At 59.6% G+C, this 57,671-nt stretch carries 52 protein-coding genes (1 of these 52 cut by a window edge); 14 read left to right on the plus strand and 38 right to left on the minus strand.

What is annotated here, in order from left to right:
• Positions 1-257: 257 nt before the first annotated feature.
• The 6 genes from PDR5_RS28150 to PDR5_RS28175 all read left to right on the plus strand — a co-directional run bounded on the left by PDR5_RS28150 (position 258) and on the right by PDR5_RS28175 (position 5,566).
• Entirely contained in the window at positions 258-1,121 is an 864-nt protein-coding gene (locus tag PDR5_RS28150; protein ID WP_064600420.1) for a YicC/YloC family endoribonuclease, read from the plus strand.
• A 13-nt stretch (positions 1,122-1,134) separates the two neighbouring features.
• Positions 1,135-1,755: a guanylate kinase gene (gene gmk / locus PDR5_RS28155; RefSeq protein ID WP_064600422.1), complete on the plus strand. Its 621-nt coding sequence runs from the start codon at positions 1,135-1,137 to the stop codon at positions 1,753-1,755.
• 168 nt (positions 1,756-1,923) lie between these two features.
• On the plus strand, positions 1,924-2,187 hold the full coding sequence (gene rpoZ, locus PDR5_RS28160) for a DNA-directed RNA polymerase subunit omega (protein WP_003229503.1): 264 nt from the start codon (positions 1,924-1,926) through the stop codon (positions 2,185-2,187).
• A 57-nt stretch (positions 2,188-2,244) separates the two neighbouring features.
• On the plus strand, positions 2,245-4,350 hold the full coding sequence (spoT, locus tag PDR5_RS28165; RefSeq protein WP_007954439.1) for a bifunctional GTP diphosphokinase/guanosine-3',5'-bis pyrophosphate 3'-pyrophosphohydrolase: 2,106 nt from the start codon (positions 2,245-2,247) through the stop codon (positions 4,348-4,350).
• Positions 4,351-4,374: 24 nt separating this feature from the next.
• A complete protein-coding gene (locus PDR5_RS28170; RefSeq protein WP_003229509.1) occupies positions 4,375-4,755 on the plus strand; it encodes a RidA family protein in 381 nt (126 codons plus the stop codon).
• Positions 4,756-4,825: 70 nt separating this feature from the next.
• Entirely contained in the window at positions 4,826-5,566 is a 741-nt protein-coding gene (locus PDR5_RS28175) for a hypothetical protein (RefSeq protein ID WP_007954437.1), read from the plus strand.
• A gap of 139 nt (positions 5,567-5,705) precedes the next feature.
• Here the strand turns inward: PDR5_RS28175 and PDR5_RS28180 are convergent, their stop codons facing one another.
• Positions 5,706-6,563, minus strand: a complete 858-nt coding sequence (locus PDR5_RS28180; RefSeq protein WP_064600424.1) for an SDR family oxidoreductase — start codon at positions 6,561-6,563, stop codon at positions 5,706-5,708.
• A gap of 188 nt (positions 6,564-6,751) precedes the next feature.
• Between PDR5_RS28180 and exbB the strand changes: the two genes are divergently transcribed.
• The 6 genes from exbB (at position 6,752) to PDR5_RS28210 (ending at position 13,646) form a co-directional block, all read left to right on the plus strand.
• On the plus strand, positions 6,752-7,705 hold the full coding sequence (exbB, locus tag PDR5_RS28185; protein WP_064600426.1) for a tonB-system energizer ExbB: 954 nt from the start codon (positions 6,752-6,754) through the stop codon (positions 7,703-7,705).
• Between the two features lie 6 nt (positions 7,706-7,711).
• Complete coding sequence (gene exbD / locus PDR5_RS28190) at positions 7,712-8,140, plus strand: TonB system transport protein ExbD (protein WP_039765185.1); 429 nt, start codon at positions 7,712-7,714, stop codon at positions 8,138-8,140.
• Positions 8,137-8,883, plus strand: coding sequence for a TonB family protein (locus tag PDR5_RS28195; protein ID WP_064600428.1), 747 nt, complete (start codon positions 8,137-8,139; stop codon positions 8,881-8,883). The genes exbD and PDR5_RS28195 overlap by 4 nt, the downstream gene beginning before the upstream one ends.
• A gap of 268 nt (positions 8,884-9,151) precedes the next feature.
• Positions 9,152-10,081: a hydrogen peroxide-inducible genes activator gene (locus tag PDR5_RS28200; RefSeq protein WP_007954418.1), complete on the plus strand. Its 930-nt coding sequence runs from the start codon at positions 9,152-9,154 to the stop codon at positions 10,079-10,081.
• Between the two features lie 9 nt (positions 10,082-10,090).
• Entirely contained in the window at positions 10,091-12,166 is a 2,076-nt protein-coding gene (gene recG, locus PDR5_RS28205; protein WP_064600430.1) for an ATP-dependent DNA helicase RecG, read from the plus strand.
• 79 nt (positions 12,167-12,245) lie between these two features.
• Entirely contained in the window at positions 12,246-13,646 is a 1,401-nt protein-coding gene (locus PDR5_RS28210; protein ID WP_064600432.1) for an aminoacyl-tRNA deacylase and HDOD domain-containing protein, read from the plus strand.
• Positions 13,647-13,766: 120 nt separating this feature from the next.
• Here the strand turns inward: PDR5_RS28210 and PDR5_RS28215 are convergent, their stop codons facing one another.
• Complete coding sequence (locus PDR5_RS28215) at positions 13,767-14,153, minus strand: SCP2 sterol-binding domain-containing protein (RefSeq protein WP_007954413.1); 387 nt, start codon at positions 14,151-14,153, stop codon at positions 13,767-13,769.
• A 587-nt stretch (positions 14,154-14,740) separates the two neighbouring features.
• Here PDR5_RS28215 and PDR5_RS28220 point away from each other — a divergent pair.
• Positions 14,741-15,118 carry a DUF6124 family protein gene (locus PDR5_RS28220; RefSeq protein ID WP_064600434.1) on the plus strand — a complete coding sequence of 126 codons (378 nt, stop codon included), beginning with the start codon at positions 14,741-14,743 and terminating at the stop codon, positions 15,116-15,118.
• 62 nt (positions 15,119-15,180) lie between these two features.
• Here PDR5_RS28220 and PDR5_RS28225 read toward each other — a convergent pair whose 3' ends face one another.
• The 36 genes from PDR5_RS28225 to tssA all read right to left on the minus strand — a co-directional run bounded on the left by PDR5_RS28225 (position 15,181) and on the right by tssA (position 55,827).
• The gene (locus PDR5_RS28225; protein ID WP_237233757.1) at positions 15,181-16,269 is read right to left on the minus strand and encodes a hypothetical protein; all 1,089 of its coding nucleotides are present in this window, start codon (positions 16,267-16,269) and stop codon (positions 15,181-15,183) included.
• 28 nt (positions 16,270-16,297) lie between these two features.
• A complete protein-coding gene (locus PDR5_RS28230; protein WP_237233760.1) occupies positions 16,298-17,290 on the minus strand; it encodes a hypothetical protein in 993 nt (330 codons plus the stop codon).
• A gap of 51 nt (positions 17,291-17,341) precedes the next feature.
• On the minus strand, positions 17,342-18,097 hold the full coding sequence (locus PDR5_RS28235) for a lysozyme inhibitor LprI family protein (protein WP_064600436.1): 756 nt from the start codon (positions 18,095-18,097) through the stop codon (positions 17,342-17,344).
• 2 nt (positions 18,098-18,099) lie between these two features.
• Positions 18,100-18,948 carry a tetratricopeptide repeat protein gene (locus PDR5_RS28240; protein WP_064600440.1) on the minus strand — a complete coding sequence of 283 codons (849 nt, stop codon included), beginning with the start codon at positions 18,946-18,948 and terminating at the stop codon, positions 18,100-18,102.
• Positions 18,935-19,480 carry a hypothetical protein gene (locus PDR5_RS28245; protein WP_064600446.1) on the minus strand — a complete coding sequence of 182 codons (546 nt, stop codon included), beginning with the start codon at positions 19,478-19,480 and terminating at the stop codon, positions 18,935-18,937. Before PDR5_RS28245 ends, PDR5_RS28240 begins: the two co-directional genes overlap by 14 nt.
• Positions 19,481-19,484: 4 nt before the next feature.
• Entirely contained in the window at positions 19,485-19,940 is a 456-nt protein-coding gene (locus PDR5_RS28250) for a hypothetical protein (RefSeq protein WP_039765437.1), read from the minus strand.
• 86 nt (positions 19,941-20,026) lie between these two features.
• Positions 20,027-20,536 (minus strand): hypothetical protein, encoded by a 510-nt coding sequence (locus tag PDR5_RS28255; RefSeq protein ID WP_111539323.1) that lies wholly within the window; start codon positions 20,534-20,536, stop codon positions 20,027-20,029.
• On the minus strand, positions 20,533-22,983 hold the full coding sequence (locus PDR5_RS28260) for a hypothetical protein (RefSeq protein ID WP_064600448.1): 2,451 nt from the start codon (positions 22,981-22,983) through the stop codon (positions 20,533-20,535). Before PDR5_RS28260 ends, PDR5_RS28255 begins: the two co-directional genes overlap by 4 nt.
• Positions 22,984-22,992: 9 nt before the next feature.
• The gene (locus PDR5_RS28265) at positions 22,993-24,387 is read right to left on the minus strand and encodes a TIGR01777 family oxidoreductase (RefSeq protein ID WP_082934453.1); all 1,395 of its coding nucleotides are present in this window, start codon (positions 24,385-24,387) and stop codon (positions 22,993-22,995) included.
• A gap of 138 nt (positions 24,388-24,525) precedes the next feature.
• Entirely contained in the window at positions 24,526-25,890 is a 1,365-nt protein-coding gene (locus PDR5_RS28270) for a lysozyme inhibitor LprI family protein (protein WP_064600451.1), read from the minus strand.
• Between the two features lie 20 nt (positions 25,891-25,910).
• On the minus strand, positions 25,911-26,372 hold the full coding sequence (locus PDR5_RS28275; protein ID WP_064600452.1) for an XAC2610-related protein: 462 nt from the start codon (positions 26,370-26,372) through the stop codon (positions 25,911-25,913).
• A gap of 37 nt (positions 26,373-26,409) precedes the next feature.
• Positions 26,410-27,342 (minus strand): tetratricopeptide repeat protein, encoded by a 933-nt coding sequence (locus tag PDR5_RS28280; protein WP_172829512.1) that lies wholly within the window; start codon positions 27,340-27,342, stop codon positions 26,410-26,412.
• Positions 27,339-30,140 carry a glycoside hydrolase family 19 protein gene (locus PDR5_RS28285; protein ID WP_064600453.1) on the minus strand — a complete coding sequence of 934 codons (2,802 nt, stop codon included), beginning with the start codon at positions 30,138-30,140 and terminating at the stop codon, positions 27,339-27,341. The genes PDR5_RS28280 and PDR5_RS28285 overlap by 4 nt, the downstream gene beginning before the upstream one ends.
• A 51-nt stretch (positions 30,141-30,191) precedes the next feature.
• Positions 30,192-32,246, minus strand: coding sequence for a type VI secretion system Vgr family protein (locus PDR5_RS28290; RefSeq protein ID WP_064600455.1), 2,055 nt, complete (start codon positions 32,244-32,246; stop codon positions 30,192-30,194).
• A 28-nt stretch (positions 32,247-32,274) separates the two neighbouring features.
• The gene (locus PDR5_RS28295; RefSeq protein ID WP_011336582.1) at positions 32,275-33,276 is read right to left on the minus strand and encodes a serine/threonine-protein kinase; all 1,002 of its coding nucleotides are present in this window, start codon (positions 33,274-33,276) and stop codon (positions 32,275-32,277) included.
• A complete protein-coding gene (locus PDR5_RS28300) occupies positions 33,273-34,001 on the minus strand; it encodes a PP2C family protein-serine/threonine phosphatase (RefSeq protein ID WP_039765158.1) in 729 nt (242 codons plus the stop codon). Before PDR5_RS28300 ends, PDR5_RS28295 begins: the two co-directional genes overlap by 4 nt.
• Entirely contained in the window at positions 34,001-37,540 is a 3,540-nt protein-coding gene (gene tssM, locus PDR5_RS28305) for a type VI secretion system membrane subunit TssM (protein WP_064600457.1), read from the minus strand. Before tssM ends, PDR5_RS28300 begins: the two co-directional genes overlap by 1 nt.
• A 13-nt stretch (positions 37,541-37,553) precedes the next feature.
• Entirely contained in the window at positions 37,554-38,429 is an 876-nt protein-coding gene (gene icmH, locus PDR5_RS28310) for a type IVB secretion system protein IcmH/DotU (RefSeq protein ID WP_064600459.1), read from the minus strand.
• 5 nt (positions 38,430-38,434) lie between these two features.
• On the minus strand, positions 38,435-39,766 hold the full coding sequence (gene tssK / locus PDR5_RS28315) for a type VI secretion system baseplate subunit TssK (protein WP_039765155.1): 1,332 nt from the start codon (positions 39,764-39,766) through the stop codon (positions 38,435-38,437).
• A gap of 2 nt (positions 39,767-39,768) precedes the next feature.
• Positions 39,769-40,269: a type VI secretion system lipoprotein TssJ gene (gene tssJ / locus PDR5_RS28320; RefSeq protein ID WP_011336587.1), complete on the minus strand. Its 501-nt coding sequence runs from the start codon at positions 40,267-40,269 to the stop codon at positions 39,769-39,771.
• Between the two features lie 5 nt (positions 40,270-40,274).
• Complete coding sequence (tagH, locus tag PDR5_RS28325; protein ID WP_064600461.1) at positions 40,275-41,468, minus strand: type VI secretion system-associated FHA domain protein TagH; 1,194 nt, start codon at positions 41,466-41,468, stop codon at positions 40,275-40,277.
• Positions 41,469-41,486: 18 nt separating this feature from the next.
• Positions 41,487-41,627, minus strand: coding sequence for a hypothetical protein (locus PDR5_RS28330; RefSeq protein ID WP_003229566.1), 141 nt, complete (start codon positions 41,625-41,627; stop codon positions 41,487-41,489).
• Between the two features lie 93 nt (positions 41,628-41,720).
• The gene (locus tag PDR5_RS28335) at positions 41,721-43,247 is read right to left on the minus strand and encodes a sigma-54 interaction domain-containing protein (RefSeq protein ID WP_064600464.1); all 1,527 of its coding nucleotides are present in this window, start codon (positions 43,245-43,247) and stop codon (positions 41,721-41,723) included.
• 10 nt (positions 43,248-43,257) lie between these two features.
• Entirely contained in the window at positions 43,258-45,915 is a 2,658-nt protein-coding gene (gene tssH, locus PDR5_RS28340; protein WP_064600465.1) for a type VI secretion system ATPase TssH, read from the minus strand.
• 11 nt (positions 45,916-45,926) lie between these two features.
• Positions 45,927-46,934, minus strand: coding sequence for a type VI secretion system baseplate subunit TssG (gene tssG / locus PDR5_RS28345; protein ID WP_039765146.1), 1,008 nt, complete (start codon positions 46,932-46,934; stop codon positions 45,927-45,929).
• Entirely contained in the window at positions 46,898-48,685 is a 1,788-nt protein-coding gene (tssF, locus tag PDR5_RS28350) for a type VI secretion system baseplate subunit TssF (RefSeq protein WP_011336593.1), read from the minus strand. The genes tssG and tssF overlap by 37 nt, the downstream gene beginning before the upstream one ends.
• 27 nt (positions 48,686-48,712) lie before the next feature.
• A complete protein-coding gene (locus PDR5_RS28355) occupies positions 48,713-49,144 on the minus strand; it encodes a hypothetical protein (RefSeq protein ID WP_064600981.1) in 432 nt (143 codons plus the stop codon).
• Positions 49,145-49,161: 17 nt separating this feature from the next.
• Positions 49,162-49,605, minus strand: a complete 444-nt coding sequence (locus PDR5_RS28360; protein WP_064600467.1) for a hypothetical protein — start codon at positions 49,603-49,605, stop codon at positions 49,162-49,164.
• Positions 49,606-49,654: 49 nt separating this feature from the next.
• Positions 49,655-50,068 (minus strand): hypothetical protein, encoded by a 414-nt coding sequence (locus PDR5_RS29790; protein WP_064600469.1) that lies wholly within the window; start codon positions 50,066-50,068, stop codon positions 49,655-49,657.
• Between the two features lie 159 nt (positions 50,069-50,227).
• A complete protein-coding gene (locus tag PDR5_RS28370) occupies positions 50,228-50,593 on the minus strand; it encodes a hypothetical protein (RefSeq protein WP_082934454.1) in 366 nt (121 codons plus the stop codon).
• Positions 50,590-51,270 (minus strand): DUF6695 family protein, encoded by a 681-nt coding sequence (locus tag PDR5_RS29945; RefSeq protein WP_064600471.1) that lies wholly within the window; start codon positions 51,268-51,270, stop codon positions 50,590-50,592. Before PDR5_RS29945 ends, PDR5_RS28370 begins: the two co-directional genes overlap by 4 nt.
• Position 51,271: 1 nt before the next feature.
• Complete coding sequence (locus tag PDR5_RS28380; RefSeq protein ID WP_064600473.1) at positions 51,272-51,796, minus strand: PAAR domain-containing protein; 525 nt, start codon at positions 51,794-51,796, stop codon at positions 51,272-51,274.
• Between the two features lie 11 nt (positions 51,797-51,807).
• Positions 51,808-52,215, minus strand: coding sequence for a type VI secretion system baseplate subunit TssE (gene tssE, locus PDR5_RS28385; protein WP_039765135.1), 408 nt, complete (start codon positions 52,213-52,215; stop codon positions 51,808-51,810).
• Positions 52,216-52,224: 9 nt separating this feature from the next.
• Positions 52,225-53,700: a type VI secretion system contractile sheath large subunit gene (gene tssC, locus PDR5_RS28390; protein WP_011336600.1), complete on the minus strand. Its 1,476-nt coding sequence runs from the start codon at positions 53,698-53,700 to the stop codon at positions 52,225-52,227.
• Positions 53,701-53,728: 28 nt separating this feature from the next.
• Entirely contained in the window at positions 53,729-54,232 is a 504-nt protein-coding gene (gene tssB, locus PDR5_RS28395) for a type VI secretion system contractile sheath small subunit (RefSeq protein ID WP_003229587.1), read from the minus strand.
• A 32-nt stretch (positions 54,233-54,264) separates the two neighbouring features.
• Entirely contained in the window at positions 54,265-55,827 is a 1,563-nt protein-coding gene (gene tssA / locus PDR5_RS28400; RefSeq protein WP_064600474.1) for a type VI secretion system protein TssA, read from the minus strand.
• A 715-nt stretch (positions 55,828-56,542) separates the two neighbouring features.
• On the opposite strand from tssA, the gene tssI reads away from it, so the two are divergent.
• Positions 56,543-57,671 carry the 5' end (the start) of a type VI secretion system tip protein TssI/VgrG gene (tssI, locus tag PDR5_RS28405; protein WP_064600476.1) on the plus strand. The gene runs 2,228 nt beyond the window's last position, so only the first 1,129 of its 3,357 coding nucleotides appear in the window; it begins with the start codon at positions 56,543-56,545; the stop codon falls past the right edge of the window.

Below are 57,671 nucleotides of genomic sequence, written 5' to 3' on the forward strand. Positions count from 1 at the left end.
TGTACTGGGGACGGAAAACTGCGGAGCATTATAGAGCCGCGCACCGCGCCTGGGCACTCGTTAAAAAATCCGGCCGACGACCGAAGGCCCTGAAACGCGCTTCGCCGACGGCCTGCAGCCCTTTGTCACACCGTGTGTTTGGGCGCATCTGCCGCACTGCGCTACAATCCTGCGCCTTTGCTGCCAGTCGGCTTAAATTCATTGATATCGAGCTGCGGAGCTTCAATTCGCGCCGATCTGTATCGCGAGGTCACCCCATGGTGCACAGCATGACCGCCTTCGCCCGCGTCGAAAAAGCCGGCGTCCAGGGCACCCTGAGCTGGGAACTGCGCTCGGTCAACAGCCGTTACCTGGAACCCCACCTGCGCCTGCCGGAGTCGTTTCGCGACCTCGAAGGCGCTGTCCGCGAAGCCCTGCGCCAGGGCCTGTCGCGCGGCAAACTGGAATGCACCCTGCGTTTCACCGAGGAAAGCACCGGCAAGCCGCTGCAGGTGGATCGCGAGCGCGCCGCGCAACTGGTCGCTGCTGCCGAAACCGTTGCTGGCCTGATCAAGAACCCGGCCGCGCTGAACCCGCTGGAAGTGCTGGCCTGGCCAGGCGTACTGGTCGCCGACGCCACCGACCCGCAGGCGCTGAACGCCGAGGCGCTGGCCCTGTTCAATCAAGGCCTGAAAGACCTCAAGGCCGGCCGCGAGCGCGAGGGCGCGGAGTTGGCCCGCCTGATCAACGATCGCCTGACCGCCATCGAGGAAGATGTGGTGACCCTGCGCGAACTGGTTCCGCAGATGCTCGCCACCCAGCGCCAGAAAGTCCTCGACCGTTTCGCCGACATGAAGGCCGAACTGGACCCGCAGCGCCTGGAACAGGAAATGGTCATCCTCGCGCAAAAGAGCGACGTGGCCGAAGAACTGGATCGCCTGAGCACCCACATCATCGAAGTTCGCCGGGTGCTCAAGTCCGGCGGTGCCGCCGGCCGGCGCCTGGACTTCCTGATGCAGGAGCTCAACCGCGAAGCCAACACACTGGGCTCCAAGGCCTTCGACCCGCGCAGCACCCAAGCGGCGGTCAACCTCAAGGTGTTGATCGAGCAGATGCGCGAACAAGTGCAGAATATTGAGTAAGGCTACCCCCGACATGACCCACAGCACCGGCACCCTGTACATCATTTCCGCCCCCTCGGGCGCGGGCAAGAGCAGTCTGGTCAAGGCCCTGACCGACGCCGATCCGGAAATCCGCGTCTCGATTTCCCACACCACCCGCGCCATGCGCCCGGGCGAAGTGGACGGCGTGAACTATCACTTCGTGACCCGCGAAGAGTTCGTGAAGATGGGCGAGCACGGCGATTTCCTCGAACGCGCCGAAGTCTTCGGCAACTTCTACGGCACCTCGCAAAGCCGTCTGCAGCAGACCCTGGACGAAGGCCACGACCTGATTCTGGAAATCGACTGGCAAGGCGCCGAGCAAGTGCGCAAGCTAATGCCGCAGGCCCGTTCGATCTTCATTCTGCCGCCATCGCTGCAGGCCCTGCACCAGCGCCTGACCAACCGTGGCCAGGACAGCGACGACATCATCGACGGCCGGATGCGTGAAGCGGTCAGCGAGATGAGCCACTACGTCGAGTACGACTACCTGATCATCAACGATGATTTCGCCCACGCGCTGGACGATCTGAAGGCGATTTTCCGCGCCAATCAGCTGCAACAGAAACGTCAGCAAGTGCGTTTCGGCAAATTGCTGGCTGAATTGCTCGGCTGAAACAGCACTTCCCAAAACCGCTGCAAGGGCTTTACATTGGCACTTGCAGCGCGTTGAAGAGTCTGGTCAAAAAATCAGCGCTTCCCTAATCGCTGGTGATTTTTTAAACTGTTGAGTCCGCTCGCCCAACCGGGCAGCGCGCATATTGCATTCGCTCCGAGGAATACCATGGCCCGCGTAACCGTTGAAGACTGCCTAGAACACGTGGAAAACCGCTTTGAGCTGGTCATGCTCTCTACCAAGCGTGCCCGTCAACTGGCCACCGGCGGCAAAGAGCCCCTGGTTCAGTGGGAAAACGACAAACCGACCGTAGTTGCGCTGCGTGAAATCGCTGAAGGCCTGATGAGCTACGAGTTCATCGCCGAGCAGGAAATCGTCCACGAAGACCCGGTCTTCGCTGCGTTCGAGGACGAGTCCAACGAGGCCGTCTAAGCCTATGCCTGGTCGACGTAGCACGGCGCGGGATCACAGCTTACGGCAGGAGACATCATGCCGAGCATAGACGCCCTCGCCGATCGCTTATCGACCTACCTCGGCAACGACCAGGTCAACCTGGTCCGCCGAGCGTATTTCTACGCCGAACAAGCCCACGACGGCCAACGCCGCCGCAGCGGCGAGGCGTACGTCACGCATCCTCTTGCCGTGGCGAATATTCTTGCCGACATGCACATGGACCATCAAAGCCTGATGGCCGCGATGCTGCATGACGTGATCGAAGACACCGGTATCGCCAAAGAGGCGCTGCAAGCGCAGTTCGGTGAAACCGTGGCCGAACTGGTCGACGGGGTCAGCAAACTGACCCAGATGAACTTCGAGACCAAGGCCGAAGCCCAGGCTGAAAACTTCCAGAAGATGGCCATGGCCATGGCGCGCGACATTCGCGTGATCCTGGTGAAGCTCGCCGACCGTCTGCACAACATGCGTACGCTGGAAGTGCTGTCCGGCGAAAAACGCCGACGCATCGCCAAGGAAACCCTCGAGATCTACGCCCCCATCGCCAACCGGCTGGGCATGCACGCGATCCGCATCGAGTTCGAAGACCTCGGCTTCAAGGCGATGCACCCGATGCGTTCCGCGCGTATCTACCAGGCGGTCAAGCGCGCCCGGGGTAACCGCAAGGAAATCGTCAACAAGATCGAAGAATCCCTTGGCCACTGCCTCGCCATCGACGGCATCCAGGGTGAAGTCAGCGGTCGCCAGAAACACCTTTACGGCATCTACAAGAAAATGCGCGGCAAGCGTCGGGCCTTCAACGAGATCATGGACGTCTACGCGTTCCGGATCATCGTCGACAAGGTCGATACCTGCTACCGCGTGCTGGGTGCCGTACATAATTTGTACAAACCGTTGCCGGGGCGCTTCAAGGATTACATCGCGATCCCCAAGGCCAACGGCTATCAGTCCCTGCACACCACGCTGTTCGGCATGCACGGCGTACCGATCGAGATCCAGATCCGCACCCGCGAAATGGAAGAGATGGCCAACAACGGCATCGCCGCCCATTGGCTGTACAAATCCAGCGGTGACGAGCAGCCGAAAGGCACCCATGCCCGCGCCCGTCAGTGGGTCAAAGGCGTGCTGGAAATGCAGCAACGTGCCGGCAACTCGCTGGAATTCATCGAGAGCGTGAAGATCGACCTGTTCCCGGACGAGGTCTACGTGTTCACGCCCAAAGGCCGGATCATGGAGCTGCCCAAAGGCTCCACGGCGGTCGACTTTGCCTACGCGGTACACACCGACGTCGGCAACAGCTGCATCGCCTGCCGGATCAACCGTCGTCTCGCGCCGCTGTCCGAACCGCTGCAAAGCGGCTCCACGGTCGAGATCGTCAGCGCTCCCGGCGCACGGCCGAACCCGGCGTGGCTCAACTTCGTGGTCACCGGCAAGGCGCGAACCCATATCCGCCACGCGCTGAAACTGCAACGCCGCTCCGAATCCATCAGCCTCGGCGAACGCCTGCTGAACAAGGTGCTCAACGGCTTCGACAGCGCACTGGAACAGATCCCGGCCGAACGCGTGAAGGCGATGCTCACCGAGTACCGCCTCGAACTGATCGAAGACTTGCTGGAAGACATCGGCCTGGGCAACCGCATGGCCTACGTCGTGGCGCGCCGCCTACTCGGTGAAGGTGAACAACTGCCAAGTCCGGAAGGTCCGCTGGCGATTCGCGGCACCGAAGGCCTGGTCCTCAGCTACGCCAAATGCTGTACGCCGATCCCGGGCGACCCGATTGTCGGTCACCTGTCGGCGGGCAAAGGAATGGTCGTGCACCTGGACAACTGCCGCAACATCAGCGAAATCAGGCACAACCCGGAAAAATGCATCCAGCTCTCATGGGCCAAGGATGTCACCGGCGAATTCAACGTCGAACTGCGCGTCGAGCTGGAACATCAGCGCGGCCTGATCGCGCTGCTGGCCAGCAGCGTCAACGCAGCCGACGGCAATATCGAGAAAATCAGCATGGACGAACGCGATGGTCGCATCAGCGTTGTCCAGTTGGTGGTCAGCGTCCACGACCGTGTGCACCTGGCCCGCGTGATCAAGAAACTGCGCGCCCTGACCGGGGTGATCCGCATCACCCGCATGCGTGCATAACTCAAACATTACAAGGAGTCATACATGACCAAGACTGTTATCACCAGCGACAAGGCCCCGGCCGCCATCGGCACTTACTCCCAGGCGATCAAGGCCGGTAACACCGTTTACATGTCGGGTCAGATTCCCCTCGATCCAAAAACCATGGAACTGGTCGAAGGCTTCGAAGCCCAGACCGTCCAGGTGTTCGAGAACCTGAAAGCCGTGGCCGAAGCCGCCGGCGGTTCGTTCAAGGACATCGTCAAGCTGAACATCTTCCTCACCGACCTGAGCCACTTCGCCAAGGTCAACGAGATCATGGGCAAGTACTTCGACCAGCCGTACCCAGCGCGCGCCGCCATCGGTGTGGCAGCCCTGCCAAAGGGTTCGCAGGTTGAAATGGATGCCATTCTGGTCATCGAGTAATGCGCACGGCGCGACCTCACGCCGCGCCGACTGCTCTGCGGTAAAGAAAAGGTTTTGAAAGGATTCCACCATGCGCAAAGCGCTTGCTCTCTCGCTGCTCGCCATTTTCCTCGGCGGTTGCGCCAGCAACCCTGCCGACCGTGACATCAGCGGCACCTGGATCAATCAGGTCGCCATCGATGCCGCTGCCAAGGGCGGCCCCCTGCGCGAAGCGCTTCAGGCTTACGGCCCGAACCTGGAGTGGGACGTCAACACCAAGGCCGGCCAGGCCCGCTACACCAACGGTTTCGAAAACGTCGAAGGTCGCTTGCTCGGCGAACAGTCCGGCGCCTGGAAAGTCGACTTCTATGGCAGCTCCGCCAGCGAGCTGAAACGTGACGGTGGTCAACTGCAACAAGCCGCCAACGAAAACGAACCGGAACAGGTGTTCGACCGCGCGCAGATTCCGGTGCCGGAAGGCGCACCGATCGGCGCCAGCTTCGAACGCGCGCTGTATTCCGCTTATCTGGGCGGCAACTGGACGATCACCAGCGGCCAGGGCGAAGGCGCCACCGTGCAGTTCCAGGCTGACGGCCAAGTCTCCGGCCTGCCGGGTGCCGACCGCTATGCACTGTGCCTCGCAGGCGATTGCGCATCGATGAGCAGCGGCAACGACAGCATGTGGTTGCAGCAGAACGGCCAGGGCAACAACTGGATCTTTGTTCGCAAGGGCAAAGAGCTGGAAATCCTGCAGGCCGTGAACACGGCACTGGCGGATGAACAACCGCAGTTCACCCCGGGTGAGCGCAAGTGGTTGCTCGAAAAACAGTAACCAGCCTCTGAAGCTACAGAGATCCCATGTGGGAGCGAGCCTGCTCGCGATAGCAGTCTGACAGTCAGCATCAATGTTGAATGTTATGACCTCATCGCGAGCAGGCTCGCTCCCACATTTACTTTGTAATGCCTGAAAGTCAGCAGCGCCCCTCAAGAATCGCGGCATACCCCTCGCGATAACTCGGATACTTCGGCACCCATCCCAGCGCCTTCGCCCGGGCATTGCTGCAACGTTTGCTGCCGGTGCGACGCACGCTCTCGTCTTCCGACCATTCGGTGACCCCCAGATACTCACGCAACCAGGCCACCACCTCGGCCAGCGGCGCCGGCGCGTCGTCCACGCCGATATAGATGTCATCCAGCGCCTCGCCCTTGCGAGTCGCCTCCAGCAGAAACGCCATCAACCCTGCCGCGTCATCGGCATGAATGCGATTGCCATACAGCGGCGGATCGACCGCCACCCGATAACCACGCCGCACCTGAGTCAGCAGCCACTCACGGCCGGGGCCATAAATACCCGTCAGGCGCACGATGCTCGCTGGAATGCCGCTGTTGAGCGCAACCTGCTCAGCCTCCAGCATCACCCGGCCGGAATAACCAGCGGCGACGGTTTCGGATTTTTCATCGACCCATTCGCCGTTCTGCTGCCCGTAAACACTGCTGCTGGAAACAAACAGCAACCGCTCAGGCTCCTGCCCATAATCGTTCAGCCAACCCAGCACATGCTGCAAACCCTGAACATAAGCGGCGCGATAACCGGCCTCATCGTGATCAGTGGCCGCTGCGCTATACACCAGGTAATCGATAGCGCCCACCGGCCAGGTCTCGGGGCAATCTTCATTGAACAAGTCACCGGCGACACCGATAACGCCGTCCGGCAAACGCGAAATATCACGGCGCAGGCCATAGACCTGGAAGCCGGCAGCCAGCAATTGCGTGGCCAGACGACTGCCGACATCACCACAACCGGCGATCAAAACAGAAGGCGCGGACATCAAAAATCTCCCATCGGAAAGCGACAGACTAGCCTCGGCAAGGGACGAGCGGCTAGCAATGAAGGAAAAAAAGCAACTCTATTACTTCTGTTAACAAGAATTACTTGCAATAATGCACGCCACTTTTGTTCTCGGCCTCACGAGGCCTGGAAGAGCATTACCGTTTTTCTATCTCAGGTCCGGCCAGCATGACACGCATTCAAAACTCCGCTTCGCCAACCAACCGACCTCGCGCCTGGAGCGCCGTGGCTGCCCTGCTGGTCAGCCTGATGCTGGCGCCAGCCGCCGCCTTCGCTGACGCACAAGCCCCGGCCGCGCCAGCCGCCACCGAGCAAAGCGCTCCGGCCGCCGCACCTGCCGCGACCGACCCGGTGCAGGCCGTAGACGCCAGCGCCGCCGACGCGCCGGAAGTCCTCGAAGCCGACAACACCCTGGGCATGGCCCACGACCTGTCGCCATGGGGCATGTACCAGAACGCCGACGTCATCGTTAAAGCCGTGATGATCGGTCTGGCCATCGCCTCGATCATCACCTGGACCATCTGGATCGCCAAGGGCTTCGAGCTGATGGGCGCCAAGCGTCGTCTGCGCGGCGAGATTGCCGCCCTGAAAAAAGCCGCCACGCTCAAAGAGGCCAGCGCCACCGCCGCGAAGGAAGGCACCCTCGCCAACCTGCTGGTACACGACGCGCTGGAAGAAATGCGCCTGTCGACCAACGCCCGCGAAAAAGAAGGCATCAAGGAACGCGTCAGCTTCCGTCTCGAGCGTCTGGTGGCCGCCTGTGGCCGCAACATGAGCAGCGGCACCGGCGTACTCGCCACCATCGGTTCCACCGCACCGTTCGTCGGCCTGTTCGGTACCGTGTGGGGCATCATGAACAGCTTCATCGGCATCGCCAAAACCCAGACCACCAACCTTGCCGTCGTAGCACCGGGTATCGCTGAAGCGCTGCTGGCTACCGCACTGGGTCTGGTTGCCGCGATTCCTGCCGTGGTCATCTACAACGTCTTCGCCCGCTCCATCGCCGGTTACAAGGCTCAGGTGTCCGATGCGTCGGCTCAGGTGCTGCTGCTGGTCAGCCGCGACCTCGACCACCAGCCTGAGCGCAACAGCTCGCAACCGCACATGGTGAAAGTGGGGTAATCGGCCATGGGCCTGCATTTGAAAGAAGGCGCAGACGACGATCTGGCCGAGAACCACGAAATCAACGTCACGCCGTTCATCGACGTGATGCTGGTGCTGTTGATCATCTTCATGGTGGCCGCGCCGCTGGCCACCGTGGACATCAAGGTTGACCTGCCTGCCTCGACCGCCAAACCGGCGCCGCGGCCAGAGAAACCGGTGTTCCTCAGCGTGAAGGCTGACCAGCGCCTGTTCATTGGCGATGACGAAGTGAAAGCCGAAACCCTCGGCGCAGTCCTCGACGCCAAGACTCAGGGCAAGAAAGACACGACGATCTTCTTCCAGGCCGACAAAGGCGTGGATTACGGCGACCTGATGAGCGTGATGGATAACCTGCGCGCCGCCGGTTACCTGAAGGTCGGTCTGGTCGGACTCGAGAGCGCAGTCAAGAAATGATCACCACGCGCCATAAGCTGACGCGTTACAGCGGTAGCCTGGCCGTGGTGCTGGGTGTTCACGCGCTGGCCATCGCGCTGGCGCTGAACTGGAACGTCCGCCCGCCCATCGAATTGCCGCCGCAGGCAATGATGGTCGAGCTGGCACCGGTTCCAGCCCCGCCACCGCCTGCACCGCCGAAAGTCGTCACACCACCGCAGCCACCGGCTCCGGTTGAGGAACTGCCGATCCCGAAACTGGCCGAAGCGCCGAAAGCCGAGATCGCGGTACCGAAACCGAAGCCCAAGCCGAAACCCAAACCGCCGAAGCCGATCGAGAAGAAACTGCCCGATCCGCCGAAGGAGAAACCGTCCGAAGAGAAGCCGGCCGATACCCAGCCGACTCAGGCCCCGACGGAGAAATCCGCCCAGCCTGCACCGGGCCCGTCGCCTGCACAATTGGCCGCCAAGGCCAGCTGGCAAGGCACCCTGCTCGCGCATCTGGCCAAGTACAAGAAGTACCCGGCCAGTGCTCAGGCACGGGGCAAGGAAGGCTTGAACCGGTTGCGTTTCGTGGTCGATGGCGAAGGCAACGTGCTGTCGTTCGAACTGGTGGGTCGCTCCGGCAACGCCGATCTGGACCGGGCCACCCTGGAAATGATCCGCCGCGCCCAGCCGCTGCCCAAGCCACCGGCCGACATGCTGACCAATGGCGCGATCGAAATCGTTGCGCCGTTTGTGTACTCCCTCGAAAGACGCCGCTGATCAAGTGTGGGAGCGGGCTTGCTCGCGAATGCGGTGCTTCAGTTAGCTCAATATTGACTGACACGGCCCATTCGCGAGCAAGCCCGCTCCCACAGGGTTAAGTGCTCAGCCGAGAGAACCAGGCCCAAAAGGCACCGAAAGGTGCCTTTCGCTTATCCATCCACGGCAAACCGGCATTGCCCGGTGTCGCATTCATCACTCAGTCTGATAACGTGCGTCTATCGATTGCAGCCGGTATGCTTGGCCCGCATCTTCATGGACGCTTGCTATGACTCTCACAGAATTACGCTACATCGTTACCCTCGCCCAAGAGCAGCATTTCGGCCACGCGGCCGAGCGTTGCCACGTCAGCCAGCCGACCCTGTCGGTGGGCGTGAAAAAGCTTGAAGACGAACTCGGTGTGCTGATTTTCGAGCGCAGCAAAAGCGCCGTGCGCCTGACCCCGGTCGGCGAAGGCATCGTCGCCCAGGCGCAGAAAGTGCTGGAGCAGGCCCAGGGCATCCGCGAGCTGGCCCAGGCCGGCAAGAACCAGCTGACCGCCCCGCTGAAAGTCGGCGCGATCTACACCGTCGGCCCGTACCTGTTCCCGCACCTGATTCCGCAACTGCACCGGGTCGCCCCGCAGATGCCGTTGTACATCGAAGAAAACTTCACCCACGTGTTGCGCGACAAACTGCGCAACGGCGAGCTCGACGCGATCATCATCGCCCTGCCGTTCAACGAAGCCGACGTGCTGACCCTGCAACTCTACGACGAGCCGTTCTACGTCCTGATGCCGGCCCAGCACCCGTGGACCCAGAAAGAATCCATCGACGCCGCCCTGCTCAACGACAAGAGCCTGCTGCTGCTCGGCGAAGGTCACTGCTTCCGCGATCAAGTGCTGGAAGCCTGCCCGACCCTGACCAAGGGCAACGACGGCGCCAAGCACACCACGGTCGAATCCAGCTCGCTGGAAACCATTCGCCACATGGTCGCGTCCGGTCTGGGCATCTCGATCCTGCCGCTGTCGGCGGTGGACAGCCACCACTACGCTCCGGGCGTAATCGAAGTGCGCCCGCTGTCGGCACCGGTGCCGTTCCGCACCGTGGCCATCGCCTGGCGCGCCAGCTTCCCACGGCCGAAAGCCATCGAGATCCTCGCCGACTCCATTCGCCTGTGCTCGGTCGCCAAGCCTGCCGCGCCGGTCACGGCCGGTTAAGCCAGCGTCATGACTGAGCTGTCGCAGGTCTCGGTCACCGCACTCAAGGGTGTCGGTGAAGCCATGGCCGAGAAACTGGCCAAGGTCGGTCTGGAAAACCTCCAGGACGTGCTGTTCCACCTGCCGCTGCGTTATCAGGATCGCACCCGAGTGGTGCCGATCGGCGCGTTGCGGCCGGGGCAGGACGCCGTGGTCGAAGGCACCGTCAGCGGCGCCGACGTGGTCATGGGCCGGCGCCGCAGCCTCGTCGTGCGCTTGCAGGACGGCACCGGCGGCTTGAGCCTGCGCTTCTACCACTTCAGCAACGCGCAGAAAGAAGGTCTCAAGCGCGGCACGCGGATTCGCTGCTACGGCGAAGCCCGGCCCGGCGCCTCGGGGCTGGAGATCTACCACCCGGAATACCGCGCCATCAACGGCGACGAACCGCCGCCGGTGGATGAAACTCTGACCCCGGTCTACCCGCTGACCGAAGGCTTGACCCAGGCGCGTCTGCGTCAGTTGTGCATGCAGACGTTGACCCTGCTCAAGCCATCCACCCTGCCCGACTGGTTGCCGACCGAACTGGCCCGCGACTACCAATTGGCGCCGCTGGCCGACGCGATCCGCTACCTGCACAACCCGCCCGCCGATGCCGACGTCGACGAACTCGCCCTCGGCCATCACTGGGCCCAGCATCGTCTGGCTTTCGAAGAACTGCTGACTCATCAACTGTCCCAGCAACGCCTGCGTGAAAGCATGCGCTCCCTGCGTGCGCCGGCGATGCCGAAAGCCACCAGACTGCCGGCGAAATACCTGGCCAACCTCGGCTTCAATCCGACCGGCGCTCAGCAACGGGTCGGCAACGAAATCGCCTACGACCTCAGCCAGCACGAACCGATGCTGCGGCTGATTCAGGGCGACGTCGGCGCGGGCAAAACCGTGGTCGCCGCCCTCGCTGCGCTGCAAGCGCTGGAAGCGGGCTATCAGGTCGCGCTGATGGCGCCGACCGAGATCCTCGCCGAGCAGCACTTCATCACCTTCAAGCGCTGGCTCGAACCGCTGGGCATCGACGTGGCGTGGCTGGCCGGCAAGCTCAAGGGCAAGAACCGCGTCGCCGCGCTGGAACAGATCGCCAGCGGCACGCCGATGGTGGTCGGCACTCACGCGCTGTTCCAGGATGAAGTGCAGTTCAAGAACCTCGCTCTGGTGATCATCGACGAACAACACCGCTTCGGCGTGCAGCAGCGTCTGGCGTTACGGCAGAAAGGCGTCGGCGGGCGCATGTGCCCGCATCAATTGATCATGACCGCCACGCCGATTCCGCGGACGCTGGCGATGAGCGCCTACGCCGACCTCGACACCTCGATCCTCGACGAATTGCCGCCCGGCCGAACCCCGGTCAACACCGTGCTGGTCACCGACACCCGCCGCGTCGAAGTCATTGAACGGGTGCGCAGCGCCTGCGCCGAAGGCCGTCAGGCCTATTGGGTGTGCACGCTGATCGAAGAGTCCGAAGAGCTGACCTGTCAGGCCGCCGAAACCACGTTTGAAGACCTGACCGCCGCCCTCGGCGAACTGAAGGTCGGGCTGATCCACGGCCGCATGAAACCCGCCGAGAAAGCCGCCGTCATGGCCGAATTCAAGGCCGGCAACCTGCAACTGCTGGTCGCCACCACCGTGATCGAAGTCGGTGTGGACGTACCCAACGCCAGCCTGATGATCATCGAAAACCCTGAACGCCTGGGCCTCGCGCAGCTGCACCAGTTGCGCGGCCGCGTCGGTCGGGGCAGCGCGGTCAGCCATTGCGTGCTGCTCTACCATCCGCCGCTGTCGCAGATCGGCCGCCAGCGCCTGGGCATCATGCGCGAGACCAACGATGGTTTCGTCATCGCCGAAAAAGACCTCGAACTGCGCGGCCCCGGCGAAATGCTCGGCACCCGCCAGACCGGCCTGCTGCAATTCAAGGTCGCCGACCTGATGCGCGACGCCGATCTGCTGCCCGCCGTGCGCGATGCCGCCCAGGCTTTGCTCGAACGCTGGCCTACCCACGTCAGCCCGTTGCTCGACCGCTGGCTGCGACACGGGCAGCAATACGGCCAAGTGTGAGCACCGTCGCAGTTTCTGACAGCTCGTTCCAACCAAGCTGGTTATACTCCTGCAATTGTTTCAAAAACGGATACAGACCATGACCGAAGCTGCTCTCGCCCCCGAACTCCCGCACGCTCCGTCTGTTATTCGGCTGCTGCTCAACAAGCTGGGCATCGCCTACGAAGAAGTGCTCGACCACCACGGCCTCAATGCCTCGCGCAAAGTGCAGGCCGTGTTGCTGGACGACGCGGTCGGTGCGCTGATGGTGCTGTTTCCACAGAGCCAGTTGCTGGATCTCAACCGCCTCGCCGAGCTGACGGGCCGTCGCCTGACCGCCGTGTCCACCGAGCGCCTGGAAAAGATGCTCGGCAAACACAGCCTGAGCCTGCTGCCGGGCCTGCCGGCGCTGACCAGCTCGCCGTGCCTCTACGAAGAAGGCCTGCTGCGCGAGCCGAAGTTGCTGATCAACTCCGGCGAGCCGGGCCTGCTGCTGGAAATCGCCAGCGAAGACTTCAAGACCATGCTGACCAAGGCCAGCGCCGCCAACTTTGGCGAAGCCCTGAGCAGCATCCGTCCGAACCTCGACCGCCCGGACGATGACCGCGAGGAAATCACCCAGGCCGTGCAGGCGTTCACCGCGCGACGCATCCAGCAGCGTCTGGAAGCGACCATCGAGATTCCGCCGCTGGCCGAAACCGCACAAAAAATCATCAAGCTGCGCGTCGACCCGAACGCCACCATCGACGACATCACCGGCGTGGTCGAAACCGACCCGGCACTGGCCGCGCAAGTGGTGAGCTGGGCGGCGTCGCCGTACTACGCCTCGCCGGGCAAGATCCGTTCGGTGGAAGACGCGATCGTCCGCGTGCTGGGCTTCGATCTGGTGATCAACCTGGCGCTGGGCCTGGCCCTCGGCAAGACCCTGAGCCTGCCGAAAGACCACCCGCAGCACACCACGCCGTACTGGCAGCAGTCGATCTACACCGCCGCCGTCATCGAAGGCCTGACCCGCGCCATGCCACGTGCCCAGCGCCCGGAATCCGGCCTGACCTACCTCGCCGGTCTGCTGCATAACTTCGGCTACCTGCTGCTGGCCCACGTGTTCCCGCCGCACTTCTCGCTGATCTGCCGCCACCTGGAGGTCAACCCGCACCTGTGCCACAGCTATGTCGAGCAGCACCTGCTGGGCATCAGCCGCGAACAGATCGGCTCCTGGCTGATGCGCTACTGGGACATGCCCGACGAACTGGCCACCGCCCTGCGCTTCCAGCACGACCCGAACTACGACGGCGCCTACGCCGAATACCCGAACCTCGTCTGCCTGGCCGTGCGCCTGCTGCGCAGTCGCGGGATCGGCTCCGGCCCGGATGAAGACATTCCGGATGCGCTGCTGGAACGCGTTGGCCTGAGCCGCGACAAGGCCAATGACGTTGTCAGCAAAGTCCTGGAAGCCGAAGTCCTCCTGCGCGAACTGGCTTCGCAGTTCAGCCAGGCCTGATTTGCGCTCATAAAAAAGGCCCCACACTCAACCGAGTGTGGGGCCTTTGTATTTGATAGTTCCCACGCTCTGCGTGGGAATGCAGTCCATGACGCTCCGCGTCACAGCCTCACGCAATACTCAAGCAGCCTTGGCCTTCGCCTTCCGCGGCTTCAAATACTTCATCAACCCCTGAAACCACATCACCAGCGCCGGATTCCCCTTGAGCTGGATCGACTTGTCCTGAATCCCCTGCATGAATGCCAACTGCTTGTTCTTGGCCTGCATCGTGGCAAACCCGAACGCCGCGTCTTTAAAGGCAATCGCAAACGCCGGCTCCGCCACCACCCCGGACTTGCTGGTAATGCGCTGATCTTTCACCACGAAATGCCGCGCCACCTTCCCGTCCAGAGTCTGTAGCTGAAACACCAGATCCTTGTCACCCAACTGCTGCTGGAACGCAGGATTTGTCCGACTGGCCTTACCCATCAACAGACCCAGCATCCACAGAAGAAAACGAAATTTCATGCGCACAGCCTCAAAAGGGAAATGAACGGCTGGGGGAGTGTAAGGGATTCGGACGGATTCGCCACTATTCTGGATTGATAGAAGACGATGCAGGTCTTTTCTCGCATGATGACTGCCAAGTCACGATTTACGCCCCACAACCTGATCTTTCCCACGCTCCGCGTGGGAATGCCTCCCGTGACGCTCCGCGTCACACCATCCCCCCGTCCTACACCTGAAGAAACACATTCCTGTAGGAGCTGCAGAAGGCTGTGGTTTCTTGTTCCTCTACCTCGCAAATCCTTGGGAAATGTCCTTCAAACTGCGGTGCTGTCCATGAACTAGGCAGACTGGACCATCGTCGATAGCCTCTGTGTGTCGCCGCAAAATCGGTGACTCGGACGTGCAAGTCCGGTGGGGCACACAATCGCTTATGGCAATTCATCGGGCATTTTCCTATGCTCGCGGGTCGTTATGGCGGCTGTGTGTGGGAGGCTTCCGAGCCTGCCGGATAGCTCCACCGGTCTTGCACACCTATGCACAGCTGCCACCACTTTCGAAGTGCGAGCGAAAACGGTGTCGGCTCCTAAAACATGGAGCAAGACCTAATGATCAAACCAACACCGAATCCCCCCGAAATTCCAGAAAACCCGGAAACCTCCCCCTACGAATCCCCCGATTCAAAGAAACTCCACGAAGCCGCCGAACGCGCCCTCGACCACCATTTCAAACCTACCACCCCACGCCCAAAACGCTTGGGTGGCCTGTTCGCCCTCTGCCCCAACGCCGACGCCGAAGCGCTCATGGCCAACGCCTCCGAAGACCTCCTGTCCATCAGCGCCTTCGCCGCCAACCTGGCCGACGACCTCGACGGCCCCCGCCGCTCGATGGCGCTGGGCCTGAGCAGAATGGCGGACGGCGTGCGGTTGATGGTGGAAGGCACGCTCGATCACATTGAGTTTCGGGAGTATCAGGCCAAGCCGTAGCTGAATCGCGGGCGGAAAAAAGGGGACGTTGAGTCCCCTTTCCTGAGCCTCGGCAACAGCAACTAGCGAAAGTCCTCTGCGCTTTTTGGTCGAGACTCCAACCCTTGGAGCGCCGCCCGGTTTATGAAGGAATAACTTCCTGAGCCGCATCGCTGCCTGAATACAACTTTGTCTCCCTTGAGCACCGTCAGAAAACTTACGAAGGCCTGGCTAACGAGGTAGGTATACGCACCGCTTTTAAACTTGATGATGTTCAGGTTCACGCTGCCTTCCGACGCATCTACAACAAAGAACTTTCCCTTGGGTGGCATAGCGTTCTTCGGATAGATCAGCTCGACGTTACCCGGCACACCGTAACGGTACTGAACAGAACCGGCCGTGGGCTTGCTGTTACCCGTCGCACAAACGGAAACCGTCTTTCCGCCCCGCAACGGGCAACTAAAGTAGATGTCTTCGTCATCCGAGCACAACGTTTCATCCTGCCCGCCCTTCAACAGCGCCGTCTCCTGAGAAACGCGCTCCGGCGTTTGCGCGACATCAGCACAGTTGGACAGGCAAACCAGTTTCGAAAGATCCGGGACATCGCTTTCAGCAAACAGGTACGTCGCTGACCCCTCACGGTTGCGGGCGTGATAAACGGGAACACTGACGGCCAGCCCCTTGGCCGACACCGGCACCTTGGCATCCCCGCCCGAGACGACCCAGCCTTCGGCCTCCCCGCATAACGCCTCCAAGGCGACTTCACTGAACGAGTCTTTCGTTGGCACGGCAAGCGGCTTGGCATCACCTCGGCAGTCATAACCATGCCAGTAGGGCCCGGTGTTCATATCAATGTCGATCGAGAAAACATAAGCGCCGTCGAGCACCACTTTGCCGCTGTCGTAGGTGAAAACCAGCCAACGACGCGACTTCGCCTGGGAGTAGTTTTCTTCCTGAAGGATGTAGCGTTCACCATCTCGGTACAGCCAAAAGCCACTCATCGCCCCTGCCGGTTCCTCCATCTCGGAGAGACGCTGCCCGGAGTGTGAGTCCACCAGAAAGTTGTCCTTCAGCGCCAGCGCACAGTCGCTGCCAACGTCCCTGCACGACGTGAGAGACGGGAACATCGGCCCCGCCCCCGCAGAGAAAGAACACAGCAATAACGCGATCAAGCCTAATCTTTTCAACTTGCCACCTGTTTCAAAGCGAGTAATCCATCACTTCTTCCAGCCGCCAGCATTGCCCACGAACAAACCGATACTCGAAGACATAATCGGTATCCGGTTTCTGCAGGATGGCGACGGCGTGATCACCCTGCTCTTCCTTGACGGTCAGCGTCAGGCCCTGGGCCTCTCGCTTCGCCAGATCCGGGATAATCGGGAACTTGAGCTGATCGCCGCTGAGGCTGCTTTTTTGCATCTCGGGCTCGGGATCACCGGCCACGGTCGTGACCATTTTCAGCGGCTGCTGGACGAAGGCTTTCTGCACGTCCGCGCGTTCAGAGAAGGCTGAGAGGAACGTTGAAAAGTTGGGTGAGGGGCAAGCAACACTGGCCTTGTCACCATCAGTTTTGAGTGGCTTCTGACGGTTGCCCTGATCCAATTTCGAGTCCGAAATCATCCTTCCATCCAGATCCGCCAAGTACTTCTTGATGCTCGCCGCATCCTTGTAAGCACACTCGACTTCTACGCCATCTTCCCGATTGATACCGTCAAGGCAGTTCTGTAACTCAGGATCTGGCAGGTCACCCCGAAAGAACTGCAAAGCCAAGTGATCGCCGTCCTTGAAGAGTGGAAGTTCCAGCACCGAATAGGAATCTCCTTCGAAATGTTCGTCCAGAACTTTGTGTTTTGTCAGGACAAACATGGACTTCCCCGCTCGCTCAGGGAATTTGCGCTCGAAGAAGAACACCGAGGCAATTTGTTCATCCTCAACCTTCCACACATAATTCAGCGTAGGTTTCACCGCATTCATGGGCGCGTAGAAAATCTCGGCACGTGGCACATGCACGCCCCTGACCTGACCCTTGAGGTTGTTCTTCAAAAAGAACACTGTGATCTTTTGATCACCCAACGAAGCAACCACCGGAGGATGCAGTTCACCGATGGTTTGAGGGTCACTTGCCGATGCCGGCTGAGTCGACAAGCCGACGATAAGCCCGAGCACACCAAAACAACTTAAGAGCCTGTTCAATTCCGATCACTTCCCTGCTGATCAATCTTCTAAATATTTACGCTGATGGTTTCACGATGACTCAGGTGCGCCGCATTTCAGCTCTTTGATTTGCTCGTTTTGAATCGGAATTACACAGGCGAGGCGCTTCTCTGCCTCCTCACGAAGCTCGAACAAGCTGAGCGTCAGCTGTAAACCATCCGAAGTGAATGCATGATCCTCAAACAAGGCACTGGCGTAACCATCCCAAAACGATTTGCCGTTAAAACTGCAAAACCGTTTTGAGGAGAGCACCCGCCAATTGCCCTCGGGCGCGAGGATCTGAACATTGAGGCAGGGGCTACCAAACGTAGTGACATAACGAGCCACCACATCGCCGTATCGTTGCGAAGCAGAACTGGAAACCTTGGCGACATCGACCACTTCACTCGGACCATCCGGAACGACCGCATCCAGGAAGGCTGCACGCTCTAGACTCATTCTGGCGATGCACTTATTGAGCACCAAGGTATATGCCTGCGATCCGGGTTCGACATCCGTGGCATCGAGGGGGCAAGTGGTATCGCGCAACTTGATCCAGGCCCGCTGCGATTCTTTGGCCATGGCCATGTAAGCCTTTCCTTGCTCGGGCTCAGGCTTCCATCGAGATTCGAATCGCGCCATCAGCTTTTTGTAGCTGGCATTGAGCTTTGCGTCGGCACTCTTGCGGTCGGCTTCCACACACTCGTCGTATTGCCAGCTCACAGTGATGACTTTGCAAGTGTCCTCAGCGAACGCGGCTGAAGCGGACAGCAGTCCTAAGGACAACGCGATAAAGCGCACAAACATGTTCAATTTTTCATTCCCTGAATGACGGATCGCTCAACTGCGCGTTGAGGTATTTTCTGCGCCTTACCGTCGGCGCTCATCGCGTCGCGGTACTGGCTGTAATAGCGCTGCGCTTCGTCTTTGCGATCAAGGCGCCAGAGCGAGTCGGCGATATTCAACATCAACACTGTGCGTTTTCCGACGGCCTCAACGCCGCGATAAAACTTCAGTGCAAGCTCATCGTTACCGCCCTCGGCCAAGTAAAAGCCCAGGTCGTTATAGGCCTGAACATTTTGCGCCGGGGGATGACACGCCATGTAGGACTCTGGACTTAAAAAGACCAGACCCCATTCGATGGACTCTACTCGGGACTGCGCCAGTTCGTTACTTGTGACATGTTTCAGCAAGTCCTTTGGAGACCTCGTCTCCAGGGCGGGAGTGAGCACTTCGCCGTCGTCGGTAACCCATTGATTGCCCTTCCACTGGCCGACACAAAAAGTGGCCGAACGATCAGCCAGCACGCAACCGGTCTCCATTGAGATAACCGTGCAATGCTGTTGCGACACTAGCTTCTCTTCACCGTTTTCGTCCGACAACATGCCGAAAATCACCGGGTCGAGCAGCAAGGTTTTCTTGTCAGGACTGAGCATATTGGAGTGCCCATCGGCGCCAATATCGGCGCCGAAGAGGGGAAAAGTTTTGCCGTTTGCGGTAAACCACGCAGTCGCCGAATCCACACCGGGCGTCGTCCATTCTGTAGCCCGAAATGACACCGTGTTCCCGTTGACGCCGACTATTGGCGGGTCCTCGGCAAACGCGCCCATAGCGCTGCACAGACTGCCGATCATCAATACCCACTTAAGGCTGCCCATAGTCGATCCTTTTCACTGACGGACTTTCCGACTGTAACTGCCTCTTCGTCACGCCATAAGCCTTGATCAGCTCTTCCCAGGAACCCTTCGAACCAAATGAGCGCTGATTGTTATCGAAGCTGTATTGCTCCAATCGCCCCGCCGTCGAGTAATACCCTCGCCATTCAGGGCAGGCGCCGCAACCGCCATAACCACCTATCGAAACAAGACTGCCCTTGGTGCCTTTCACACAATCCATCGCCACGACAACGTTACTCAGCATCTTCGCTTTCTTACCGTCAGACGTGAGCTGTGAAACCTTGTCGATGTTGCGGCGCAACACTTTGCCGCCAATGTTGATCGCCTGGTCGGAGCAAACCGGGATGAGGTGGGTTTCTGCGGCATCCACCGTCACGGATCGGCAGGACGACACCATCACCACTTCAACGCCGCCACATTGCATGACATCGCGCTGGGTGTAGGCATCCTTGGGAACGGCGAATGCTGGAAGCGAGAGCAGCAGCGAAAGGCTGCCCGCGAGTAGTCGGTTCATCCACTCATTCCTCATCAATCGACGGCGATTCCACGTCGGTCATGCCAAGCAGCCGGAACTCGTTGTTCACGAATTCGTAGTACCGATCCCGGTTACGGTTTTCCAGAGGATTTCCCTGGGCGTCTTCTTCGCCATCGAGCGTGACGCCGGAAATGATGATCAAGCGACTATCGGGCAGGTACGTCGTGTCGAAAGTGCTGCCGTCGTAGGCATTCGGAAGACCGCCAACGACATCACCGTTGTGGGCGTCCAGCACTTCGCCACAAATGGCGCCGCCGCCACAGCCGAACCTGTACAGGATGTAATGGCCGGCGAAGTTGACCTTGCCTTGCAGGGCCTTCGCACGGGTGCTGTCCATGACCGCGTTGCTTTGTTCTTGCTGCACCGGCTCATGGTTGGGGCCGCTGAAAACGGGGGTGACGGCGTAATCCTTAAAGTCGGGATCGGCGGCGAATGCCATGGAAGTGGCAGCTGATAGCAAGCTGCCGAGAACAATCGAAAATCCTTTCAAGTACTAACTCCATAACTGCAGTGAAAACCGTTGGCTTACTCAGACTGACCTTCATAACGCTGTGTCTGCGGGTTGAATTGCCACAGATGTGGTCGGGTCATGCCCTCTTCGCCCTTGTAGCGAATCCGCCCTCGCTTGTCCCTGATGTAGGAGTAGATCTCGATGTCCTTGAATTCACCGCCACCTTTGGGCGGACCGTCCAGAACTTTGACCCCGGCGAAATAATCGCCGCCCGAATACTTCAAGTAACCGCGGCACTGAATCAGGAAGGCGAATGTGCTGTCCATCGATGAGCCAATGCCTACGCGGGAATTGAAGATGAAGTCTTCGATACCATCGCCATTTAGGTCCCCACGGAAGACCACGTGGCCTGGCTCGATAGAGAATTCTTTTCCATCGAGACTGGAAAGTATGTCTTCCGGATCTGCGCCGCTCTCCGGCCATTGCGATAAGAAATATTTGGAGTCAGTTTCCTGATTGCAGACACCTGCCGCCAGAACGGCCATTGGCAACCAGCTCATGCATAACACCAGCAGTCGTTTCACTTCACATCCTTCGAATTCATCAATTCCAATTCACCATCCCGATACAACACTTCGCACCCGATCCACGCCAGATCCACCTGCGGCATCACCGCCGAAGGCTTGCGCAGTTCCCGCAACAACGTCGAACCATGCGACAACCGTCCACCCATCCGCGCAATCACCGCCCGCGCGGCCTGATAGTGCGCGTGGCGCCCGGGATCGAGGGTGTCTTCCAGCAAGATGTCTTCGCCAAGAATGCCCCGCACCTGCCCCGGGTAAATCATGAATCCGGTGGCTTGCTCGGCACCTTCGCGGCCGTCCTGCCAGAAGCTGCCGTCGCGCGTGCGGACGTCCGGGTGCGGCGCAAACCAGTGTTCGCGATCCGCCAGTGGCATGGCGTGATGCAGGCGGAAGAAGATGCGCATCAGGTTGTCGCGATACCACTCGCGCACTTGCAGGTAGTAACCACGCAGGCCTGGCAGGCCGGTTGAATACGCGAGGCGGATCAGCCCTGACCATTGCGGGAACACCTGTAATGGCAGCGCATTCGACGCGGGTCGAGGTGTGGCCGGATCGGTCTCCCACGGCAGTCGATGGGGGCTGTTTTCCAGGTTGTCGTAAGCGGTGGGCGGTCGGCCCAGCCAGTCCCCGCCGCTGCTGGCCAGCGCCGTGGCGATGCACAGATTGCCCTGCACCACGAACACATAGAAACGGGTGAACCAGTCGGCCAGTTGCTGACCGTCAGCACCCTGGGCGACGAGGTCGGTCAGCTCCCGGTCGAAGCGCTGCAAGCCCTGTTCAAGGCTCAGCAAATGCCCGCGAGCGATACGCTGCATGCGCAGAAACAATGGCAGCGAACGCAACATCCGCAGCGGTCGCCACGGCAGATGCGGGGTCGCGCCGCCAACTTCACCGGCATAGTTGCTGGCGCTGATGCCCCAGTCGCCCAAACGTGCGAGAAACAGGTCGTTATTGATGTAAGACGCACCGCCAAACACGGCCGTGAACGGTTCGTTGTCCTGCAACACCCGCGCATCCCAACGGGCCATGATCGCCGGAATGCTCGCGGCGGCCCGGCGCTGGGCGTATTCCACCAGCACGCTGGGTTGCGGCGGCAGGATCTCGGCGATGTTGGCGGCCGTCAGGTGCCGGCGCCAGCCGTAGTCGCTGATCGGTCGGTATTGCAGCAGCCACAGCTGTGTTCCGTCCCAGGCCCATTCGACATCGCCCGGCACATAGTGGAACACCCGCAAGACATCCTGGAGAAAGCGCCACAGCACGTCTTCGGTCAAACCGTGGGCGGCCGTGAACGTGCCGCTGCGCCAGGCATCGCCGAGCCGCGAAAGCGTCGCTCGTTCCGGGCTGATCTGACCGTCGGCAAGGGACTCAAGATGACCTTCAACCCATTCAAGCTCCACCGACAGATGACGCACAAACGCGATGCCCGACACCTGCGGCGTGATGAAGCGCTGCACCACCACTTCCTCGACACCTTCGGCAGTCAGCGCGGCAATGCGCGCCGGCACGTTGGCGCTCGGCTCGCGCAGATAGGTCGTACTCAAACCGGCATTCGCCGAGTCGGCCTGATCTTCGCCATAACTGGAGGAGCGCACCGCCCAAGTCGCCTGTGGTTGGCGGGCGAGAAAGACCGGTAGTCGCGGGTCGTTGCAATCGTTGAGGGTCAGCGCCGCCGGCACCGGTTGCCGGGCCAGTTCCGCCAGACGCAAACGCCCGCCCTTGGTGTGCGCGACAAACCCGCGCTCGCCCGACTCCAGCCACTGCGCAAACGGCGCGGGCGCGTCGATCCACGGGTAATGACCCCAACCGGGTTTGAGGCTGATAGTCAGGTCTGCGCGCGCAAGAATCGCCGACCATGCGGCCGCTTGCTCGATGCCCAGTACCTTGTCCTGATCGCCCCAGACCAGTTCAACCGGGTCGGTGATCCACTCCAGCAATGGCAGCGCGGTGTCCGCACGGATCAGATCCCAGTGCGGCACAAACGCACGGCAGCGCGCATAACCGGCGCCCATGCGCTGATACTGCGCGGGCGTCCAGGTCTGGTTGGAGAACTTGTGCGCGAACAGCGTGGGTCTGTTCGACAACAGCCAGTGAATAGTCCTGCGGATTGGCAGCGGTGACATCAGCGCCGGCAATCGTCGCTGCCACAAAAAGGCGCCCACCGGCGCCAGCAACACACTGCGAGAAAAGTGCCCGGGCCGGCGTTGCAGCGCATGCAGCACCAGCAACGCGTTGACCCCGACGGCCATGATCGCGCTGCCCTTTTGCGTCATCGCCAACAAGGCCTGGGCGTAAGCCGCCAGATCCTCGCAGGGCGGCTGCGGGTTGGCGCCGAAGCCCGGCAGCTCCAGCGGCACCACGTCGTAACGCTGAAAATGCGGCAGCGCGTCATCCCACCAATCGGCGGCGCTGCCGTTGCCGGCCAGCAAGTACATCAGGGGCTTGCTCATGGGCGATCCTCAGGCCAGATCGCGCAGCGCGGCGTCGAGAGTCGGATAGCGGAACGTGTAGCCCGCTTCGCTCAAACGCTGCGGCACCACACGCTGACCGTCGAAGAACAGCTGAGCCATTTCCCCGGCCAACGCACGCACCGGCGCTGCAGGAATGTGGAACCACACCGGACGCTTGAGGACCTTGCCGACGTTCTCGGCGAAGGCTGCCTGACTGATGGTTTCAGGCGCGACCATGTTGTAGGTGCCGCGCAAATTTTCATCGTGGAAGGATCGAGCGATCACCTGAATCACATCGTCGCGGTGCACCCAGCTCATGATCTGCTGACCATCGCCCATGCGACCGCCGAAACCCAGGCGAAACGGAATCAGCAACGGCAGCAGCGCACCGCCCGGCCCGAACACCACGCCGAGGCGCAGCACCACCTGACGCACGCCAAACTGCGTGGCGGGTTGCGCCGAAGCCTCCCAACACGCACAGAGTTCGGCCATGAAACCGTCGCCCTTGCGGGCCTGTTCATCGAGGCTTTCGCTGGCATCGCGCACGCCGTAGTAACCTATGGCCGAGGCCTGAATCCACAGCGCCGGTTTGTGCCTGGCGTTTTCCAGCCAGGTCATCAACGCTTCAGTGATGTTGACCCGACTGGCGAGCAATTGCGCCTGCCGTTCGGGGCTCCAGCGCGGACCAGCGACCGGTGCGCCAGCCAGATTGATCACCACGTCGAAGGGTTCGTCGCAGCCGAGTTCGCTCAACAAACGCAAACAGCGAACGCGACCGTTGAACAGGTTCGCCGCTTTCAACGGATCCCGCGCCAACACGCTGACCGTGTGGCCGGCGTCGAGTAATTGATTGACCACGGCTTCACCGATAAACCCGGTGCCCCCGGTGATCAGCACACGCTTGTAGGCGCCGCCGACAAAGGGGTTGGACTTGCTCACGGTCCTTTCTGGTGGGGATTTTCGACGATCATGGCGCAGCAACCAGACCAGCGGCGGCAACAGCACCAGCAGCGCAAAACCGTCGAGCCACAGATGCGACCAGACCTGTTGTTGAGCTGAAAGCCACATGTCCTGCGGCGCCCATAACAGAACACCAGCCATCAACCAGCCCCAAATTGCGGGAGCTTTAAAACGGTTGCCGAGGTGCACCAACGCAAGCATGTACAGCGAATAACTTTGCAGCGTCGCGCCGAACAGCGCGAGCCACCATACCTGCTGCTCGTGACCGGCGGCAGGGACCGCATCGGCGCCCCAGAATGCGAGTTCGAGGGTGTTCAAATAGCCGTCGAGTAATCCGGAATGACCGGCCCAGGTCAGCGTGAGACCGGCGAGCACATGCACGATCGCGGCGGCATACAGCCAAAGTACCATCGCGGAGCGAAGAGAGAAAGAGGGGGCTGGCATTCCGTGTCCTGAGCGCGTTCCTTGAGGGCGGGGAGTTTAAAGGAAAATGGGGGTTGTCAGATGCACAAGCGTTAAACGTTTACCGTGACAGGCTCACGCCCAACAAGTGCGGAAGCGCATCAAGCATGAACCCGAAATTCAAATGCAGTGGCTCGCCTTGATCGGCTCTGGACCTTGCGACTTCAATCGCGCCACGTTGTCGATGCTCAACCGATGACCTTTGTCAGCCGCCATTTGATAACAGGCTAATGCTCGGGACATATCCTTTGTTCCCAACTCGCCACCCTCAAAGGTAGAAGCCAGATAACTCATTCCCTCTATGGAGCCCATGTTGATTGCTCGAATGACCTGCTCTTCTGCCTGCTTGGGATGAAGACAAGGACCGTTATAGTCGGTGGAGTTTCCTGAACAAAGAAACGTGGCATAGCCCAACGCACCACTCGGTATTTTCGAGGCCGCTTTGAACAACGCCTCAACCTTGCTCGTTTCCAACTGAGACGCCATCTGCGAAAGGCTCAAGCTTGCCGCTGAGAGACTCGCCTGTGGGTCACCCGACTCTGCTGCACAGACATAGTTTTCCAGAGACGCTTCAATCAACTCCCCAGTCAGAGGGTATTGCTCAAGAAAACCTAACCCTCCTAAAGCTTCAGCACGCTGTTCGCAGAAATTCTCAGCGCGGCTCATTCCGGGGTTACGAGTTGCGACAAGATCCTTCTCACTCACTGACCAATCCTCAATCCCCTCAAGCACCCAACATGCCTGACGAGAGAAGTTGAAGATTTTCACATTGCTGTTGCCCGCCCGCTTATCGACCACGTTGACGTGACTGTCATCGACCTCTTCAATCTCGACTCCAGGTGTCTTGCCGGGTGTGATGGCGGCCATCAGCGGGTAGGTGAAGGAAGCTCCGCTGACGCCCGAGGTCGAAGGCTCAAAGGTACTACGGTCCTTGCCTGCTACCGGCTTCAAAACAAGCGACTTGACCGTCATCGCAGTGAGACGGCGCTGTAATTCACTGCTGGCGGAAAAGGCTGTCAGGAAAGCAGGGAACTCCTCCGAAGGACAAGCGCCGTTGGCCGGCGCTGTCGAAGTACTCTTGTCGGATGCAAGAGCAGGGACGATCTTGTCCAGATACGCCGAGCGTTCGCGACTCATTCTGGCGATGCACGAGTTGACCGCGAACACATGCGCTGGCATCCCCGTCTCGATCTCGAATGCCTCCAACGGACAATTCGCATCGCGCAACTTCAGCCATGCACGTTGCGACTCTTTAACCTTCGCCGCGTACTCCGCGCCCAATGCCGGATCTGCTCGATAGTCAGACTCAAGCCGCGCCATCAATTGCTTGTAGCTGACGTTCAGCTGCGTATCGGCAGCCTTCTTCGCCGCCTCCGAGCACGGCACCATTTCCAGGCTAGAGGTGACATTGCTGCAGCCATCCTGCGCATACACTGCTGAAACAGGCAGCAGCACGGCCAGCAGGGTAAAAACAAAACGTTTCACTATGTTCTTCCTTGAGTCATTCAGGCTTTGCGTTTGGCGAACCGGGTGACGCATTGCTTGGCTATGTTCATTTCCCAATAGGTGCTGAGCAAAGCTTTACGTTTTTTATCGACACGCAAATTAACGAAGCCATCGCCACAGTCCGGCTGTAACTCTTTGAAGGTGCCCGTTCTGGCTTGGTAAATGAATACCCGGTAGTAGTCGTAAGTGCCCATGCCGTCATCGAGCTGCCGGACCGCGAAATCCTTGGCGCCGTCAAAATTGAAATCATCGACCTGCACATGGAGTTCGTTTTCGGCTTGAAAATCGATTGTCCGCGACTCGTTATGCGTTTCGCCTTTAACCGCGATGTTCAGCGTGGAGCCTTCGAGAACCAGCGCCGCCTCGACGCCTTGGGTTGGGCTGAACGTCGACGTCTCGGCAAACGCCTGGAGGGTCCACATCAAGCCGAGCAGTGGTACCGCTAGATTTTTGAATTGCATGTACTTGCCTAACTTTCACTGAAAAACGCGGCTCGTCTCAATTGCAGTTTTCCCGAGATTTCGCCGCCTGTGGAATACGTCCACCTTTTCCGTTTTTTGTCATTTGCGCGATGTATTCCTTATAAAGCGGACATGCGTCGGACCTCATTCCTATATCCCAATAGGCATCTGCCAAATTTAGTGTTGCAACGACTCTCTCCGGGAATTTTTTATGAATCTCCCTCAAAAGCAAAGCAGCTAAAACATTGTTTTTGCTGCGATACAAATAATAAGCATAGTCATTTAAAGGTCCGACATTATCATCAGCAACAATCAAAGTCAGCTCATACACCAGCTCTTGGGGAATGTTCCGCCTTACCTTATTCCCGCTATCATCGAGCCCATAAAATAATTCTCCTTTTTCACCCTGAGGAAGCTTGCTAAGGATATATTTGAAGTCTTTCCTGATTTCTGCAAGCTGAGTCTCATCACTCAAATAGCTAAAATTCGGTGCACTTTCTGAGAATTGAGAAAACAAAGTGCAACACGCTATACGCTGAACATTAAATTGCTGAGGAAATAGCAATTCAATTGGCGCCTTCTCACCACTCAAGGTATATTTTTCATCTCTACTAGGCTCCACCCAAGTAGATTTTTTATAGAGAACCCAATCTTGCTGCGCAGAACTCCATTTAAAACTGAACTGCGTGAGATCTGTATTACGAGTATAAAAATCCAGCAGCAACGAGAATTCACTTGGTAAATAACCTACAGACAACCCACCGTCTCCAAGCTCAAAATTTCCCGAAACAGACTTATTACTCCCGCCAATATCGATAGTGATTCGCGAAATTGTGCCGTCATCCTCGAGTGGGCTAACACTATACGGATCGCAGATTCCATCTCCATTCAGGTCAGCCTCGCAGCCAGAGCTCGCACTTGCCGCTGTTGCCATGAACGTGAGAATAAAAAAAACAGCTACTTTGATCATAAGGTCCCCCCAAGTGCGACGATACGCGCTTCCGCGTACTGTTTAGCTACCGATGCTATTCGTCCTGACGCATAGTAAGTGGTATTGGTATTACCACTAACAGACGAGTCCGAGTTATATAAATCCAAGAACCTTTTATATCCGATTATTGCTTGCGCAGCATCCGGTGTCTTCCCAGCTTTTCCACCCGCGGGATCGCTCCACAGACCCCAAGCAAAGGAAAACTTAGCTTTATTATATGCCTTGCTATCGAGCAAATCATAGGCGCCAGATTTATTCAACTTCGCACAACCTTTAATATCCAAGGCTTTCAAAGCATTGTTCAAAAACAACAATCTTTCATCATAATGGTTCAAACCACCATTCACTAAAATCGTGCAATATATAAAATCATCGGCATCCGAGTGCGTGAGTATTTTTTTATAGTCAACCCAATACCATCCCGCCGACAGTACGCTATGCGGCAACTGACCGAGTTTGTTATAATTTGGCGCACCTATAAAACTCTCACCGGCAAACTGCCCATAGGCCTCATAATTGACTCTATGGGTAATTTGCATAAGACCACGACCAATGTAAGGGTGATATGTAGGCAAAGGTTTATCTGGGTCGAGACCTTCTACTGTGTAGTGCAGATGTCCGCTCTCGTGCAGCATTTGCGCAAGGATATGCGCCTTACTTATACACTTAGCTACCCCAGACCTCTCAAACATCTCACCTAAAAGATCTGTATATTTATCAATATTAGCCTGAGTCGCTGAAGGATCGATCAATTTCATTTGATCTTTAGTAATGGTATCCGAGCAGCTACAACCACCTGCATGTGCAAATGACGAAATTAGCCCAATAGGATGAATATGTTGCACACTCGCATTGCTGGTAATTCCATGCTGACCCAACAGCTTGCTCCACCAACTTAGCTTCTCAATTCGCGCCTTTTCTTCTACCCATTCTTCATGGGGTTCAGAATCGCTATGCCCAATTATTTCGTCTAGGGCATCCCACTTATCTTTTTTAAAGTCCCACTCATTTTCATAACGGGTGACCATTTGCGATATTGGCTGAGAGAACCAAGGTTTGTTCAATGCTTCTGCAATCTCAGTCGGGGCGATTTTTTTATCCCCGTCCCGATCAAGTATTTTATACAGCTTCTCGTTAACGGAACCCGCAATAGCCGCCTCCACGTTTGGCAAATAGCCTTCACGCTCCTGCTCACTGAGATTCTCTTGGGCATGTAAAAACGCTGCAAAGTGATCAGCGTTGCTGGTGGTCTCTTCGATAAAATCGAAGCCATTCCACTCAAATGGTGAATGTCGCGAAATGACTATGTCTTGCTCCGCAAACCACCCATCAATCCCGTTACCGTCCTTGTCCCCCAAAAGACCATCTAGACGCCACCAATACGTGGTTGTCGTTGACTGCCCCATTGTGACTGTTTGTTTTATTTTTTTGTCCGCAGGTAGCGTCTCCAGCAATCCTACAGGGACATAAAAATCGTACCCCACATCATTCCCAGCGTCTGATGCTTTAGGAGGATTTGTAGCGTTCATACCTTGCACGTGGGTAATAAGCTTGGTGCCTACAGGTATTTTGACTATCGATTTCTCAGCGACGGGGGCCCCTGCGGCTTTAGCTTTACTCTGCTCAGTGAACGCCTTCACATCCTCACAGCTGAAAACCTCTAGGTGCAAGAGATTCTTCGGAGCTGCATCTGAATGGTTCTGATACTTGCCAACATGCCCCAGAATCTCACCAGCTTTGATCTTGTATGTCGGAGAGAGAACAACAACATCTCCCATTGGGCTGTGCGGCTCACTCTTTGGCGTAAGTGACTGCAACCAAATAAACCCAGGAAGCTTCCCATCCGCGCCGGGCGCTAAGGCCGGAGTCGCCTGGCCACTGACGATTTCGGCGAGTTTACGAAAGTTGTTAGGTGTCGCTTCGTCACCAAGCCGTACTTGTGCGCCTGCTGGTAAGTGGCTAAGCGGGAGGCCGCTGGTATGGGCGCCGCGGATATTCGCTCCGTGCTGAGCGCCTCCAGGGACAGGATCTTGAGCTTCGTTACCCACAAAATACTTGCCACCTCCCAAGTCTTTCAATTGCCCCTTATATACCCATCCGCCCGCAGGCAAGCCTGCGATTTCAGGACTAACGCTGATAACCGCAACCCACATTTGATTCGCTGGGGCAGGTTGTGTAACCACGGTCGTCCCCCGGGGCAAAACTGCCAAGACGGGAAAGTGCCCGGCGTTACCACTTCGCATCCGGATACCCAAAGGCTTGTCTGGAGCATTGGCCTTAACTTCATAAAGCCCCTTTCCCCAAAAGCCCGGCCGGTCTTTAAGCGTAGGGTTCGCTTTGTAACCCTCCCAATCCAGCAAGTGCATATAGAGGCTGAAAAAAGTCAGGCTTGGCCCTGCCACTGGCGAGCTTGCCGGGGCCGCCCCGGCTGCAGGCGCCGGAGGTGCCGGTAACTCAAGTCGATGCTTAACCAGCACAAACCCCGTCGAATAAACCGAGTGCGTCGAGCCAAAATCCGAAGTCGGATATTTCTCGTCAATACGGTAGGCGACGACTTCTCCATCAGCGATGCACCTGACCTCCGTCAGATCCTTCACCAACCCCGAAGCTTCATCGAAATGAACACCACCATGCCAAAGACCATTGGCCCCCAATGGGTAGTAACCATCCTTCGCTTTAGCTAACGCTTTGTAGAACTGCTGCGGATCGGTCGCTTCAGCTGTTCCAACTTTCAGGGGATACGACCATTTTTGAATTTTGTTCGTTGTCTCTGTCATTACCAATTACCTAAATTCTGATCCCTGGTGGCTTGGATTGCCGTCGATGTCTTAACCGGAAAAATTGAGCATGCGTTTTGGCTTGCGTTTGGCCTGTTCTTCAGGCGCATTCAACAACGCCTGATCCATCAAACTCCCCGCCTTATCCTTATCCGCCGCCCCCGGCAGCACCGGCGGTTTAATACCGATCCCGGTGCCACTCCCAGCCGACCCGCCAGCATTAATCTTCACCACCGGCCCAACCACCGTCACACCACCGCCATCGAGCTTGATGAAACTGCCACCGCCGAGAATCGTCAGCTCAGTTCCCGCCTCAATGACAATCTTGTCCCCCGCCTTGATGTGAATCTCTTTGCCGACACTGGTCAGTTGCGCCGTCCCGAGCTTCACATGCTGGCTCTCGCCAATAGTCAGGTGGTCGTCCATCCGCGCTTCGATCTTGCGGTCGCTGATGGTGGTGCGGTGTTCTTCGGCCTTGAGCTCGGTGTAGGTGTTCTTCACCACGGTGTCATGACGTTCATTCCCGACACGGATTTTCTGATCGTGCTCGACGTTTTCATCCCAGTCGCGCTGGGCGTGGATGAAGATTTGTTCGGCGCCTTTTTTGTCTTCGATGCGCAGTTCGTTGTAGCCACCGCCGCCCGGGGAGCTGAGGGTTTTGAAGACGCTGCGGGTTTTGTTCGCCGGCAGGGCGTAGGGCACCGGGTTTTCCTTGTGGTACAGGCAGCCGGTGACCAGCGGTTGGTCGGGGTCGCCTTCGAGGAAGGTGACGAGGACTTCCATGCCGATGCGCGGGATGGAGATGGCGCCATAGCGGTCGCCGGCCCAGGAGCTGGAGACGCGCAGCCAGCAGCTGGTTTTGTCGTCGGCCAGGCCTTCGCGGTCCCAGTGGAATTGCACCTTGATGCGGCCGTACTGGTCGCAGTGGATTTCTTCGCCTTTGGGTCCGGTGACCATCGCGGTCTGGCTGCCGAGCACGCGGGGTTTCGGGTGTTCCAGGGCCGGGCGGTAGAACACGTCCCACGGGGTGGCGAGGAAGCGGTTGCGGTAGCCCTGGTGGAAGTCGTCCTTGTTGTCGGTGGTGTCGCTGGTCACCGATTCTTCGAGGACTTGTGGCTGTTTGCCTTCGTGGAAGATTTCGGTGAGCAGCCACAGGTCGTTCCACTCGCTGCGCGGGTGGTCGGACATTTCCATGAAATGGCCACTGACCAGTTTGGTCTGATCGCCGCGACCTTCGGCCTGACGGTAGTCGGCGCGATGACGTTCGAGGGCGCGCTGGCTGAGGAACTTGCCGCGCGCGCGATCGATGAAACGGCCAGGGTAGTCGTAGTCTTCCAGATCCGGTTCAGCGTCTTTGCTATCGAGAGCGCCGTCTGGTTTGTAGGCCGCTTCCATTTGCAGGCGCGGCTTTTCGAAATCGTAGTCGCGGCGGGTGGTGCGGCTGGTGCGGGTTTCCAGACGCAGCTTGAAGCCTTTGATCACCGGTTCTTCGGCGACCATGCCGCTGCCCTGCACATACGCGGTCGGTTGGCCGAGGTTCGGGAACACGGTCTGGTCATCGCCGAACACCAGCAGATGGCCTTTCTTGCTGTGCTGGAAGTGGTAGTGAATGCCTTCTTCTTCGCACAGACGCTGGACGAAGTGCAGGTCGGTTTCGTCGTACTGCACGCAGTAGTCGCGATCCGGGCACGGCTGGCTGAGCTGGAAGCTGTAGGCGTTGCCCTTGATGCCGTGCTCGTCGAGGATCAGCGCGATGATTTTCGGCGCCGACATCTGCTGGTAGATGCGCTGGTTGGTGCGGTGATGCAGGTATTGCAGCTGCGGCACCAGCGAAACCTTGTAGCGGGTCAGGCGCTTGCCGGCATCGCCCTGGGCCACGCGGTAGATCTGGCCGTGGATGCCCGAGCCCTGCGGATCGAGGGCGAGGAATGCCTGTTTGTGCAGGAGTGTTTCCAGGTCCAGATCCGGGTTTTCGCTGACCAGTTCCAGGTCGAAACGGAACGGCTGGCTGATGCCTTCGGTGCCGGTGAACGACAGGACTTGCAGGTCGCCTACGTAATCTTCAACGGTCAGGCTGAAGTGCGTTTCGTTAGCTGGGTTGAACATAAAGTGCTCCCTGTTCGAATGTCATCCGTTACGCCCTCAGCCGCAAACGCTGCAGCCAGGACGAAGTGGCGCCCAAGGCGTCACGCAATTGTTCGGCAGAAATGTTGCGCTCTGCCGCGTCAAAGGCCAGCGCGGTGCGCAGCGCGGGCCAGCAGTGTGTCGGTAGATTTGCCGGGGCTTGCAGCTCGCGCTCCAGGTGTTCGTCACGGGCCTGGGTCGAGGGCAAGCGGCGGAACGGGTGTTTGCCGCCCGCCAGTTCATAGATCACGCAGGCCACGCCGTACACGTCCGCGCTGGCCGACAGCGGTTGGCCCTCAAGCAGTTCGGGGGCGGCGTAGCCCGGGGTCCAGGCGTTGAAGCGCTCGCGGCTCAGGTGCGGCAGGCCGGGCAGGATGCCCTCCTCGGCCTGCCCGAGACCGAAGTCAAAGAGGCGCACGCCGTCTTCGCTGAGCATGACGTTGCTCGGTTTCATGTCACCGTGCAGCACGCCGCGACGGTGGGCGTAAGCCAGCGCGTCGAGCAGCGGCAGCGCGATGTCGCGCAGTTCTTTCCACGGCAACCCCAGCGGCCGCTCGCAGAGCAGTTTGTCCAGGGTCAGGCCACGCATGAGTTCCATGGTGATGAAGGCCCGCTGGCAATCGGTGTCCACTTCGAACGTGTGCGGTCGCAGCACGTTGTCGTGGCGCAGGCGTCGGGTCAGGGCGAACTCGCTGTAGAGCAAGGCGCTGGCGTCCGGCGACTCGGCAAATTCTTCGCTGAGGATTTTCAGCGCAATGTAAGGATCGGGATCGCCGAACTGTTCGTGCAGCAGATCCCGGGCCCGGTAAACCGCTCCCATGCCGCCGGCCCCGAGCAGGCGCTCGAGGTGGTAGCGGCCTGCCAGAACATCCGGCAGTGCGCCGACGCTGGCCTTGGTCGGCGCCAGCGCGGGTTCGGCGTTGTGCTGCTTTGCAAAAGCGAAATAGGTCAGGTTGTTGGCCTGCTCCTCGCTCATCAGCAAGTCATCGACTGAGGATTCGATTTCAGTCATTGGCGAATCACCACGGCAGTCAGATTGTCGCGGGCGGCGCCCCGCAGGGCGCCGTCGAACAGACGTTCCAGCGCCACATGTGGCGCCGCCAGGCTGAGAGCATTGCCGAGGGCGTCGCTGCTCAGGCCTTGATACAAACCATCGCTGCACAGCAGGAATACATCGCCCGGATACACCTCAAGCTCCAGCACATCCAGTGTGAGTTGTTCCGCCGCGCCGACCGCCCGGGTCAAGGCCTGGGCTGCCGGGTGTGCCGCTGCCTGTTCGACGCTCATCTGCTGCTCGTCGATCAGTTGCTGCTGCAGCGAATGGTCCTTCGACAGCTGGTACAACCGCTGCCCACGCCACATGTAGCAACGACTGTCGCCGGCCCAGATGCAGGCCGCGCGATTGCCTTCCACCAGCAGCGCCACGACGGTGCTGCCCATGATGCTGTCGTGGCGCCCGGCGGTGACGGTCAACTCCTGCCCCAGGCGCCGGTTCAGCCAGTGCAGGCACTGGCGGATGGCTTTGAGGCGTTCGTCGAAGTCTTCGTGCTGCGGCAGTTCAGCCAGGCTGGCGACGATCAACTGGCTGGCGATGTCGCCACCCTGATGACCGCCCATGCCGTCCGCGACCACCCACAGCCCATGCTGCGGGGTGTCGAGGAAGGCATCTTCGTTGCGCGACCGCACCTTGCCCGGGTCGGTTCGCGCCGCGCTGCGCCAGGGACTGGCCACCAGCATCAGAGCTGCACCGGCATACGGAAGGTGCGCAGCACGCCCATGTCGAACGGGTTCGGCGTGCGCTGGCTGGTCAGCAGGTAGTTGGCGCGCAGGCCACCCACGTCGGCTTTGAGCACCAGCACGTCGCGACCGGTCAGGTACTCGGTCTGCATCAGGTCGAACAGACGGAACAGCGACCACGGGCCGGAGTTCTTCTCGATGCCGATCGGGCGCCCGGCCATCTTGTCCATGACCAGGCTGGTGCGACCGTCTTCAGCATCGGTCGGCCACTTGAAGCTCATGGGCAGGATCGGACCGTGGCGGTACTCCATGGTCTTGTCGCCGAACTTGAACTCGGAACGGCTCACCGCCGGATCGAGGGTGTACGGCTCCAGTTTGAACTGCACGGTCGGTTCGGCCGGGTTGATCGAGAAGAAGCTCTGGCGAATGTTCAGGGCCGCCGCCATCTGATCGAGGAAGACCTTGGACACCGGCAGGCTGCGGCCGTCGACGCTGCGCATCCGGTAGTTGCCCGGATCACCGCTGACGAACGGACGCATGTAGCTGTCGAAGAAGCGGTCGATGGTGCCTTGAGCCCGGAAAAACTCGCGGAAATCGCTGATCGCCACGTCGCTGGTGCTTGAGGCGCTGAACGGGTAACGCTTGTTGATGGTCTTGCCATACACGCTGTACAGCTCGTTCTGATAACGGCCGTTCAGGTACTGGTAGGCATCGTTAAGCACCAGGCGCCACGAGTCTTCGGCCAGCACGTTGAACCACACGCTCAGCGGACGCGGCAGACGACCGGACGCATTGCGCAGGTTGGTCAGCGCATCACGCTGGCCGCTCATGCGGGTCTTGGCCAGCTCGAACGCGGCCTGCTCCGGCGTGCTGGAACGGGCGAGGCCCGCCAGTTGCAGTTGCAGGTCGTTGAGCGCGGTGAAGGCCGGGGTCAGGTCAGCGGCCGGGCCGTTGTTGTCGTCGAGCAATTTGTGCAGCGGCTCGAAGCGGCGTTGCAGGGACTTCTTGGCGGTGTCCGGCAGGTTCTTCGCCACGTTCAGGGCCGAGGCCTTGTCCGCTGCCGCCGCGGCGAGTTTGCCCACCTTGCCCAGTTTGCCTTTCTGTCCGGCCAGCGCATCAGCCGCGTCACCCGCCTCGTCCACCGGATCGGCAGCGGCCGGGAAACGGGTGTTCTCGCGCACTTCGGTCAGCAGCGCCAGCACCGGCGAGTTGGCCGAGGTCAGGCCCGCCAGTTGTTCGGCGCCTTCACCGGCATCGCTGATCGGCGGCAGTGCTACCTGGCCAACGGCCTCGCTCCAGTAGTTGGCGTAGTCGCGGAAGTACAGTTGCTCCAGCTCGACCATCAGGCGACGCAGATCCATGTCGCTGATGCCCGCGCCTTCGCCCAGCACCCAGTTGTCACGCAGGATGTCGGTCACCAGCGACGCGCCTTGCACCGAAAAATACTGCTGATAACCGGTCTGGGTGTAGAAGCCCGGGATCACGTACTCGGTGCCGATGAACAGCGAGCCCTGCGGCCCGAGGTGCTGGCTGAAACGGTAATCCGGCAGATTGCGCGCCTGCTCGCGGAGCATGCGGTAAACCACGGTCGCCAGCGACTCGCTGCGTAGGATCTGACGCGCCTGGGCCACCAGTTGCTCGTTGAGCGGATAGATAAACGGCTGCTGCAACAGACGCTCGAGGTGCGTATTCAGACCGTTCTGCACCGCGGTGTTGCCGGTGTAACGCTGCGACCAGTCAGCTGCAATCCAGTCCTTGAGCCATGCCGCGTCACGACGATCCTTCATGTTCAGCATCAGGTACGCGCGCAGGCTGTTGATCAGCTTTTCGCGGTCCTTCATGTTGGAGCGGATCTGGCCTTCAAGCATCGTTGCAACGCGCGGCAGCAGTTGCTTTTCAAGCTCGTGCTCGTAAGCCTCCTTTACCACCGGATTGACGTCCTGGCCCTGATACAGCCCCATCCGCTCGTGGTACGCAGCGTCGCCCTTCTTCGGGAACACCTGAGTCGCGGCGTAGCTGGTGTCGAGGGTTTTCAGTGCGCCCATGGCGTCATCGCGCGGCGACAGTGCCGTGCGTTGCTGCGTCCAGTTCTGCGCCAGATTGCGCAGGCTTTCCAGACGCTCGTAGTTGGCCGAGAAACCGCCGGCCCAGAGCATGCCGAACAGCACCAGCGCACCCAGTGCGCCGACGTACAACGCACGTTGGCCCCAGTGGATGCGGCTGCGCTCGCGCTTGTCCAGACCGGCCAGATCGGCCTCGGGGAAAATCACCCGGCTGAGCAAGTGATGGATGAAACGCGAACGACCGCTGCGCAATGTCGGCAGCACGCCGGCGCTCATGCCCAGACTCGCGCCGATGCCGGCGGTGGTCGAATCCATTTCCTGAGTCAGGTGCGGTGCGCTGGTCAGGTAGAAACCACGCAGTTGTGTCGCACGCTGGTAGCGGTTGCCGGTGAACGCCATATCGACCAGCAGGCACAGACGCTCGCCGATCTGGCCCATCTGGTGCGGGAAGTCGAGGATGCGGCCACGGCGCTGGGTGTCGCGCTCGGAGTGCATGCGCATGATCACCTGGCTGTTGAGGCGACGCAGCAGCTCTTCGAACTCGTTGCGCAGCACCGTCACGTCGGTGCCGACCTGATCCTTGCGGAAACTGGTACCGAGCACCTGATCGCTTTCTTCGCGAGTCAGTTGGTCGAAGAACTCGTCAAAGCCCAGCAGCTTGTCGGCCTTGCTCAGCACCAGATACACCGGCACATCGACGTGCAGCTTCTGATAGACGTCTTGCAGACGCGCACGTACCTGGCGGGCCAGGGTTTCGATGTCCTGTTCGCTGCCACCGGTCAGGGTTTCCACCGGAATGGTCACCAGCACGCCGTTCAGCGGACGACCGCGACGACGCTTGCGCAACAGTTCCAGCAAGGTGGTCCAGGCGCTGCCGTCGACTTCCGCATCCGGCTGGGTCAGGTAGCGGCCGGCGGTGTCGATCAGTACACCGTGATCGGCGAAGTACCAGTCGCAATGACGAGTGCCGTGGGTGTCGCGGGTCAGCTTGCGGTCAATCTTGTTGATCGGGAATTCCAGCCCGGAGAAGTCCAGCAGGCTGGTCTTGCCGCTGGCCTGCGGGCCGATCAGCAAGTACCAAGGCAAGTCATTGCGCCAGCGCTCGCTGCGGCCGCGGTACAGGCTCGAAGTCTTGAGGGTTTTCAGGGCGTCCTTGAAACGCTCCTTCAACTCTTTCTGCTCTTCGTCGATCAACTCTTCGCGGCGGATACGGTCCTGGCCGTCTTCGGTTTCTTCGACGGCTTTCTTGCGGATACCGGCGCGCCAGCTGACGAAGACCATGGTCAGGCCCCAGATCAGGAACAGCACGCTGATGGTCAGCAGACGCGAAGTCGCGCTTTCCCAGAACTTGTAGTCATCCACTGCCAACAACGGGCCGACGAACCACACCAGCAGCGCCACGAACAGCACCAGCAGCAAGGTCCAGACCCAGGTCTGGCGCAGGAAGGCGCCGACTTTCTTGAAAAACTTTTTCATCACACGTCCCTGTTTACGGCTGCGACTGCGGCGAGGCCGCGGCCGGATCAAGCGGCTGATATGGTTGCAGAACGGTGTCGCGCTGCTCGCCCAAGACCCAGGCGAAGCCCGAATACATCATCACCAGACAGACGAAGGTGAACAGCACCACCATCCACGCCGGCACGATGCGCACCAGATTGCGGCGCTGATCGTTGAGGCCTTCCCACTGCGGCGACAATTCGCGCGGCACGTCGCCACGCAACTGACGGATCTGCCGGTACAGGGCGTCGCGGATGCCTTCGAGTTCCAGCATGCCGCGCGCCTGTACGCGGTACTTGCCTTCGAAACCGAGGGACAGGCACAGGTACATCAGCTCCAGCATCGGCAGGTGCTTGACCGGGTTTTTCGACAGCCGATCGAGCAGTTGGAAGAACTTCTCGCCACCGAAGGTTTCGTTGTGGAAGCTGCTGAGCAGGCTCATCTGCGACCACTCGCTTTCGTTGCCCCACGGCGTGGTCACGACGGCTTCGTCGACCACGGTGCAGAGCACGTAACGGGCGGCCATCACCTGGCTGCTTTCGGCGCCGTTGTGCAGGGCGCGCACTTCGAACAACTTGAGCCCGGCGGTCAGGCGCTCGTTGAGCGCGTAGAGGTCTTCGCGGGTTTCACTGTGCTTGAGGCGCACCACTTCCGACAGCAGTTCGGACGACGCCGCCACCAGCGAATTAAGGCTGATGTTGAAGGCCTCCGCCGGGCGCAGGCGCGCGGCGTAGATCATCCGTTCTTCCAGTTGCTCGAAGCGCGGTGGCGCGGCGAAGTCGGTCAGCGGACTCGCCGCCGGGCCATGGCCCTGACGGTCGAGCAGGACGGTTTTGTCGTCCTGGTTGTGTTCCATGTCCTTGATCATGTCGGTCAGTTCCTGATGGCCCAGAATTTCAGTTCAAGCTCGGCGAATTCGCCAGACACGTGGAACGCGAAGCCGCCGGAGCGCTCGAGTTGTGCCAGGTCTTCGGAACTGAGTTCGAGGATGAAATAGGTTTTGTTGGAGTGGAACGCGATCTGCCGCGGGGCCACCGGCAACGGTTTGACCTTGATCCCCGGCAGGTGCAGGTTGACCAGTTGGCGGATGCGCTCCACCGGGCCGACCTTGAGGTGCGCAGGCAAGCGGTTGCGCAGTTCTTCGGAGTCGCAGTTGGCACTGGCTGCCAGCACGAACGACGCCGAGCCCAGCAGTTTGTGGTCGTGCAGCGGCGACACGATGATCCCGTACTGACGCGCTTGCAGGATCAGTTCGATGGCGTGCTGTTCCAGCACCATCGACAGTACCTGACGGATCGACTCCATCAGTTTGCGGAAGCTCGCACCCTGGTCGGCGTGGGAGTAACGGCTGTCCAGACGCGGGCGTTTGCTGTCGCTGGAGAAGGTCGCCAGATCGCCGAGCATGGTCAGCAGCGTGCGGTACAACTCTTCCGGGTGAACCTGCTCCAGACCCAGGTAGTGGCGCAGCAGCAGTTCGGTGCGGTTGATCAGTTGCAGCATCATGAAGTCGCCGATCTCCGCGCCGCCGACCTTGCCGTTCGAACGGATGCGCTCGGCAATGGTGTCGCCCCGGTGACCGAGCATGCTGATCACTTCTTTCAGGCACGACAGCAGGTAGCTGGAGGCGTGGGCCTGAATGTAGGTCGGCACGAAATCCGGGTCGAGGCTGATCACGCCGTCCGGCGTGGTGTCGAGCACGTCGCAGATCTTCAGCTTCACGTAGGCCTGATCGCTCTGCTGCTCGCCGAGCAACAGCTTGAAGTCCGGGCGACCGCAACTGACCTGGCTGGCGGAATCATCACCAGCGTTGGAGTCGGCCACTTCGGCGTCATACGCGGTGTAACGCGCCAGCACGTCGGACTGCTCCGGGCGACGGGCCTCGATGTGGTTACCGGTGACCAGTGGCAGCGCCAGGTAGATCGGCGTGTTGCCGGTGTTCGGCGGCACGTCCAGCGCCAGCGGTTCGGTGTTGCCGCCGAGTTCGAACAGGCTGCCGTCCGGCAGAATTCCCGAGGCTTCACTGATTACCAGTTTGCCCATGTTGAGGAACTGCAGGTCGATCTCCAGATTCAGGAAACCCCAGGTGTAGCCGCCCAGCAACCGGGTGCGGGTCTTCATCTGGTGATCGTAGTAGCGGTCGTTGTGCTGGAAGTGCTGCGGACGCAGCAGCATGCCTTCCTGCCAGATGACTTTATGGGTATTCATGATCAGTCATCCGCCTTGGCGAGCACTTCGTTGGTCTTGCGGATACCGGCCTGATCCAGGGTCAGATCGGCTTCGGTGACTTCCAGCGGTGTGATCGGGAACGTGTGGCGCCATTTGGTTTCCGGCAGGTCGCGGTACGCGGCGAGGATACCGATGAAGCGGCTGCCCTCCTCCACGCTGAGCTTCAGTTCCACGGTTTCACCCGGGCGCAGTTCGAGTTCTTCGCTGGCCACCAGATCCGGGTTGAGGGATTCCTTGGCGCGCTCGTAGAGGCTGAAGAAATCGGCGTTCTCGAAGGTCACCGGGTGCTTGAGTTCGAACAGGCGCACCACGATTGGCGACGGACGACCGTTGAGGTCCGGGTTCAGCTGATCGCTGCCGGTCAGCTTCAGGTTGATCTTGGTCACTTTCGAATACGGCGACAGCGACGAACAACCGGCGAGCAGCACCAACAGGGTGAGCGCGGTCAGCGTCTTGAAAAAAGCGGTCGAGCGGCGAGACATGCGCATCATCCTTGGTGGTCGGTGTGGAGGGTGGAGATCAGGCGGATCTGTTCTTCGTAGGCCTGGGCGAAGTCGCGGGCCAGCAGGCGCTCGCTCCAGTCGTCGTCCTGACGCAGCGCATGGTGGTAACGGTTGAACGCTCTCCAGCGCCCGCCAGCGGTGGCGAGCAACGGCTTGTTGTCACGCTCGAAACGCAGGGTCAACTGCTCCGGCGAGAAGTGTTCCAGAGTGCCGCGCACCGCCGCGCGGCTGGCGGTCAGCAGCGCCACCTGATGCGCCTGCAAATCGCGGAACGCCCGGGAGATCGCCTGCTCGGCCGGCAAATGGCCCGGCTTGTGCGGTTGCAACAGGATGTCCAGCGCTTCGCTCGGATCGACGGCGAATTTCAGCGGATTCTTGTTGGTGCCTTGAACGGTGGTCTGGGCCAGACGCAGTTCGTTCTTCAGCTCCGAACGGGTTCGCAGGCTCTGTTGCAGACCGCCGACGCTCTGGCGCAGCAAACGTGCAGCGTTCAGCGCAAGCGCTTCACGCTCGTCGTGGCTGAGGTTCTTCACGTTCACGCCAAGGGCCGCGCCGAATTTATCCCAGAAGGTTTCGCTCTGACGCTCGACCGCTTTCGGCGTCGGCGCAGGCTCAGGCGTGGGCTCGACGATCAGCTCCGGCACCATCAGGCTTTCCATGTCGATGCGCGCGTAGTCGGCGCGCTGACGGGAGTCTTCAGGGTCGGTCACCGGTGCGAGCATTTCCTCGAATTCCGAGTACACGCGCTCTTGCTGCTCCAGCGACTTCAGCGGGTCGAGGTCGAGGAACGCGTCGTCCGGAATGATGCTGCCGGCGGCACGCGGCAGGCCGACTTCACCGTCGAACGTCGCCGGGTCGCGCACCAGTCGTGCGCGAATCTCGAAGTCGCCCAGCACGTAGGTGCTGCCGTGCTCGATGCGCACCGGTTCGCCCTTGTGCAGACGTGCGCCGCTGTCGCCGTCCTGCACACCGTTGCTGCTGGTGTCGGTCAGGAAGAACGAACCCTCGCGATAGCTGACGATCGCGTGGTGATTGGACAAGTGACGCTTGCGGTCAGGGATGATCCAGTCGCAGTCCTCGCCCCGCCCGATCACGCCGCCGGCCTGTTTGAAGGTCCGCTGGCACAGCTCGGTGGGCACGAACTGCTTGGTGTTCAGCATTTCGAAAACCAATTCCATGTTTGATGCTCCTTGCGGTCACTTGCCGCGATTGACCGCCTGCGGATCACCCAACGGGCGGTAATCGTTATCGTTGAATTTGTAATTGCCGCTGCAACCGCCGAGGCCGCATAGAACGACGAGGGTCAGCAGGACAGCGTGCCAGTGACGAACAGACATCAGAGGGTCTCCAGGTGTAGACAAAGCACAAAGCGCCGACCCTCACGGGCGGCGCTGAAATAGGTGTTCGAGGTGAATCCGACGGACTTTCGCCTACCCATCGAAATCACCCAGATTGATGTTCAAGCGGCCGAGCCGGTACAGCAGCGTGCGGCGCGGCAAGCCCAGTTCGCGGGCGGCGAGCGTCTGGTTGCCGTCGTTCTTGCGCAGGCAATCGAGCAACAGATTGCGTTCGACCGCTTCCAGTCGTTCGCGCAGATTGAGGCCGCAGTGGTCTTCCGGCACCGGCGCCGATTCCAGGCGCAGCGAGAAATGCTCGGCCAGCAACTCGCCGCCCTCGCACAACAGCACCGCCCGCTCGACCAGGCCTTTGAGTTCACGCACGTTACCGGGAAAGGTGTAGCCGGACAGGTGTTCAAGCGCCGCGTCCGACCAGCGCACCGGATCACGTTGCAGGAAAGTGCAGGCCTTATCGGCAAAGTGCTTGGCCAGGTCGAGGATGTCGCCTTCACGCTGACGCAGGGCCGGCAGCTCGATCGGGAATTGCGCGAGACGGTAGTACAGGTCTTCGCGGAATTTGCCTTCGCTGACCAGCACCGACAAATCGCGGTGCGTCGCGGCGATGATGCGCACGTCGATCTTGTGCGTGTCGTTGGAACCCAGCGGACGGATCTCGCCTTCCTGCAACACGCGCAGCAACTTGGCTTGCAGCGACAGCGGCATGTCGCCGATTTCATCGAGCAACAGAGTGCCGCCGTTGGCCGCGTCGAACAGCCCGGCGCGGTCGCGATCGGCCCCGGTGAACGCACCTTTGCGGTAACCGAACAACTCGCTTTCCAGCAGGTTTTCCGGGAACGCCGCGCAGTTCTGCACGATGAACGCCTGGGACCGGCGCGGGCCGCAATCGTGGATCGCCCGCGCGACCACTTCCTTGCCGGTGCCGGTCTCGCCACGCAACAGCACGGTGTACGGGCTGTGCAGGACTTTGCTGATCAGCGAATAGGTCTGACGCATTGCCGCGCTCTTGCCGATCAGGCCGTAGCCGCTGGCACTCGGCAGGCTGCGCACGACCGGCGCGGCCGCATCCACTGGCTGGCGCAGACGCTGCAGCAAGTGCAGTTGACCAAGCACGAACGAGCCGAGCTGGCCGAGAGAATCGGCAAACCCTTGCAGGTTGATGTGGCGACGGCTGGCGCACAGCAACAGGCCTTCAACGGCCTTCTGCTGATTGACCAGCGGCACGCACAGCAGCGACTGCCACGGCGCGGACGAGGCCGGCAGAAAGCTGGTTTCGTGCAGGCTGCCGCCCAGGTCGTCGAAGCTCACCACGCGGTTCTGGCACAGGGCGAACTGCAACAGTTGCTCGCCGTTGTAGTCCGCCGGCAGGCTCGCCGCACTGCGCGGTTGCAGCACGCCGTCGAGGCATTCGGCGTTCATCCCCAGCGACGTGTGCGTGGCATCCAGCAAGTACAGCTGCGTCAGTTCGCAACCGCTCAGCCCGGCCAGACCGCGCACGAAGTCACCCAGCAGCGCAGCACCGTCCGCCGCGCGCGACAGGCTGGCGAACTGCGCCAGCAAGGCTTCGGCATAGAGCAGTGGCTGCGGCACTTGAGTGAACATCACACTCACCTCAGGCGAACTCGCAGGTCACGCTGGCTTCACCGTCGAGCGTCGCATGCACGCGCTTGAGGCTTTCACCGGTGGCCATGGCGTCGAGCAAGCGGTCGGCCACCAGCGGCAGTACGTGCTGGTCGAGCAAGTGGTCGATCAGGCGTGCACCGCTTTCGCTTTGGGTGCAGCGCTCGGACAGGTGATCGACGAGGTTCTGGCACCAGGTGAAGTCCAGCTGGCGACGGTTCAGACGCTCGCCCAGACGACCGAGCTTGATCTCGATCAGTTCGCGCAGCACCGGGCCGCCGACCGGGTAGTACGGCACCACTTTCATCCGCGCCAGCAGCGCCGGTTTGAAGTGTTTGCTGAGCACCGGGCGAATGGTTTCTTCCAGCACTTCGGCAGTCGGACGCGCACCGTCTTCGCAGAGGTCGCTGATCTTGTCGCTGCCCAGGTTCGAGGTCATCAGGATCAACGTATTACGGAAGTCGATCTCGCGCCCTTCGCCGTCGTTGGCCACGCCTTTGTCGAAGATCTGGTAGAACAGGTTGAGCACGTCCGGGTCAGCCTTCTCGACTTCATCGAGCAGCACCACCGAGTACGGCTTCTGGCGTACGGCTTCGGTGAGCATGCCGCCCTCGCCGTAACCGACGTAGCCTGGCGGTGCACCGATCAGGCGGGAAACGGTGTGCTTCTCCTGGAACTCGGACATGTTGATGGTGGTGATAAAGCGGTCGCCGCCGTACAGCAGGTCGGCGAGTGCCAGTGCGGTTTCGGTCTTGCCGACGCCGCTCGGGCCGACCAGCAGGAACACGCCGACCGGTGCGTCAGGTTTGTTCAGGCCGGCAGCGGTGGCGCGCATCGAGCGGTCCAGTGCGTGCACGGCTTGTTCCTGGCCACGGATGCGGGTGCGCAGGTCGGTGGCGAAGCTCGCGACCTTGGCGTTGTGTTCGCGGGCCAGTTGCGCCAGTGGCACGCCGGTCCAGGCGCTGATCACTTCGGCCACCAGACGCGGGCAGACTTCGAAGCTGACCAGACGCTCCTTGACCTGAGCGGCGGTCAGGGCGCTATGGGTTTCGTTGAGTTGCGCTTCCAGCGCTTCGACGCTCTGGCCTTCTTCAACCTCAGCAGCAACGGTTTCGATCACCGTGCCTTCGGCGTCTTCTTCAACAGTCACTGTCGGCTCGACCGCAGCCGCTTCGCGGGCCTTGGCCAGTTGCTGACGCAGTTCCAGCAGACGCTCGGCCAGTTGTTTCTGCTCGGTCCACTGGGTTTCCAGTGCGACCCTTTCCGCTTCGGCTTCGTCCAGGCGCGCTTCCAGTGCCTCCAGCGCTTCGTGGTCGATCAACAGACCGGCTTCGGCATCGCGACGCAGGGCCTGACGCTGACGACCGCCTTCAGCCAGTTCGCCACGCAGGCGCTCCAGGCTTTCCGGGGCGGCGGCGAGGCTGATGCGAACACGGGCGCACGCGGTGTCGAGCACATCGACAGCCTTGTCCGGCAGTTGGCGGCCGGCCAGGTAACGGGCGGACAGCTCGGCTGCGGAAACCACCGCGTCGTCCCGCAGGTAGATGCCGTGGCTCTTCTCGTAGACCTGAGCCAGGCCACGCAGGATGGTCACGGCTTCGCTCACGGTCGGTTCGTGCAGTTGAACCGGTTGGAAACGACGGGCCAGCGCCGGGTCTTTCTCGAAGTATTTCTTGTACTCGGCCCAGGTGGTCGCGGCGATGGTGCGCAGCTCGCCGCGCGCCAGCGCCGGTTTCAGCAGGTTAGCCGCGTCGGAACCGCCGGCATTGCCGCCCGCGCCGATCAGGGTGTGGGCTTCGTCGATGAACAGGATGATCGGCTTCGGCGAGGCTTTGACCTCGTCGATCACGCCTTTCAGACGACGTTCGAATTCACCTTTGACGCTGGCGCCGGCCTGCAACAGGCCCATGTCCAGCGACAGCAGCTCGACGCCCTTGAGCACTTGCGGAACTTCACCGGCAGCGATGCGCGAGGCCAGGCCTTCGACGATGGCGGTTTTACCGACCCCGGCTTCACCGACCACGATCGGGTTGTTCTTGCGGCGACGGGCGAGGATGTCGACCATCTGGCGGATCGCGCCATCGCGGCACAGCACCGGGTCGAGTTTGCCGTCGCGGGCCTGTTGGGTCAGGTTGTGGGTGAAGCGCTCCAGCAGCGATTCGCCCTGGGCGGCCGGTTTACCGTTGGCTGCTGCCTGAGGCTGTTGCGACAGGGCAAACTCCTTCAGGCGATCGATGTTCAGTTTGGCGAGCAACGGCTGGTAGCGGCTGCCGGCGTAGCGCATCGGGTTGCGCAGCAGCGCGAGGATCAGCGCCGCGTCTTCGACCGAGGTCTGGCCCAGTTCAAGGTTGGCCACCAGCAGCGCGTCTTGCAGCCACTGCACCAGTTCCGGAGCGAACACCGGGTTGCGCGAAGCGCTGTGCTCGACCCGCGATTGCAGGGCGGCGCTCAGTTCGCCGGCATCAACGTCGGCATCCTGCAGTGCGCGGGAGAGCAGACCGTTCGGGCGCTCCAGCAGGCCGAGCAGCAAGTCTTCGACCAGAATCTTGCTGCCGCCACGGGCCACGCAGCGCTCGGCCGAACGCTCCAGATCGCGACGGGTTTCGGCGTCCAGCGCCTGGATGAGTTGTTGCAGGTCTACGTTGATCATGGCTCACGTCCTTAATGAATTTTGCTGCCCAGGGTCACCACGCCGTCTGCTTTCTCGCAGCCCAGCCAACTGGTCCACCCCAGGCGACAGTCGTTCTTCTCGCCAATGCGCAGTTCGCGGATTTCTTCCGGGCGCAGCACCAGGCGAATGTCGTAATCGAGCGGGTCACGCAGGGTGAACCGCACCAGCGCGCAGAGCGGCTGGTAACCGAAACCGATGGGCAGGAATTCGTGGAAGCGTTCCCAGTCGAGTTCGGTGATGTGAATGCGGAATTTGCCGCTGCGATCGCGCACGCGTTCGCCCAGCACCAGGTCTTCACCCAGCACGCTGTTGGCGAAGCCGAGGCGGTTGCGCTGTTCTTCGAGGATTTCCACGCGGCGCTCGATGCATTGCTCGATCACCAGGTCTTCGTGCTTGAAGTAGTAACGCAGCACCGCTTCGATCAGCGCCGCCGAGTGCGCCCGCAGACTGAGCAGGCCGAGGTACGGCAGCAGGCGTTTCCAGTTCAGCTCCTTGGCCTTGCGGATCTCGTCGCCGCCGAGGCCGATCAGGGCAAACAGCTGTGACGAGAACGGGTCGACCGCACCGCTCTGGAAGCTCGCGCGATAGCGGTACTTGCGCCAGATCGGCAACATCAGCCGTTGCAGGCGATGGTGGAACAGGTCGAGGAAGTTGCGCGTCGGGTTGCCGTCTTCGCTGTCGCCCAGGGCTTGCTCGCCGTAGAACGCCGGCAGCGGCGAACCGGAACCGACCAGGCCGATCAGGTTGAAGCGCAGGCGCGCGCGCATCTGCCCGTGCTCTTCGAAAAACTCCACGCGATCGACGTCGCTGCGCGGAAATCCGAGGCTCGGGTTGGCCTGGAATTCCAGCTGGTCGTACAAATCGTCTTCGCTCAGGTACGGGTGCGCATCGCGCAGCCGGTCGATCACCAGCAGCACGGCCTGAAACAGCGAGTACTCGCGTATTACCTTCGTCAACCCGCTTAAAGCAGGGGCTGCAGGCCCATACGTGGTGTCCATTGGTACACCTCTCCCTGTGTGCTTTTTACCCGCAGCTCGTGGAATGAATTGAGACTGGCGTAAAGCGCGAAAAACTCGTTGAGAACCGAGGCGAAGACGAACAGGTCGCCCTCACCGATATACCCTTCCGGGTCGATGGTCAGTTCGGTGCGCAAACCGCGTACCGGCAGACCACGGTGCAAGCGGTCCACGTGGTGATGCTTGATGTGCTTGAGGCCGCCCAGCAGACGTTTGCTGACCTTCTCCGCGTGCTGGTCGTAGTAGCGCGGCAGGTCGTAGGTTTCGAGAATCACCTTGAGTGCATTGACGTCGGCCAGCGACAGATAGTTAAGCGACATGTTGCTGATCAGCTTCCACAGGAAGTCACGGTTCAGCGGCGGCGCGAAACTGGAAGTGGCCGGGGTGATGTTGCGGAAACTCAGGAACTCCGGGGTCTCTTCACAGGCCATGCAGATCTGCCCGAGCTTGAGTTTGCGTGGCAGGTTCTGATTGGTGCAGACCAGCTCGATCGACAGGGTTTCATGGGCTTCGGTGTGGCGGATGCCGAAGCTCAGGTAGGTGTCGAGGCCGTCGTGCAACAGCGACGAGCGCTGACGGATGCTGTAATGCGGACGGCTGTTGGGCACGTCGAAGCTCGGGTCGTGCTCGAAGGATTCGAACGGCACGTACTCCTGATAACCGAGGCCGCCGGGCTTCCAGCCGGTCACGGTTTCCACCGAGAACACACCGCAGTTTTCCAGATCGTATTCAGCCGGCAGCAGCAGGTATTCATCCTGTTTGCCGTCGAGGCGGATCGGCAGTGCGTCGTGCTTGAACAGGTTGACGATCGGCGTGCAGAACAGCTTCACGTTATCCAGGGTCGGACGCATGCGCATGATGCCGCTCTTGCGGATGTCGAAACGCAATTCCAGGCCGCGCATCTGCTTGAGGGTGTCTTCCGGCAGCGCCTTGAGGATGTCGAGACCGTGGACATCGACGAACAGGAACTTGTCCTGGAAGGCAAAGTATTCCTGCAGATAGCGATAGCCGCGGAAGGTGTTCAGCGGATACGGGATCAACGCTTCTTCTTCGGCAAAGCCCACCGGTTTGACCCGGTCGCCCGGAATCTTGAACGCCATCGGCTTGCCGCTCACGCCATCGATAGGCTTGCCGGCGCCGTCAAGCGGGATCAGTTCGATGCCGTCGAGATTGCGCAGCAGGCTCAGGTAGAGCATCTGGCTGATGTAGCGCTCGCCGGCAAAGTGCAGGCGCAGTTTGCTCAGCTCCAGCTCGCCGAGGTGGCCGTCGGCACTCATCTCCAAGCGCAGGCTGAGCAGCGAACCGTCACCCTTCACCGAGTAGTTGAGCGCGGCCAGATCCAGGGCCATGACTTCGGTCGGGTAGCAGGTGCGGAAACGGCAACGCACGTCTTCGATCGGCACGCTCTCGATTGGCGTATCACGCTCGACCTTCAGCGCCGGCCCGGAACGCTTGAGCGGGTCGAACTGCAGAATGCTGAACGCCGGCAGCGGGCGCATGTAGTTCGGCCACAGCAGCTGCATCAGGGAATGGCTGAGCTCCGGCAACTCGTCATCGAGCTTCTGGCGCAGCCGCCCGGTCAGAAACGCAAAGCCTTCAAGCAACCGCTCCACATCCGGATCCCGCCCGGCCTGCCCCAGGAACGGCGCCAGCGCCGGACTACGCTCGGCGAAACGGCGGCCCAGTTGGCGCAGTGCGGTGAGTTCGCTTTGGTAGTAGTGGTTAAAGGACACGGGTTACCTGCCTGGTAGTGGAACTCATCAAAAAAATATCCTGTAGAGCGCGACTGTCACACCGGCACACACGTAACCGCCGATCAGGAGGTACGGCACGAGCAGGATCCATCCGTAGGCCATGAAAGCATTGTCGAACGGCCCGACGACCAGGCTGCACAAGCCATAAAGCATCCATGGCACCGCGTAGAAAGGGATGAACTTCAACGGCGCCAACCAGATCATCCGCAGCGCCTGCTGCTCATTGCGGCTCTTCGCGGCCCGCGATACCCACAGCGCAAACAACAACAGTCCGGGCATGCCGAACCACAACAGATACACCCAGTGGGTCTCGGACGAATCGAATGTCGAATAATCGCCAATCCACAGGCCATAGGATGAAAACGCCAGCATGGCCAAGAATGGCGTCCACAAGGCACCCATGAAAAAACTCAGCTGCGCGCGTCTGAGGATGGGCATCTCGTTCGATACACCGATCACGGGCAGGCCCTCATCTTCGAAACCACGACCTGCGAAGCAATCGCAGGCAATGCCTGCCGCATCAACGCGCGCTTTTCCAGGCGCAGCTCAATGACCTGCGTGGCCAGAATCGCCAGCAACGTCACCCCGCCCTGAGCCACGGTGTAGAACAGCGCCCGCAACGGGTTGTCGGGCACCATCATGAATAGAATCCAAGAGACCATCAGCGCGAGCAGGCCGAGTTTTGCCCATAGGTTCTGGAACACAGCAACCAGTGCGTTCACCGCGAAAAAAATATAAATGAACATGTAATGTGCGATGCCGATGCCTACGCCACGGGTGGTGAAGCCGCCGTTGAATGCTTTGTAGGCAACGACCACTGCGTCGTTCAGGAAAACGTACGCAACACATCCAGCGGCATGGAAAGCCAGGTTCATGGCAACGCGGGCGTAGATGTTCATGCCGGCTTCACATTCCCGTACCAAGTACCTGCACCATGAATTGCGACCTTCAATTTTCCAAAACCTTGTAAGGGGTATTGCTAATAAAGAAATCCATCCAGTGCTTTCGTGGATTGGACAATGCCAGCGTGAACTGCTTACTTTTCTTGCTGAGCGCAATGAAGATAACGCCCACCGTTTCTTCATCCTCATCCGCACTCATATCCAACGAAACATCTGAAAACAGAGGAGTACGATAAACACGACCAGGGTCATTTAAGTCTGTGAAACGCAAATAAACTGAATCTCTCGGAGTTAAAATTGAACCCGCAGGAACAGACTCTATAAGATATTGACCAGACGGACTTTTTTTCGAGACATCAGACGCACGAATTAAAACACCATTTACAATGAGAATAACAGCAGCTATCAAACTAGCAAAAAGTGCTGCAGAACCTATGAAAAACTTACGCCACGAGTTCATTTGGAAAGAACCTCAACTGGAGCAACTGACACACTTTCGTACAAGATGCCCAAACAAAAGCGAAAGTCTGCGCCTTTTTTATTTTGATCCCGACAATCACAAGAATTGACATCGGGGACAGTCCCCATTCTCAAATTAAGGAATGCGAATACCGTCATGCTACTTCACCAGTTCCGGGTTCAACTTCAATGCAGTTTCGTCCTGCAGGTAGACATCATCTCCCCCGTCATAACCCATAAAGTCTTCATTCAAAAGTCGGCCTCCGCCCTTCTTGACATGCGTCACCCATCCTTTGGACCAGATATCCCCGCTTTCATGGCGTATTTCAACGTAATAGTTTGGCGGGCTCGACTTGGTAATTTCAAAGAAAGAGCCGCCGTCTTCCGCGCCGCTCCAAAAAGCATTCGGATGGTCTTTCAAAACAGGTCCCTTTCCGTTATCTCGTTCCAGCAAAGCAAAAATTGCCACAATCACGAGACTGCAAATAATAATTAGCGAAATGACTAATTTCTTAAAAAATTTCATTCGTCAATTTCCAGCTTGTCGTCAGCAAAGTTGTAATCGATATCAGTTTCAGACAATTGGAATTGCGCCATATATGCAGTTGGAACAACTGTACGAGACCGGAAAGGAGGAGAAAAACCAACACTCTCCGCCAAGTCAGCAGCGAAAGTTACGCAGTTATGATTCCCTAAATCGTAGGGCTTCCGCGACTTGTCATTATTCTCAGAAAACTTCCCGTCCAACCATGCCAAAGCGCTTGCATAAATGGCGCCTCTAAGCACGACACCTTTGATATTCCCAGATTGGCCGTGAGTTATCGAAATCTGTCTAAGCGTTTTTTTCAATGAGGATTCGGTAATATGCCCGGCCACGATTTTTACGTCCGGAATATTGCCTTTTTGAACACGCCCAGCCGGACCAGGTCCTTTATATCGACCGTATTCATAATATTTAGAAACACCTGTCTTGCCATTAATTAGCAGAACACCTGCATGACCAAGGAAAGGTGCTTTGGGAAACTCGATTTTGACTTTTTGACCAAACCAAGTGTCCTTGTAGTCATCCATTACATGGATTTCGAACTGGGGAAAGACCAAAGGGATGAGAAAGTCGTTATCCGCAGTCAAGTAAACCTGAATCGGTGAAACGTCGGCGGCAGGTGTAGTGGCGACAGTTGCCACTTGGACGGCTTGCGGCATCTCACTCCCCTTTTAGCAGCCAGTTCGGTTTCACCGAGATCTGGACGTTTTGTGATTGTGCTTTTTTGCCCAGTGCTTTCGAAAATCCAGATGCATCGGTCTTACCGTGAACCTCTGTGCCATCTTCGAGCGTGGCGACGTAAGAGACATTTTTGAGTGGCGTTCCAGATGCTTGATCCATCAGTTGAATCCGAACGTCGAAACCAAAAATGGTCAGAGGGATTGGAGGAACAAACGGTGCCGGAGTATGCGAATTCCCGATAATCACCGTCGAAGACCCAGCCGTAACCTTGTTACCGTGGGAGCCCACGGAATCAACCGTGACAGCAGACTTGCCATTGATTTTCACCGTCGTGGCCAAACCGCCGACCATCGCACCACCACACGCGGAGGCATCGCCTTCGCGGGCGGCCGCGAGGCCGTCGAAGAACACGTCGCCGGAACCGGCGGCGATCGGGTTGGTGCCGTGGCCGGGGAGCGGGCAAGCGGTGGGGTCGGATACGCGTGCTGCAGGTTTGCCAGACATCGGGGTTCTCCTTAGTTGACCTTCACTTGACCGCTGCCATCCAGGCGCGCGGAGAAACTGACCTGACGCTTGAAACCCTCGACTTCCAGCAGGCCTTCGATGCTGAAGGCCAGGCGGAGCTGATCGTGGTCACGCGGCAGGGAAATGACACGCACGTTGCTCAGGCGCGGCTCGTAGGCTTCGATGAAGCTTTCGATGGCCAGGCGGGCCTGACTCAGGGAGTCGTGCAGGCTCAGGCGCATGTCATTGAGATCGGGCAACCCGTAGTCGGACAGCGTTTGCACGCTGCCGGCCCGGGTGCTGAGCATTTTGGCCAGATGGGCAGCCACCGACGCCATGGCCGAAGCCTCGAGGCTCCTGCCCTTGCGTAGTTCCGCGTCGCCGTTGAGGCGTTCGAAAAGGCTGCCGTATCCGTCCATGAGTCGCTCTTACTCTTTGTCCAGCTTGCCAACCAGCGACAGGGTGAAATCGGCACCCATGTACTTGAAGTGCGGACGCACGTTCAGGCTGACGCGGTACCAGCCCGGCTCGCCTTCAACGTCGCTGACGATCACTTGCGCAGCGCGCAGCGGACGACGGCCACGTACTTCGGCGCTCGGGTTTTCCTGGTCGGCCACGTACTGGCGGATCCACTTGTTCAGTTCCAGCTCGAGGTCGGTACGTTCTTTCCACGAACCGAGTTGCTCGCGCTGCAGCACTTTGAGGTAGTGAGCCAGGCGGTTGACGATCATCATGTACGGCAGTTGGGTGCCGAGCTTGTAGTTCAGCTCTGCAGCCTTGCCTTCTGCGCTGATGCCGAAGAACTTCGGCTTCTGCACCGAGCTTGCGGAGAAGAACGCCGCGTTGTCGGAGCCTTTACGCATGGTCAGGGAGATGAAGCCTTCCTCGGCCAGTTCGTATTCACGACGGTCGGAAACCAGAACCTCGGTAGGAATCTTGGTTTCGATTTCGCCCATGCTTTCGAAGTGGTGCAGAGGCAGGTCTTCAACCGCGCCGCCGCTCTGTGGGCCGATGATGTTCGGGCACCAGCGGAACTTGGCGAAGCTGTCGGTCAGCTTGGTGCCGAACGCGTAAGCGGTGTTGCCCCACAGGTAATGCTCGTGGCTGTTGGCAACGTTTTCCTTGTACACGAACGATTTGACCGGGTTTTCTTCCGGGTCGTACGGGTTACGCAGCAGGAAACGCGGCACAGTCAGGCCAACGTAGCGGGAGTCTTCCGAAGTACGGAAGCTCTGCCATTTGGCGAATTGCGGGCCTTCGAAGTGATCTTTCAGATCCTTCAGGTCCGGCAGGCCGGTGAAGCTTTCCAGGCCGAAGAATTTCGGGCCGGCGGCGGCGATGAACGGTGCGTGGGACATGCACGCTACGCTGGACACGTACTGCATCAGCTTCACGTCCGGCGAGCTTGGGGACATGTAGTAGTTGGCAATGATCGCGCCAACCGGCTGACCACCGAACTGGCCGTATTCAGCGGTGTAGATGTGCTTGTACAGGCCCGACTGCATGACTTCCGGCGAGTCTTCGAAATCGTCCAGCAGGTCTTCTTTGGAGACGTTGAGGATTTCGATCTTGATGTTTTCGCGGAAGTTGGTGCGGTCGACCAGCAGTTGCAGGCCACGCCACGACGATTCCAGGGCCTGGAAGTCCGGGTGGTGCAGGATTTCGTCCATCTGACGGCTGAGCTTGGCATCGATCTCGGCGATCATGCGGTCAACCATGGCTTTCTTGACCGGCTCACCGTTGTTCTGCGGCTTGAGCAGCTCTTCGATGAACGCCGACACACCGCGTTTGGCGATGTCGTAGGCTTCGTCGTCCGGCGTCAGGCGGGTTTCGGCGATGATGCTGTCGAGGATGCTGTATTCGCCGTTTTCTGCGGCGTTCTGTTGTGCTGCGCTAGTGCTCATTGTGTTGGCTTCCTTGGCTGCTGGAGTCTCAAGCGTCCGGAGCTGCGGCGTTCAGGCCCAGCTCACCGAGTACGCGACCGCGGGATTCATCGTCGGCGAGCACGCCTTCGATGGCTTTACGGAACGCAGGTGCGTTACCCAGCGGGCCTTTGAGGGCCACCAGCGCGTCGCGCAGTTCCATCAGTTTTTTCAGCTCGGGCACTTGCTCGACCAGACTGGCCGGGTTGAAGTCCTTCATGGAGTTGACGCGCAGTTGCACAGCCAGCTCGTCGGCCTCGCCATCTTCCTGCAGACGGTTCGGCACGCTCAGCGTCAGACCCAGCTCTTGCTTGGCCAGCACTTCGTCGAAGGTCATCTTGTCGATGCTGATCGGCTTGCGATCCTCGATCTTGCGATCGTCCTTGCGGTGGGTGTAGTCACCGATTGCCAGCAGCTTCAGCGGCAGTTCAATCTCTTCCTGAGCACCGCCGGTGGCGGGTTTGAAGGTGACGTTGATGCGTTCCTTGGGGGCTACCGAGCCTTCTTTGGCCATGGCTTTTCTCCTTGCGGTTGTGGCCCTGGGGCCTATTCGAGTACCACTTCGAGGTCGAGGTGGCACAGCCTGCGATAAATCTCTTCCTTGCGTTCACGTACGGCATGGTTCTGCGGTAACAACTCGCAGCAACTGTGCAGCAGGTGCAGCACTTCCAATGCAAGATCGGGCTCCCAGGCGTGCAGACCTGAGTCCTGTAATGTCTGATCGAGGGTTTCGAGCTGGTTCTTGGCCAGCTCGTATTTCTTGGCCAGGAAACACAGCCGCGCGAGGGCGAACTGCCAGAAGAAGCGTTCGCGGCCGCCGTGCGCCGATTGCAGGCCCTGCTTGAGGAGCTGAACTGCGGGCTTGAGGCCTTCCTTGCGCAGGATCGGCTGGACTTCTTCGAGGGCCTTTTCCCAGGCCGGCTGGGTTTCGGCGTTCTCGGTCTCGACCTTGCGCGGCGCGCTGGCGCTTTGCAGGTGCGGCATGACGTTGCCGGCGATCCACGCCCGGGTGGACGGATCGGCGAACGGCGCGCCGTCATGGAAACGCAGCTCGATGATGCCGGGCAGGCGTTGAATCAAAAGCGCGAAGTGGATTTCCACTTCGCGCATGGCCAGCTCGGCGTTGAGGTTCTGGAGACATTCCCAGACCATCCTCTGGCCATCGAACCAGAACGGCGCCTTCGCCAGGCTCGCCTCCAGTTCCACCAGCAGGTCGGCGTATTTGCCCTGATCGAAACGGTCCTGATACTGCTTGAGCTTGTCCACCGGCAACCCGCGCAGCACGGTGATCTGCTCGGCGTTGCGCTCGGGCACCGCGTCGATCGTCATCCACAGCAAGGTGCGGTTGAGGCGCAGGGCGCGCAGGTCGGTGGCTTTCTGCTTGAGCCACCAGGCGCACAGCGGGCGGGCGCTTTCCTGCTGGGCGCGCAGGGCCTTGTGGGCTTCTTTCTCGTTGTCGATCGGCGCGCCGGGCGCCAGCAACTGGCTGGCGGCCTGCTTGACCTGCGCCACCGCCGCCCCCACCACACCGGGTGCCGGCTGGTTGTCGGCGGCGCGCTGGATCATGGTTTTCAGGCGGCGGGAGAGCGGCAGCAGCAGCGGCGCATCATCGCCCAAATGCTCGGTGCAGGCGGCGTCGAGACCGGACAGATGCTCGGACAACTGCCGGAACATCGGCAGCTGTTCCTTGATCGCGATATTTTCGGTGATCACCTGCTCAAGACGCGGCACCAGCCAGCCGATGGCGGCGGCCCGGGTGCGGGGTTTGAGCGGGTGAATCTCGGCCCAGTGGTTTTCCGACAAATGGTGCAGAAAACCGAGGCCGGCCAGCAGGCCGGGGAAGGATTCACGCTGGTACAGCGACCAGGTCAGCCAGGCGCCGACACGCAAATCCTTGGATTGGGTACGCAGGAGGTTTTCGCTGTTTTCGCGAATTTTCAGCCAGTCGATCTGCCCGCTTTCGTGCATCGACGAGGCTTTGGCCAGCTCGCTTTCCAGGGCCTCGAATTCGCTCGAGAAACGAACGTCTTCGCCCGCAAAATTCTCTTTGGAAACAGAGACTTTAGCGAGTTCGAGGTAATGGGCGGAAAGTTTGCTTGAGTAGGACATCCATGGCCTTTATCAGGATTACGGTCGTGCGCCTATTGGAGTTGCAGCGGCGCGGGACAGTATCGAAGAGCAGTCGGAAGACTCATCCAATTGAGTGTTTGCTCTTTCAAGTGCGCGCATCGTAATCACTATGATGGCCACTAGCAAGCATCTGATTAAACAACAAGACGAACTGTTCATTGGGCGCTGTAGGAGATCGCCCTATATGTGACAGGGGTTTCCCTGATGTCCCTTTATATTTCACTTTTAAGCCTATCCCTTCCGAAAGCATTGGACCAGAGCGGCCGGCGCGCGGCATCGAGAACATCTGCACGCTCGTTCCACAAGTAAGCGGCGAAAGCATGACAAACCCCGAAAAAATTTGAAGTAGGACGCTTCCGAAAATACACCGCCATTTATTAACAAATGACTGGCGACAACAGACAACATTAAAAGTGCCATCAATTTGATGGCATTTATATGTTTAAGAGTCCTGGATCCTTGCCTGCATAAGACTATTACGCAGGATTCCAATCATTCGCCGTCACTTTCTCACAGCCATTTCCCACAATTTCTACGTTGTTTTACAACCCGGAAAGCTCCGACTTAAACAAGCGATCCTTCTTACATAAATCTGTTTAACGCCTTGTTAGCGTGCCGGCCAATGTTCGCGTGCGCTGACCAGGGAGGGTTTCGACATCACGCCGTCTTCCCCTCTCTGCTTAAGGACAAGCGTATGCCTGGAGCTGTCAGTTCTGCGCACTTTGCGCTGCAGATTCCTGCCGTTCGCAACGATTTCAAGGTGCTGGCCTTCGAAGGCACAGAGACCGTCAGTACCCTTTATGCCCTCCACGTCGAACTGGTCAGTGAAGACCCCGACTTCGATATGGAAGGCCTGCTCAGTCAGCCTGCCTTCCTGCAGTTCGGCCTCAACGGCGAAGGTATTCACGGGCGCATCGAAGATGTGTTGGCGGGTGAGTCGGAAAAACGCCTGACCCGCTATCGCCTGACACTGGTGCCGAACCTCCACTATTTGCAGTTCAGTCACGATCAACGGATTTACCAGGAGCAGACTGTCCCGCAGATCATCACGCAAACGCTCAAACGACATGGCATCCTCGCCGATGCGTTCACCTTTCATGTCCAGCCCCTCGCGGCACGGGAGTACTGCACCCAATACGGCGAAAGTGATTTCGAGTTCATTCAGCGCTTGTGTGCCGAGGAGGGCATCGCCTGGCATCACCAGCACTCCGCGCAAGGCCATTTGCTGGTGTTCACCGATGACGCGGTGTTCCTCCCGACTTTGCGCGCCACACCCTATCGCCGGGATAGCGGGATGGTCCCGGAATATACGGTGGTCAGCAGGTTTTCCGTGCGCGCCGCCGCTCGGACAAGCCGGGTCACGCGACGCGACTATGACCTGAGGCGACCGACGCTTTTACTCGAAAGCCGCTTCAGCGCCGGATTCACGCCGACGCTTGAGGACTACCGATACCCGCTGCTGCTGGAGAACGAAAAGCGCGGCAAGCAGCTGGCCCGTCAGGCTCTGGAACGCCATCGCGCCGACTATGAAATGGCCGAGGGTCAAAGCAACCAACCGACCCTGCGCTGTGGCCATCTGCTTGAACTGACCGAACACCCTCGTCAGAAATACAACGGTCTGTGGCTGCTGCTCGGTGTCACCCACACCGGACGGCAGCCGCAAGTTCTGGAGGAGTCGGCCAGCAGCGAAACTCAATCGGCGGACGGTTTTACCCAAGGCTATCGCAACACCTTCCGCGCGATTCCTGCCGAAGTAGTGTTCCGCCCGCCACTGCCCGCACGCCGGTCACCGCTGGTCAGCCAGACCGCTCGAGTAACCGGCC

The organism is Pseudomonas sp. DR 5-09 (assembly GCF_001655595.1).
Lineage (GTDB): Bacteria > Pseudomonadota > Gammaproteobacteria > Pseudomonadales > Pseudomonadaceae > Aquipseudomonas > Aquipseudomonas pharyngis.

Bases quoted from the DNA above. Each gene is read 5' to 3' on its own strand.
- PDR5_RS28360 (WP_064600467.1), bottom strand. From the start codon at position 49,605: ATGAACATCTACGCCCGCGTTGCCATGAACCTGGCTTTCCATGCCGCT.
- PDR5_RS28260 (WP_064600448.1), bottom strand. From the start codon at position 22,983: ATGAGCAAGCCCCTGATGTACTTGCTGGCCGGCAACGGCAGCGCCGCC.
- exbD (WP_039765185.1), top strand. From the start codon at position 7,712: ATGGGCCTGCATTTGAAAGAAGGCGCAGACGACGATCTGGCCGAGAAC.
- PDR5_RS28170 (WP_003229509.1), top strand. From the start codon at position 4,375: ATGACCAAGACTGTTATCACCAGCGACAAGGCCCCGGCCGCCATCGGC.
- PDR5_RS28235 (WP_064600436.1), bottom strand. From the start codon at position 18,097: ATGTTTGTGCGCTTTATCGCGTTGTCCTTAGGACTGCTGTCCGCTTCA.
- tssB (WP_003229587.1), bottom strand. From the start codon at position 54,232: ATGGCCAAAGAAGGCTCGGTAGCCCCCAAGGAACGCATCAACGTCACC.
- PDR5_RS28290 (WP_064600455.1), bottom strand. From the start codon at position 32,246: ATGTTCAACCCAGCTAACGAAACGCACTTCAGCCTGACCGTTGAAGAT.
- PDR5_RS28200 (WP_007954418.1), top strand. From the start codon at position 9,152: ATGACTCTCACAGAATTACGCTACATCGTTACCCTCGCCCAAGAGCAG.
- PDR5_RS28335 (WP_064600464.1), bottom strand. From the start codon at position 43,247: ATGTTCACTCAAGTGCCGCAGCCACTGCTCTATGCCGAAGCCTTGCTG.
- tssK (WP_039765155.1), bottom strand. From the start codon at position 39,766: ATGAATACCCATAAAGTCATCTGGCAGGAAGGCATGCTGCTGCGTCCG.
- PDR5_RS28285 (WP_064600453.1), bottom strand. From the start codon at position 30,140: ATGACAGAGACAACGAACAAAATTCAAAAATGGTCGTATCCCCTGAAA.
- spoT (WP_007954439.1), top strand. From the start codon at position 2,245: ATGCCGAGCATAGACGCCCTCGCCGATCGCTTATCGACCTACCTCGGC.
- tssH (WP_064600465.1), bottom strand. From the start codon at position 45,915: ATGATCAACGTAGACCTGCAACAACTCATCCAGGCGCTGGACGCCGAA.
- PDR5_RS28295 (WP_011336582.1), bottom strand. From the start codon at position 33,276: ATGACTGAAATCGAATCCTCAGTCGATGACTTGCTGATGAGCGAGGAG.
- tssM (WP_064600457.1), bottom strand. From the start codon at position 37,540: ATGAAAAAGTTTTTCAAGAAAGTCGGCGCCTTCCTGCGCCAGACCTGG.
- PDR5_RS28220 (WP_064600434.1), top strand. From the start codon at position 14,741: ATGATCAAACCAACACCGAATCCCCCCGAAATTCCAGAAAACCCGGAA.
- PDR5_RS28240 (WP_064600440.1), bottom strand. From the start codon at position 18,948: ATGGGCAGCCTTAAGTGGGTATTGATGATCGGCAGTCTGTGCAGCGCT.
- PDR5_RS28275 (WP_064600452.1), bottom strand. From the start codon at position 26,372: ATGCAATTCAAAAATCTAGCGGTACCACTGCTCGGCTTGATGTGGACC.
- exbB (WP_064600426.1), top strand. From the start codon at position 6,752: ATGACACGCATTCAAAACTCCGCTTCGCCAACCAACCGACCTCGCGCC.
- tagH (WP_064600461.1), bottom strand. From the start codon at position 41,468: ATGGAATTGGTTTTCGAAATGCTGAACACCAAGCAGTTCGTGCCCACC.
- rpoZ (WP_003229503.1), top strand. From the start codon at position 1,924: ATGGCCCGCGTAACCGTTGAAGACTGCCTAGAACACGTGGAAAACCGC.
- tssC (WP_011336600.1), bottom strand. From the start codon at position 53,700: ATGAGCACTAGCGCAGCACAACAGAACGCCGCAGAAAACGGCGAATAC.
- PDR5_RS28195 (WP_064600428.1), top strand. From the start codon at position 8,137: ATGATCACCACGCGCCATAAGCTGACGCGTTACAGCGGTAGCCTGGCC.
- PDR5_RS28250 (WP_039765437.1), bottom strand. From the start codon at position 19,940: ATGGCATTCGCCGCCGATCCCGACTTTAAGGATTACGCCGTCACCCCC.
- PDR5_RS28210 (WP_064600432.1), top strand. From the start codon at position 12,246: ATGACCGAAGCTGCTCTCGCCCCCGAACTCCCGCACGCTCCGTCTGTT.
- tssJ (WP_011336587.1), bottom strand. From the start codon at position 40,269: ATGTCTCGCCGCTCGACCGCTTTTTTCAAGACGCTGACCGCGCTCACC.
- PDR5_RS29790 (WP_064600469.1), bottom strand. From the start codon at position 50,068: ATGAACTCGTGGCGTAAGTTTTTCATAGGTTCTGCAGCACTTTTTGCT.
- PDR5_RS28150 (WP_064600420.1), top strand. From the start codon at position 258: ATGGTGCACAGCATGACCGCCTTCGCCCGCGTCGAAAAAGCCGGCGTC.
- PDR5_RS28180 (WP_064600424.1), bottom strand. From the start codon at position 6,563: ATGTCCGCGCCTTCTGTTTTGATCGCCGGTTGTGGTGATGTCGGCAGT.
- recG (WP_064600430.1), top strand. From the start codon at position 10,091: ATGACTGAGCTGTCGCAGGTCTCGGTCACCGCACTCAAGGGTGTCGGT.
- PDR5_RS28215 (WP_007954413.1), bottom strand. From the start codon at position 14,153: ATGAAATTTCGTTTTCTTCTGTGGATGCTGGGTCTGTTGATGGGTAAG.
- tssA (WP_064600474.1), bottom strand. From the start codon at position 55,827: ATGTCCTACTCAAGCAAACTTTCCGCCCATTACCTCGAACTCGCTAAA.
- PDR5_RS28175 (WP_007954437.1), top strand. From the start codon at position 4,826: ATGCGCAAAGCGCTTGCTCTCTCGCTGCTCGCCATTTTCCTCGGCGGT.
- gmk (WP_064600422.1), top strand. From the start codon at position 1,135: ATGACCCACAGCACCGGCACCCTGTACATCATTTCCGCCCCCTCGGGC.
- PDR5_RS28380 (WP_064600473.1), bottom strand. From the start codon at position 51,796: ATGTCTGGCAAACCTGCAGCACGCGTATCCGACCCCACCGCTTGCCCG.
- PDR5_RS29945 (WP_064600471.1), bottom strand. From the start codon at position 51,270: ATGCCGCAAGCCGTCCAAGTGGCAACTGTCGCCACTACACCTGCCGCC.
- PDR5_RS28355 (WP_064600981.1), bottom strand. From the start codon at position 49,144: ATGCCCATCCTCAGACGCGCGCAGCTGAGTTTTTTCATGGGTGCCTTG.
- PDR5_RS28330 (WP_003229566.1), bottom strand. From the start codon at position 41,627: ATGTCTGTTCGTCACTGGCACGCTGTCCTGCTGACCCTCGTCGTTCTA.
- tssG (WP_039765146.1), bottom strand. From the start codon at position 46,934: ATGGACACCACGTATGGGCCTGCAGCCCCTGCTTTAAGCGGGTTGACG.
- icmH (WP_064600459.1), bottom strand. From the start codon at position 38,429: ATGATCAAGGACATGGAACACAACCAGGACGACAAAACCGTCCTGCTC.
- tssE (WP_039765135.1), bottom strand. From the start codon at position 52,215: ATGGACGGATACGGCAGCCTTTTCGAACGCCTCAACGGCGACGCGGAA.
- PDR5_RS28280 (WP_172829512.1), bottom strand. From the start codon at position 27,342: ATGATCAAAGTAGCTGTTTTTTTTATTCTCACGTTCATGGCAACAGCG.
- PDR5_RS28370 (WP_082934454.1), bottom strand. From the start codon at position 50,593: ATGAAATTTTTTAAGAAATTAGTCATTTCGCTAATTATTATTTGCAGT.
- PDR5_RS28300 (WP_039765158.1), bottom strand. From the start codon at position 34,001: ATGCTGGTGGCCAGTCCCTGGCGCAGCGCGGCGCGAACCGACCCGGGC.
- PDR5_RS28265 (WP_082934453.1), bottom strand. From the start codon at position 24,387: ATGCCAGCCCCCTCTTTCTCTCTTCGCTCCGCGATGGTACTTTGGCTG.
- PDR5_RS28245 (WP_064600446.1), bottom strand. From the start codon at position 19,480: ATGAACCGACTACTCGCGGGCAGCCTTTCGCTGCTGCTCTCGCTTCCA.